Raw genomic sequence first — 57,671 nt, 5'->3', positions numbered from 1 at the left:
TGTAGGCCCCGAAGCCGAGGCGGCTCTTGAGTTCGGCGGTGGCGTCGGCCATGACCTGCGCGTCGAGGCCCGCGCCGGCCATGAGCGCGAACGTCTCTCCGTTCGCCTCCGCGAGGTCGATACTGGTCACCTTCCCTTCGACCGCGACCCGCACGCTGTCCTCCAGCGAGGTGGGGATGTCGAAGTTGAGGGCGAGCTGGTTGGCGGTGCCGAAGGGGACGATCGCCACGGGCACGGATGTTCCGGCGACGCCGCGCAGGGCCACGCTCACGGTGCCGTCGCCCCCGGCCGCGACGATGGCCCGGTATACGCGCTCCGCGGCCTGGCGGGCGACCTCCAGACCTTCCTCGGAATCCGCGGCCTCGATGATGTCGAAGGGGACGCCCCGCGCGGCGAACGCGCCCCCCAGCCGACGGCGCAACTTCTCGGGCTCCCCGGTGCCGCCCCCCGCGCCGGGGTTGAGGAGCACGAGGAATCGCTCCGAATCGGGATACAGGTGCGCGCCGGACATGTTACTGGGGATCCTCGTCGGGGTCCTCTTCGGAGTCGGAGCCCTCGCCGAACTCCCACTCGCGGAAGAGGAAGAGGCTGTAGGTGCGGTCGTTGGCGACGTTCGTGCCCACGCTGAGGCCGAACAGCCGCTCGTCGAACCGGCTCGCGGTGCCGGCTTCGACGGACCAGCCGGGGAGGAACGCCCACTCGAGGGCGGCCCTCGGAGGTCCGCCGCCCAGCGGCTGCCAGTAGGAGAGGAAGAGCGCGTTGTTCGCATACCACCCGACTTCCAGCGCCGTGCGCTCGAACAGGCTCCGGTTCGCCGCGCCGCCTCCGGCGCCGCGCCCGGCGGCGATCGACGTCAGGTTGAGGTACTCGATGCCGGTCCCGCCGAGCGCGGACGTGAGCCCGGAACTCAGCGGACCGAAGACGAGTTGCTGCCCGATCCTCTGGCCCAGCTGCGGGTCGGCGGAGCGGTAGCATGGCGTGCCGACGGCGAGCAGGCAGTACTGGTCGGTGTCGCTCATGGGCGGGTTGCTCGTTAGGAGGACCTGCGGCTCGATGGCGGTACCGGTGATCCGGGCCTCGACGAACACGGGGCCGTCGACGGTGCGGTCCCGGTATTCGGCGGTGATGTCGATGATCGGATTGAAGCCGTTGCCCCCTGCGAACTGCATGCTCCCCGCGGTGATCCGGAGGGGCCGGACATAGGGCGGCACCTGGTCGAAGAGGTACGTGCCCCGCGGCATCTCGGCGCTTCCGCTGATGTCGAGCACGTCGAAGCGGCGGTCCATGTGGACGGAAATCCCCTCCCCCGTGACCTCCGCATCGAGCCGCGCCGACCGCAGCGAGAGGCCGGAGCCGAGATCCACGTTCGCGTTGAGGACGATGTTGTCGAGGAACGGGTTCCGGAACTGCGCCAGCACGTCTTCCGCGGAGGCGCCGAGAAAGTCGAAGGCTTCCACGTCGCCGGGATTGAAGACCTCGAGTCCGCGAAGGAACTCGTCCTGCTCCAGGTATCCGTCGGAGAGGACGACGTCGCCGCTCACCCAGGGTCTCGCGTAGGCGCTGTCGAGCCGCGCCCGGCCGCTCACGGCGAACGCCATGTCGTTGCGCACGATGCCGTGGAACTCGTTCGCGTCGAAGTCCAGGGCGAAGACGGGGTTGGTGATCCGGGCGATGTCCACGGTGCCGCGCGTCCTCAGCGAACCGCCGAGGTCCGACCCCACGTAGGCCGAATCGACGAAGGCGAGCGAGGAGCCCCGGAAGGAGACGCGGGCGCCGGTATCGGTGAGCCAGACGCCGAGGTCGGGAACCCAGCCCCGCCCGTCCACGATGCGCAGGGCGCCATCGTAGCGGAGCGCGCCGGGGGCACCGCGAATCGAGAGGTCGGTCTCGGCGATGCCGGTCACCTCCTCGAAGGTCGGCAGCACGAGTTCGACGAGCGCCAGCGGGAGGCGGTCGCCGGTCAGGTCGAGGTCGAACGGATCGTCGAGGAGGCGGCGCTCCACCGGGAGGATCGCGAGGTCCGTCGCCACGGCGCCGCCGAGCCGTCCCAGGAGGGCGCCGCCGTCGACGAGGTCGATCTCCCCCGCGAGTTCGCGGGCGGCGTAGCCGACCCGCGCGCTCAGCGCGTCGTAGGCCTGGTGCTGGAGGGACGGATCGAGGACCTCGAATTCCGCCATCACGAGGGGTTCGGCCAGCGTGCCCGTCGCGCTTACCCGTCCTCCGAGCGTGCCTCCGAGGATCGGTTGCTCCGAGAGCAGGTAGCTGAACTGGTCCACGCGCACGCCGAAGATCTCCACGTCGAGCGATCCCTCGCCGGCGGCGGGGATGAGGCCGTCGGCTTCGAGCCGGCCGAGTTGACCGTTCAGATAGAGGCCTTCGACGAGCAACGCCGAGTCGGAGTAGACGAGCCGGGCGGGCGTCACGAGCGTGGACTCGAGTTTGCCGAGACGGAGGCGGAGGTCCGTCAGGCCCGCGCTCCAGACGTCGCCGCCGACCACGACGCCGCGACCCGAGACCTCGAGGCTGGAGTCGCGCTGCGCGTAGAATTCGGCGTCCAGCGCGTCGGCGCCGGGCTCGCCGGCGCCCGAGCGGGCCAGCAGCAGCGTGAGCGAATCCACGCGGCGTCCATCCAACTCGACGTTCGTCGCGGTGAACCGGGACCGCAGGTCGCCGATGCGCGGCGGGTCGAACAGTTCGACGCGGGCCGAGAAGTCTCCGGCTCGGTAGCTCCGGAAGCGCGCGTCCGAGCCCTCGATGCTGGCGTCGAGCGTGAAGTCTCCCCAGCGGCCCGTGGCGGTCCCCCGCGCCTCCAGCCGGCCGTCCAGCCCCTCCGTCGGCCGCCGCGTGCGCCGGCCGCGGCCCAGCAACTCCTCGACGCTCTCGAACAGCGCTTCGCCGGCCTCGGCCTCCGCGCCGCCCGGAATCTCATCCACGAACCAGCGGTCCCAGTCGGAGAGATCGGAGGCTTCGGCCTCGAAGGCGATCTGCCCGCTCCGGCCCTCCGCGAGCCCGAAGTCGCCCAGCACCGAGAGCGTACCGACGTCGGAGGCGAGGAACGCGCTGTCGATCGTCGCCACGCCGTCGGCCACGCGCAGCCGCACGCGGCTGTCGAAGATCTCGGCCTGGTCCACCCGCGAGGCGAGGACTTCGAGGTCGAACGCCGCCTCGAGCGTCGCGGGGTCGATTCCCTCTCCCTGCACGCGCCCCCGGACGGCGAGCCGCGACGCCGGAGCGCCCTCGACCCACTGGTCCAGCGAGAGGTCCGTGCCCTCGATCTCCGTGTCGTAGCGCAGTTCCTCGGAGGCGAGGTCGAAGTCTCCGTTCAGGACGAGCCGGCCGCGTTCCGATTCGAGTTCCGCCTCGAGGGCCAGCGCTTCGAGACTCCCGCGCGCCCGAATGGGACCGGTCACCGCGCCGGCCAGTTCGATTCCGGGGGCCCACGGGCGCAGCAGCGTGAGCGCCAGCGGGTTCGCGTCGATCGCCGCATCGACCTGCGACCGGGCGAGGTTCAGGAACCCGGAACCCGAGAAGCGCGAGCGATCGCCGGCCGGCGTCAGATGCTCGACGGCGCCCTCGAACGCGACGCCGCTGTCCTGCTCGCGGTCGAGGGTGAGCGAACCGAAGAAGCGCCCGTCGATCCCCAGGTCCATGTCGATGAGACGGGTCCAGCGGGACTCGAAGGCGTCGACGTCCACGCCGAGGCGGCGGAGGCTCAGGAACTCCTCGCCGATGCCGACGCCGCCGCGGGCCCGCAGGCTGGATGGCGGCGTGTCCGGATCGGGGTCGTGCAGGGTGAGATCGGCGACGACCGTCAGGTCATCGACATAGCCCGAGCCGCGCAGCGTGCCGCGGATCTCCCCCGGCAACGTCTCCGGGGCCGCGGGCAGGGTGTCGCGTCCGAGGAGGGGGCCCAGGTGCGCGAGATCGAAGGGGGCCAGGGTGACGCCGATGCGGCGGAACCTGGGACGCCGCTCGACGGTGAGGGCGAACCCTCCGGTCATGCGGGTGTCGCCCGTCCGGAAGTCTCCGTTCGTGACGTCCACGACCGTATTGCCGCCGCGGCCGCTGAGGCCGATGGACATGGGGCCGCCGCCGGTCTCGGGCAGGTCGATGGGCAGCCAGCGGAGGTCCCGGACGTCGAGCCGGTCGGCTTCGAGCGCGAACTCGAAGTCGACGCCGTTCGAAGCCATCCACCCTTCCCCGCGGATCGTCGACTGGTCCGTCTCGAATCTCTCGATGTCGATGAGGGCCGTGTCCCCGATCGTCAGGTGCATCCGCAGGCCCGAGAGTTCCAGCGGCTGGTTCACGGCGAGCAGCGTGGCGGTCGCCTCCTCGACTTCGATCATGAACGGAGCTTCGGGATCCGTCACCCGCGCGACCGGGAACCGGCCGCTGAGGTTCGTGATTTCGAACACGCGCTCGAATTCGCCGTCCGCGGTCTCCTGCAGGGCCCACGGCGACTCCCCCGCCCGCGCCTCGCGCAACGCCTCCGCCCTTGCGGTTCCGGTCATCGTCTCCGTCCACGGCGCACGGATCTCGATGCGGCCGGAGGCGACCGTCGCGTCATGCAGGAGGATGCCGAGCGCGGCGTTCGACGCTCCGGACACCTGCGGTCCCTGGAGGAGCGAGGCCGTTACGGACGGCGCCGGCGGCTCCGGCCGCGGGGGCGGTTCGAAGACGCGGTCGTAGTTCCAGCGGCCGTCCGGATACTGCCGGAGGCGGAGGTCCAGACCGCGCGCGTGGAGTCGGCCCACGTCGAGTCGCTGCCGCAGGAGGGCCACGGGGTCGTGTTCGATCGTGACGGTGTCGAGCGCCAGAAACAGTTCCCCGTCCGCGTCGACGATCTCGAAGCGGGAGACGGTGAGGTCGTTGAGGAGATTGCCGGAGATGGCGTGGCCGATGCGCACCTCCCCGTTCACGCTGCGCGCAATGGCGCTCTCGAGCAGCGACAGCGCGGCGTCCCGGCCCCCGGCGGTCTGCGTGACCACGATGAAGACCGCGATCACCAGCACGCTCGCGACGACGGCCACCGGCAGGGCGATCCGGCGCCGGCGCCGAGGCGGCGCGGACCCGTCCGACCCGGGCGCGCTCAGAACGCTTCTCCGATGGACACGTGGATCTGCACGCGGCGCCAGAGTTCGAGCAGGGGGTGCGGATCGTCGAACCGGAAGGGGTCGAACAACACGGGCTGCGGCATCTGGACCAAGGTTCCGTCCTCCATCGATACAATTGCCGGTAACTCGGTCGCGAATGTCGTATTGTACCCTATATCGAGCCGGATGGAACCGATCGGGCTCGCGTACCGGAGTCCCATGCCGGGCGTCCACTGGATCTCGCGAAGCTCCGTGATGCGCTGCGAGACGCTTCCCGCGTCCCCGAAGAAGACGAGACTCCAGCGCTCGCTGAGGTACCGGCGCAGCTCGAAACTCAGTTCCAGCTGGGCGTCGCCGCCGCGGGGCCGCTCGTCGAAGGCGCCGGGGTTCTGCGTCGCGAGCCGTTGCACGCACGCCTCGAAATCTCCCGCCGGGCAGTCCTCCACCTGATCGGCCACGAGCACGCGGGGGCCGAGGAGGTTCTGGCCGACGCCGCGGACGCTCTGCGAGCCGCCGACGAAGAAGCGTCGGGATGGATGGATGAGGCGGTCGGTGCGGGGGGCGCCGGGAGTGAAGATGCGGGTGCCCGGGAAGCGGACCGCCCCGGCGCGCGCGCGCGCGGCGAACACGAGACCGGGCTCGAGTTCCCGGAAGAGCGCGGCTTCCGCCACGATGCGCGCGTACCGGTAGTGCGATCCCGTCGTCTCGTGGGCGACCTCCCCCTCTGCCGTCAGGTAGTGGCCGCGGGTGGGGCGGAGCGCGTCGTCCGTCTCGTTGTAGAGCCAGGCGAGGGTGAGGGGCGCCAACCAGCGCGATCTCGTCACGGTGACGATGTCCTCGGGCTCGCAGAAACCGAAGTTGACGCAGAAGAAGATGTCCGCGGACTGCTCGCCGAAACCGGTGTAGCCCGGCGAGTACGAGAGGGTGGCGGAGGCCCTGCGCCCGAGTCGGCGCGTCAGGCCGATTTCGGCCCCGAAGCCCTCCTGGATGAAGACATCGGGAATCGTCTCCCGCTCGAGGAAGACCCGGGCGCTGAAGGTGTTCTCGGCCGAAAAGGCGACGGGGAGGAGCAGTTCCGCCTGGAGCAGGTAGTTCAGCGTCCGGAAGTCGGGGTCGGTGCCTACCTGGGAGCAGGGGAAGGACCCGTCCAGCTGGTCCGCGAAGATGTTCCCGAGCTGGCCGGTGATCTGCAGCCGCCGGGCCCCGCCGAAGAAGTTGCGGTGCGTCAACCGCGTCTCGGTCCGGAGACACTGGTCGGTACTCCATCCGACGCCGAGTCGGGCCGCCTGCGGCGAGGCCGGCGTGACCTGGACGACGAGATCCAGGGTCGAATCGGCGGTGGCGGCCTCGGGGCCGGACGATTCCCGGAGGATCGAGGCGAAGCGGACGGCCTCGAGGCCGAAGAGGTTCCGCTGCCCCTCCTGCTCGGCCTCCTGGTTGTAGTAGTCGCCCGCGCGCAGGGGGAGGAGGTCGCGGATCACGTCCTCGCCGATCGCCTCGCCGCCCTCGATCCGGATCTCTCCCAGGCGATAGCGGGCGCCGGGACGGACATCGAGCGCCACCTGCGCGGTCCCGTCCCGGCTGCGCTGGTAGTCTTCGAGCGCCATGGCGTAGACGTAGCCCTGCCGGCGCAGCGACCCTATGAGGCTGTCCACGCCGGCCTGGAGCCGGTTGCGATCGAAGGGGTCGCCGACGCCGATGTCGACGAGGGCCGAGGCCTCCTCCGCGCCGAGGGCCCCGGGCAGCCCCTCGATGGAGAACTCGTCGATGAGGGTCGCCGGACCTTCATCGATGACGAACGATACGCTGGCGTCGACGCCGTCAGTGCGAACGACGTGCTCGACCTCCGCCTCGAAGTGGCCGCGGAAGTTGTAGTACAGGCGGAGCCGGTCGGCGTCGACCCTGACGTCGAGCGTGTCGAGATAGGCCCGGCGGTGCGCGAACCCCCAGTTCGTCACCAGGCAGAAAGGCGACAGCAGGAGGCTCGTGCATTCGGTGCTGCGCGTGCGGATCACCGCGCGCAACTCACCGTCCGAGATCGTCTCGTTGCCGCGGAAGCGCAGGGACGTCACTTCGGCGCGGCGCGGTCCCGCCTCTCCGGCCGCCTGCCCGCTGAGTGGAGCCGGCCCAAGAGGCGAAGACGGCCCGGCGAACGAAGGCGGCCCGGCGAGGTTGACGGCCAGCGCCAGCCCGGCCAGAGCCGCGCGTTTCACACCGCCGCCTCTGCGGCCCTGCGGCGCAACCTGAGGGCGAGCGCGATGCCCCCCGCGACCAGCAGGACCGAGATCACCTGGGCGAGCGTGAAGCCTCCGAAGAAGCGGTCGTCCTTGGCGCGGAAGACCTCGATGATGAAGCGCTCGGCTCCGGCCATCGCGAGCCACAGGCCGAACAGCCACCCCTGGACGTGCGGGTGCCGCCGCAGCCGCCACAGGAGGAAGAAGATGATGAACGAGAGTCCCGTCTCGTAGAGCTGCGTGGGGTGGACGGAGAGGACCTCCGTGTCCGGGATCGCGGGGTCCACCTCCGCCCCGAAACCCCTCAGGTTGCCGGCGGTCGTGGGCGGAAGGCCGTTGGGGAAGGCGATGCCGACCCACGACTCTGTCGGGCCTCCGTAGTCGTCGCCGACGAGGAAACAGCCGATGCGGCCGATCCCGTAGGCGAGCGGGAGCGCGGGCGCGATCGCGTCCACCCCGAGCCCGGGGGTGACGGGACGCCGGTACAGCACCCACATGACCCCGATGAACCCGCCGATGAACCCGCCGTACCAGACGAGCCCGCTGCGCGAGAAGATCATCCCCAGCGGATCGAGCACCGTTCGGTCCCAGTAGAGGAGCACATAGTAGATCTTCGCGCCGACGATGCCGCCGATCAGCGCCGCCATGAGCATGTCCGCCGCGAGGTCGCGCCCGGCGCCGAGACGCGCCGTTTCCGCGCGCAGGACCAGGTACCCGCACAGAAAGGCGAGCGCCATCATGACGCCGAAGGTGGTGATCGTGAACTCGCCGAGAACCGGCAGCGTCAGTGTGAAGAGTTCGGGATACACGTCTCGCACGCTCCTCGTTGGCTGCTGTGCTGCTCGTTGGCGGTCCCGGCTTCAGCGCCGGCCGTTACACGAGACCGGGGAAGGCGAGCGCCGCTTCGGCGTTGAGCGACCACGGGCTGCGTTCCCCTCTCGCCAGGCGAAACCGCGCGGCCGCGGCGATCATCGCCGCGTTGTCCGTCGCGAGGCGGGGGGAAGGGGCGTACAACTCCCCGGACGAGCCCAGACGCTCGGCTAAACCTTCACGAAGACGGGAGTTCCGCGCCACTCCCCCACCCAGCACGACCCGCCGGCAGCCCGTCTGTTCCACCGCGCGTCGCGTCTTCTCGGCGAGAACGTCGACGACGGCCTCCTGAAAGTCCGCCGCGAGATCGTCGACGGCGCCGGCGAGGGCATCCTCCGCCTCCAGTTGTTCGGCGATCCGCGCCACGGCGGTCTTCAGGCCGGAAAAGGACATGTCGTAGTACGCGGGATCGCCGGGCCGGTCGCGCCGGCTCAGCATCGGGCGCGGGAGCGGGAAGCGTCCCGCCGCGCCCCCCGCCGCCGCGCTCCTCTCCGCCGCGCGCTGGATCTCGGGCCCGCCCGGATACGGCAACCCGAGCCGGCGCGCGACCTTGTCGAACGCTTCGCCCGCGGCGTCGTCCCGCGTCTGGCCCAGAAGGCGGTAGCGCCCCCACGCGCGCGCCTCGAGCAGGAGCGTGTGTCCGCCGGACACGAGGAGGCCGATGAAGGGCGGATGCGCGTCTTCGTGCTCGAGCGCGGTGCCGAACAGGTGTCCCTCCATGTGGTGGACGCCGAGGAGAGGAAGCCCGCGCGCGAAGGCATAGGCCTTGGCCCAGTTCACGCCGGCGAGCAGGGCGCCGACGAGCCCAGGGCCCGCCGTCACGCCGACCCCGGCAATGTCCGCGTGGTCGACCTCCGCCTCGCGCATGGCGTGCCGCACCATCACGTCGAGCGAGCGGATGTGCTCGCGGGCGGCGATCTCCGGCACGACGCCCCCGAACGCGGCGTGCGCGTCCTGCGAGGCGATCGCGAGACCCCGGATCCCGTTCTCATCCACGACGGCGGCCGAGGTCTCGTCGCACGAGGTCTCGATTCCGAGCACCGGCCCGTCCCGGAAGCCGGCGGCGGGCGCATCGGGGCGCGGGGCGGCGCCCGGCGCGGCCGGAATGCCTATCGGTCGGGCGGGTCGGAGGCGATGCCCGCGCTCACCCGCTCCGGAACGAGGTCGATCGTCACCGTGCCGGCCACGGCGTCGGGCAACTGGGCGCGCACGGGATAGGATCCCGTCGATTCGAAGGAAATGGGGATGTCGACCGTCACGCGCACGTCCGCCGGATCCAGTCCGTCCACGATGGCCGCGGGTCCGGTGACAGCCACCGTGACCGTGGGCGGATCCACCGCGGCCATGAGGGCGCGCGGGCCCGTGGTGACGACTTCGCTCGCGAACAGGCGGGTGCGGAGAGAGTCGACGTCGACGGTCGCGATCACGGTGGCGGGCTCGACCGAGAGTCCCGCGAGGTCCGGCGGCAGCGCGATCTCGAGTTGCTGGGTCACGCGCGTGGAGACGGCGCCGACCTGGAGCGTGGCCGTCGTCACCTCGGAGATCTGGTTGACGAAGGACGCGGGCCCCTGGAGCCATACGCTGTCGGGGGCGACCTGCATGCCGACGACGAGCACGCCCGCCGCCGCCCTCGCATCCGTTCGGCCGGAGACCGCGACCCGCTTCGTCACCCGCTCCTCGAGATACACGGTGACGGCTCCCGGAGAGACTCCCACGGGATCGAGTCCGAGTTCGCGGTCGTAGATGACCTCCGAGGTCGAGAGCGGAACCTGGACCACGGTGTCCTCGATCTGGTCGAGAACCTTCCGGATCACGGGTCTCTCGAAGCGGGCGGCGAACATCTGGTTCCGGCGGCCGCGGAACGTCGTCGTGATCTCGGCGGGCCGGACCTCGCGCAGACTCCACGCGGAATCGCTCACCTGGATCTCGAGCAGCGTCGACACCGGCTGCTCGGCGATTTCGGCCTCGGCCGATACGCTGAGCCAGAGCAGCACCGACAGCACGATCGCCGCGAGCTTGTAGGGCCAGTTCTTCGTGAACGCGCTCTTGAAGTCCATCTAGCCCTCCACCTGGCCCTCCCGATCGCCGGGGGTCGCGGGAACCGTGTCGCGGGCGGCGTCCCTCGTGAGATCCGCGGTGGCCGAGTCGGGCGGCGTCCCGGCCACGATCACGGAGACGAGCCCCTCCCCCCGCAGGGCGGAGCCGGGGGCCGGACTCTGAAAGATGACGCGGCCCTGCACCTCGGGAGCCTCGACCTGGTAGCGGACGGCGCCGAGCCGCAGATCGACCTCCTCGAGGAGCAGCTCGAGGTCGTCCACGTGGCGACCCTGGAGATCGGGAACGGAGACGATCGCCTTCCCCTGGCTGACGAAGAGGCGGACGCGGGCGGGGAGAGGAAGGCTCGTCCCCGCGGCGGGCTCGGTCCGGATCGCGCCGGCGACGGCGCTCTCGTCGGTCTCCTCGATATCGATTTCGAAGCCGAGACGGGTGAGGAGGGTCGCGGCCTCGCCGCCCGGAAGTCCGGCGAGATCGGGCACGCGGCGCGTTTCGATACCGGCGCTCGCCGTGAGCACGACCGTGTCGCCGGCGCGGGCGAGCTGGCCGGGGAGCGGCCGCTGGGCGACGACGGCGCCGGCGGGAATCTCGCCGTGGTGGAGCCGGCCCTGCTCGGCGGAGACGAGCCCCAGCGCGGAGAGGCGTTCCCCGGCCTCGGCCAGGGATACGCCCGTGAGGTCCGGGATCTCGGTGAAGTCCACGTCGGTCGGATCTTCCGCCGCCGGGAAGAGCCGGACCGCGGCGTACAGGTAGCCGGCGCCGAACAGGACGGCGAAGAGGAGGACCGCGCGCAGGAGTTTCACGGGACTCTCACGCGATCCGCCGCAGACGCGCGGCGTACGCGCCGTCCGTGCCGGTGAGCCACGGGCGCACGAAGAGATCGCCGCGCGGCGTCACGCAATCGCTGCGCGCGTCCGCGCCCGGCGGCTCGCGCCGGTAGTCGGGCCTGCGGTCCAGGAAGGCGTCCACCTGTTCTTCGTTCTCCTCGCGTTCGAGCGAACACGTGCTGTACACGAGCAGCCCGCCCGGCCTCACGGCCGCGGCGCACGCGTCCACGATCTCGCGCTGCAGCGCCACGAGGTCGTCGAGGCCCTGCTGTCCGAGCCGCCAGCGGGCGTCGGCCCGCCGCCGCAGCACTCCGGTGCCCGTGCAGGGCACGTCGGCCAGCACGGTCCCGGCATCGGCGACCGTAAGCCGCGGCGCGTCGGCGACCGCCGCGCTCACCGGCAGCCCGAGCGGGGGGGCGGGCGCGCGGAGGCGGGCCAGCCGCCGGCGCGAGATGTCGAGCGCCACGACCCGCACCCCGTACTCCGCGGCGAGCCCGAGGGTCTTCGTGCCCGGCGCCGCGCACACGTCGAGTACGGGCTCCGCGAGCCCGTCCCCTGCGTAATCTACCACGGCGGAGGCCGCAGGGTCCTGAATCACGGCCCGCAGGCCGGAGAGCGCCGTCTCCGGCAGTCCCCTCTCGAGCCGGAAGGAGCGCGGCCAACCGGGCACCGGCTCGAGTTCCACGCCGTCGGGCGGCGCCGGATCGTCCCCGGTCAGCATGCGTACGACGACGTCCGGCGGCCGGTTCTGCTGTTCAACGAGCCGCCGCACGTCCGCCAGCTCCCAGCGCGCGAGCCACCGCCGGACGAGCCACTCCGGGTGCGAACCCCACGAGCACAGGTGTCCCACCGGATCCACGTCCGGATCGGGAAACGGATCGTCGCCCGCAAGCGCGCCCGGACCGTCGCCGGCATCGGCCTCACGGCGCCTCGCGAGCGTCCGGAGGACGGCGTTCACGTACCCCGCGCGTCGGCGCCCCAGGGCGGAACGCGCCGCGCCGACGGTTTCGCCCACCGCCGCGTGGTCCGGCGTCCGCAGCTCCGTCAACTGGTACGCGCCGATGCGAAGCCAGTCGCGCACCGCCCGGTCCATGCGGGACGGCGGCCGGTCCGCGCAGACCCCGATCCAGGCATCGAGGCGGGCGCGCAGGCGGAGGCAGCCGAACGCGATGTCCAGCGCGAGTCCGCGGTCGGCCGGGTCCACGGCCGGAAGGATGCGGGATGCCGCGCGGTCCGAGAGCTTCCCGCGCCGCACCTCGCCCAGAATCCGGTGGGCCGCCGCGCGGGGGTTCAAGCCGGCGGCGGCACGCCCTCGAGCGGGCTCGATGGCACCGCCCATTCACGCCGCGGCATGCGGCCGGCGACGTAGGCGCGCCGGCCGGCTTCCACCGCCAGCCGCATGGCGCCGGCCATCTCCACCGGATCCTCCGCCTCCGCGATCGCCGTGTTCATGAGGATGCCGTCCACGCCCTGCTCCATGGTCGCGCAGGCGTCGGACGCCGTGCCCACGCCGGCGTCGACGATGACCGGCACGGACAGGCGGGACTTGATGATGCGGATGTTGAGCGGGTTGAGGAGCCCGAGGCCGCTCCCGATCGGCGAGGCGAGCGGCATCACGGCGGCAGCCCCGGCCTCCTCGAGCCGCAACGCCGTGATGAGATCGTCGTTCGTGTACGGGAGCACGACGAACCCCTCGGCGACGAGCACGCGCGTGGCCTCGATCAGCTCCTCCGTATGGGGGAGGAGCGTGTCGGAGTCACCGATGACTTCGAGCTTCACCCAGTCGCTCATGCCCGCCGCCCGCCCCAGCCGCGCCGCGCGGATCGCCTCCTCGGCGCTGTAGCAGGCGGCGGTGTTCGGCAGGAGGCTGAACTCGTCCGGGCTCAGCGTGCGGAGGATGTCGTCGCGGTCCGGGTTCTCGATGTCGACCCGGCGCACCGCGACCGTGACCATGTCGGCGCCGGAGGCCCGGATCGCTTCGAGCATGATCTCGGGACTCGGGTATTTCCCCGTTCCGACGATGAGCCGGGACGCGAACGTGCGGCCGGCGATTTCGAGGGGGGCCATCTCATCCGCCTCCCACAAAATGGACGAGTTCGACGCGGTCCCCCGCCTCCAGTCGCACGCTCTCGACCTCGGGCGGGCGGACGATCCGCCGGTTCAGTTCGACGACGAGCGTCCGTCCATCGAGTCCGAGATCCCGGAGCAACGCCGCGACGGACGTTCCCGCGGGAATGTCTCGCTCCCGTCCGTTCACCTGTATCTGCATGATCTCCATGAAGTCCGTATCCGGTTCGCGGTCCGTCCGGCGGGTCGTTCGCATCCGGTCAACGATCCCGCCGGTCCAGCCGGTCGAGTTGTCTGCGGAGGTCCCGCGCGGCTCGCGCCGGGTCGCGTGCGGACCACACGGCCCTCCCCACCACGATGCCGTGCGCCCCGGCCTCCGTCACCTCCTCGATCCGATCCGCGTCGACGCCGCCGATCGCGAGAATGGGAGGCGGACGCCGGGCGGACAGCCGATGAACGGCAAGCCGGTGGGCGGTCAGTCGGCGGCGGACCGCGGACACGGCGGCGGGACCGCTTCCCTCGACCCCCGGGTGCGAGGGCGTCGCGTAGATCGTGCCGAGCACGAGGTAGTCGGCGCCCTCCCGGGCGGCTCGCAACGCCCCCTCCGCATCGTGCACGGAGGCCCCGATCGCGAGCCTTCCCGCGCACGCCCGGACCACCCGGCGCGTCTCCTCCACTCCGAGCGCCGTGCGCCCAAGTTGTACGGCCCGCGCACCCGCCGCCAGCGCCACATCGGGCCGCCCGTTCACGACGAGCCAACTCCCGGCGCGGGACGCGATGGGGGCGAGCCGGGCCGCGACGCCGAACAGCCGCCGGGCGCCGATCCGGGCCCGCAGATGGATCGCGAGCGGGGCCGCGCCCTCCAGCACGCGCTCGACCGCGGTCAGCTCGCCCGGGCCGCGCGGGTCGCCCAGTTCCCGCTCCGAGACGAGGACGTGCAATCGCGGGATTCGTGACTCAGTCGAAGCGGACCTCCTTCGGATCCGGGAGGCCTCGCACCCACTCGGCCGCGCTCATGCGGCGGCGGCCGGCCGGTTTCACGGCGCCGACGGTGACCGTGCCCGATCCCGTCGCGACGCGCAGTCCCCGAACGGGATCCGCTCGCACGACCGTGCCGGGCGCCGTCCCCGAGCGGGTGCCTCCGGCGTCGGCGCCGTCCGGGCGGGGGCCGTCGACGCCCGGTTCGAAGCACTGCAGGGTTCTCCCGGCGAGCGCGGCGGGCGCGGCCAGCGACGTCCACGCGGCGGGCCAAGGGTCGCAGCCGCGGAGCCAGTTCGCGACTTCGGCCGCGGGGCGCGACCAGTCGATGCGCGCCGTCTCGCGGTCGAGCTTCGGCGCCCACGTCGCGCCCGCGTCGTCCTGGGCCCGCTCCACCGCCCGCCCGGACGCCAGGTCGTCGAGCACGGCGACGAGCCGTGCGCCCCCCGCCTTCGCGGCCTCCGCGTAGAGTTCCCCGGCCGTCATCGTCGCCGGGATGGGGATCCGCGTCTGTCCGAGCACGGGGCCGGCATCGAGTTCCGCGACCATGCGCTGGATGCTGACCCCGGACTCGCGGTGCCCCCGGATGATGGCCCAGTTGATGGGGGCCGCGCCGCGCAGCGCGGGCAGCAGCGACGCGTGCACGTTCAGCGATCCGAGCGGTGGCAGATCGAGCGCCACCGGCGGGAGGAGACGGCCGTACGCCGCGACGACGGAGATGTCGGGGCGCAGGCGGCGGGCGGCGGCGAGGAAGGCCTCCTCGCCGGGCCGTTCGGGCTGAAGCACCGGGAGCCCGGCCTCGATCGCCCACGCCTTCACCGGACTCGTCCGCGGACGCCTCCCGCGGCCGGCCGGCCGGTCCGGGTTCGTGACGACGCCCGCGATGTCGTGCCCCGCCCCCCGCATCGCTTCCAGCGAGGGGAGTCCGAACTCCGGCGTACCCCAGAACAGGACCCTCATGCCGCCCGCAGCCGCTTCAGTCCCGCTCCTGTTTCCGCCACTTCGCGAGCAGGATCTTGCGCTTGAGCGGACTCACGCGATCCAGGAAGAGAATCCCGTCCAGGTGGTCCCTCTCGTGCTGGATGCAGCGGCTCAGAATGCCGTCGGCGCGGATCTCCACCGGCTGTCCATCCAGGCCGAGGCCGCGGGCGACGATGGACTCGCTCCGTTCGACGGTCTCCGACAGCCCGGGGATGCTCAGACACCCCTCTTCCTCCTTGACCGCGCCCTTCTCCTCGACGATCTCGGGGTTCACGAGGACGCCGGGCGAGACCCCCTCTTCGCGGACGTCGTAGACGAAGAGACGGATCGGCACCCCCACCTGGGGCGCCGCGAGACCGATCCCGTCCGCGTCGTACATCGTCTCCTGCATATCCGCGGCGAGCCGGCGGACCTCATCGTCGATCTCCGTCACGGGGGCGCACTTCTCCCGCAGGACGGGGTCTCCGAAGATGCGGATGTCGAGGATCACGGCCGGACCACGCGTCGAACACGGAGGGTGGCTGCTACGGGTTGACTCTTCCGATCTTGGAGCGCTCGACCTCGATTCGGGTGTCGCCGCTCCTGATCGTGACGATGTCGTTCGTGAGGTGGACGATCTCGCCCACGATGCCGCCGATCGTCGAGACCTTGTCCCCCCGCTTCAGGTTCTTGACCAGTTCCGCGTGCTCCTTCTGCTGCTTTCGCTGCGGACGGAAGAAGATGAAGTAGAAGATGGCGATGAATCCGAACATCATCATCATGGTGGCGGCCGGATTCGCCGTCCCTCCCTCGGGGGCGCCCATGAGGTTCAGCATCAGCATCGTCCGTCCTCACCTTCCTGTTCGGTCGCGGGGCGCGGGGAGCCGCGCCGGTAGGTGGCGAGCCAGTCGTCGGCCCAGCGGTCGTATTCGCCCCGCAGGATCGCCGCGCGCGCACGGGAAGTCAATCGGATCAGGAAGCGCACGTTGTGCAGGGAGAGGAGCCGCAGGCCGAGCAGTTCGCCGCTCACGAAGAGGTGCCGCAGGTAGGCGCGGCTGTAGCCGGCGCAGCACGGGCAGTCGCACGTCTCGTCGAGCGGCGCGGGGTCGGATGCGAAGCGCGCGCCCTTGATGTTGAGGCGGCCCTCGGCCGTGAAGGCGGTGCCGTTGCGCCCGTTCCGGGTCGGCGCCACGCAGTCGAACATGTCCACGCCGCGCCGCACCGCCTCGATGACGTCGTCGGGATAGCCGACGCCCATCAGGTAGCGGGGCCGATCTTGGGGGAGGGCGGGTTCGATGCCGTCGAGCACGCGGTGCGTCACCTCCTTCTCCTCGCCCACGGAGAGTCCGCCGATCCCGACGCCCGGCCAGTCGCCCAGGGCGAGCGTGCGTTCGACGGATTCGAGGCGAAGGTCGTCGTAGGAGGCGCCCTGGACGATGGGAAAGAGAAGCCCGTCCCCTCCGGGGGGCGCATCCCGCTGCGCATCCCTCAGCGCCTCATGACTCGCCCGGCACCGGGCCAGCCAGGCGAGCGTGCGTTCGACCGCGGCCCGCGCGGCCTCGGGAGAGGACTCGCCCGGGGGACACTCGTCGAAGGCCATGCGGATGTCGGAGCCGATCGCGGCCTGGATCTCCATCGAGAGTTCCGGCGTCAGCCGGTGCTTACTCCCATCCAGGTGGCTGCGGAAGGTGACGCCGTCGTCGTCGATCCGGTTGATGCGGGCGAGCGAGAAGACCTGGAATCCGCCCGAATCGGTGAGGATGGGACCGTCCCATCCCATGAACCGGTGGAGTCCGCCGAGTTCCTCGATCACGCGCGTGCCCGGCCTCAGGTAGAGGTGATAGGCGTTCCCGAGCAGCACCTCCACCCCCGCGTCGCGGAGTTCTCCGGGGGTGAGCGACTTCACCGTCCCCAGCGTCCCGACCGGCATGAAGCAGGGGGTGTGGATCGTGCCGCGCGACAGGCGGAGCGTCGCGGCGCGCGCCCGCCCGCTCGTGCCCTCGACGTCGAAACGTCCGCCGTCCGCGGGTCCGGTCACGGGATCGTTCTCATGCGCTGAGTTTCATGTGATGAGCATCGCGTCGCCGTAGGAATAGAAGCGGTATCGCTCGCGGATCGCGTGCGCGTAGGCCTCGAGCGTGAGTTTCCGTCCCGCGAATGCCGCGACGAGCATGAGCAGGCTGGAGCGCGGCAGGTGGAAGTTCGTCACGAGAGCGTCCACGGCGCGAAAGGTGTACGGGGGACGGATGAAGAGGTTCGTCCATCCCCGCCCCGGCTGGAAGGGGCCGCCCGCGGCGACCGTCTCCAGCACGCGGCAGGAAGTCGTGCCGACGGCGAATACGCGCCCGCCCCCCGCCCGCGTCGCGTTCAGCGCGTCCGCCGCCGCGGGGGAGAAGCTGTACGCCTCGGGGGCGACCTCGTGCTCGTCGATCCGGTCCGCGGTCACGGGACGGAACGTGCCGAACCCGACGTGGAGCGTGAGGGACACGAGACGGACGCCGCGGGCCTCGATCGCGGCGAGCATCTGCCGGGTGAAGTGAAGTCCCGCCGTCGGGGCGGCGACGCTCCCGGACGGGGCCGCGTACACGGTCTGGTAGCGCTCCCGGTCTTCGGCATCGTCGTACGCGCGCCGCGCGCCGCCCGGTTCGTCGCGGACGATGTACGGGGGGAGGGGGACGCGGCCGTGGCGCTGGATCAGGCTCCACGGGTCGTCGTCGCCGGCCAGCCGCACGAGGCGGGTGCCGTCGGAGGCGGAGTCGAGGATTTCGACCGCGAACCCGTCCGCGACGTCCACGGTGCGGCCGGGCTTGAGCTTGCCGCCGGGGCGGACCATGGCGCGCCAGAGGCGGGTGTCGGTTTCGTCGAAGGGGGCAAACGGCTGGAGCGCGTCGGACTCCGGGCGGACGAGGAGGATCTCGGCGCGGGCGCCGGTCGGCTTGCGGCCCAGCAGCCGGGCCGGGAAGACGCGGCTGTCGTTGACGACGACGGCATCGCCGGCCGAAAGCCGCTCGAGCAGCGCGGGAAAGGCCGCGTCCGTGCAGCGGCCGCGCGCCCGGTCCAGCACGAGGAGGCGGCTCGCATCGCGCCGCGCGGCCGGCCGGGCCGCGATCAGCTCGGCCGGCAACTCGTAGTCGTACGCCTCCGTCCGGCCCGCCCGCTCATCCGCCATCGCCGAACAGCGCACCCTGTGCCCCGCCCTCCGGCCCTTCCCCGTCGCTCGGGAGGGCGTAACCGAAGCGCTCGTACGCTTTCCGGGTGGCCACGCGGCCGCGTGACGTGCGCTGCATGTACCCGTTCTGGATCAGGTACGGCTCGTACACCTCCTCGAGCGTCCCCGCGTCCTCGCCCACGGCGACCGCGAGCGAGGCAAGTCCCACCGGCCCCCCGTCGAAGGTTTCGATGATCGCCTTCAGCACGCGCGCGTCCATCTCGTCGAGGCCGTACTCGTCGACGTTGAGCAGCGTGAGGCCCTTCTCCGCCGTCTCGGAATCGATCGTGCCGTCGCTCCGCACCTGCGCGTAGTCGCGCACGCGGCGCAGGAGTCGGTTCGCGATGCGCGGCGTGCCGCGCGCGCGGCGGGCGATCTCCCCGGCCCCTCCGGGCGTGATCGGGATGTCGAGGAGGCTCGAGGAGCGGGTGACGATGCGCGCGAGTTCGTCCGCCGGGTAGTAGCCGAGCCGCTCGATGACGCCGAAGCGCGCGCGCATCGGGGCGGTCAGGAGCCCGAAACGGGTCGTCGCGCCCACGAGCGTGAAGCGCTCGAGCTTCATCGAGAACGTCTCCACGCGAGGTCCGTCGCCGAGTCGGATCTCGATGCGGTAGTCCTCCATCGCGGGATAGAGGAACTCCTCGATCACGGGCCGAAGGCGGTGGATCTCGTCGATGAACAGGATCCCGCGCGGCGGGAGGTTCGTGAGCAGGCCGGCGAGGTCGCCCGGCTTCTCGAGCACGGGACCGGAGGTGAGCTTGATCCCGACGCCGAGTTCCTCCGCGAGCAGGAGGGCGAGCGTCGTCTTCCCGAGGCCCGGAGGGCCGTAGAAAAGGGTGTGGTCGAGCGCTTCCTCGCGGCCGAGCGCCGCCTCCACGAAGACGGAGAGGCTCTCCTTGACCCGCGCCTGCCCGATGAACTCGTCGAGCCGCCGCGGGCGCAGCGAGGCGTCCGGACGCTCGTCGCCCTCGAGCACCTCGGGCGTCGTGATCTCCGTGCGCGGACGGGCCTCGTCTTCGGCGCCGGCGTCGCCCTGGTTCCGCGTGTCGCCGGATCGGCCCGGCGGTCCCGGCGCGGTCATACGTGCTGCAGCGCGCGGCGCACGAGTTCCTCGACGGCAACGTCGGGATCCCCGCCCGCCTGCGCGAGCCCCTGCAGGGCGCGGCTGACGGCGCTCTCGCTCTGGGAGCGCGGGTAGCCGAGGCCGCGCAGCGCCTGCACGGCCGCCGCGGCGACCCCGCCGCCCGCCACGGGGTCGTCGCCCATGTCGCCGAGGTCGTCGAGCTTGTCCGTGAGTTCGATCACGATGCGCTCGGCGGTCTTCTTGCCGACGCCGCTCACGGTCTGGAGCGTGCGGTGGTCCTTGGCCCGGATCGCCTGCACGACGCGCTCGGGCCGAAGCGCGCCCAGGATCGCGAGCGCGAGCCGGGGGCCCACGCCGCTCGGGACGCGGAGCCGCTGGAAGAGTTCGCGGTCGCCCGCGGTCTCGAACCCGAACAGCTCGAAGGCGTCGTCGCGCACGACGAGGACGGTGTGCAGTTCGACCTCGGAGCCCTCGGGCGGAAGGCGTCCGGCGAGCCCGAGCGGCACGCCGATCTCGTAGCCGACGCCGTCGCCCGTGAGGACCTCGACGACGCCCTCCTCGCGCCCGACGAGTTCGCCCCGGAGACGCCGGATCACCGGATCGGCCCGCCGAGGAGGTGGCAGAGCGCGACGGCGCAGCCGTCCGCCGCATCCGCCGGACGCGGCGGCTCGCCGAGCCGCAGATGGTGCTTGACCATGAAGCCGACCTGCTCCTTGCTCGCGGCGCCCGTCCCCACGACGCGCTTCTTGACTTCTCGCGGCGCGTACTCGTGCACCGGCAGGTCCCGCAGCCCGGCCGCGAGCATGAGGACGCCGCGCGCGTGACCGAGCACGAGCGCGGTGCGCGCGTTCCGTCCGTGAAAGGCGCTTTCGATCGCGACGCACGTCGGCTCGAGCCGGTCGATGAGTTCGAGCGCCGCGGTGTGGATGTCCACGAGGCGCCCGGCGAGATCCTCTCCGCGCGGCCGCACGACGCCGCACTCGATGAGGCGATACGCGGGCCCTCCCGGACGGCGCCCTTCGACGAAGCCGTATCCGGTCGCCCGCGTGCCCGGGTCGACGCCGAGCACCTTCAGGGGGCTTCCCAGTCCGCCCCCTCCGCCTCCTCCAGATCCACGTTCGTATTCACCTTCAGCACGTCGTCGTGCTCGTCGAGCGCGTGCAGGACGGCGAGCACCTTCTCCGCGTCGCGCCCCTCCAGTTTCACCGTGTTGCTGGGCACCATCGCGAGTTCCGCCTCCTCCACGGGAACACCGGCGTCGCGCAGCGCACCCAGCACGTCGTGGAAGTCCGGCGCCGTCGTCGTCACGACGTACATCCCGTCCTCGGACTCGAAGTTCTCCGCCCCCGCCTCGAGCGCCGCGTCGAGCGCCGCGTCCTCGCCCCACTCGTCGGCCGGCACGAGGATCTGGCCCTTGCGCTCGAACATCCACGCGACGGAGCCGCTCTGGCCCAGGTTGCCGCCCCGCTTGTCGAGCAGATGCCGGAGTTCGGCCAGCGTGCGCCGGGGGTTGTCCGTCAGGCACTCGAGGTAGAGCGCCGCGCCGCCCGGCGCGTAGCCCTCGTGCGTGACCTCTTCGAAGCTCGCGCCCGGCAGGTCGCCGGTCCCGCGCCGCACCGCGCGATCGATGTTGTCGGCGGGCATCCGCTGGCTCTTGGCGTTGTCGATCGCGGTCCGGAGGCGCGGATTGAAGTCCGGATCTCCGCCGCCCTCCCGCGCCGCCACGGCGATTTCGCGACCGAGCTTGGAGAAGAGCTTCCCCTTCGCCTTGTCGGTTACCGCCTTCTGGCGCTTGATCTTCGACCACTTCGAATGGCCCGCCACCGGCTACCGCCCGCTCGTGTCCTGGTCCTCGTCTTCTAGTCGTCGTCGCGCTGCGACTCGGCGATCACCTTCTCCTGAACATGCGGAGGAACCTGCTCGTACGCAGCCAGGCTGCGCGTGTGCGTCGCCTTTCCGTGCGTCAGGGAGCGCAGCGCGGCGGAGTACTTGTAGAGTTCGGCCTGGGGGACGTGGGCCTTCACGACCTGCCGCCGCCCCTTGGAGTCCATGCCCAGCACGCGGCCGCGCCGCTGGTTGAGATCTCCCATCACCTCGCCCATGTACTCCTCGGGCGTCTCGACCTCGACCTCCATGATCGGCTCGAGGATCACGGGGTTCGCGTCCCGCGCAACCTTCTGGAACGCGATGGATCCCGCGATCTGGAAGGCGATGTCCGAGCTGTCCACGGAGTGATGCGAACCGTCGTAGCACTCGGCCTGGAAGTCGACGAGCGGGTAGCCGGCGAGGACCCCCCGGTTCGAGGCCTCCCCGATCCCCTTCCCCACGGCCGGGACGAACTTGGTCGGGATCACGCCGCCCTTGATCGAGTCGACGAACTTGTACCCTTCCCCGCGCGGCAGCGGGCTGAGCCGGATGTGGCAGTCGCCGAACTGGCCGCGCCCGCCCGACTGCTTCTTGTGGCGCCCCTGCCCCTCCGCGGTCTTCGTGATCGTCTCGCGGTAGGCGATGTTCGGCTGGTGCGTGTCCACGTTGACCCCGTACTTCCGGGTCATCTTCTCCAGCGAGATGTTGAGGTGGATCTCCCCCAGTCCCCGGATGATCGTCTGTCCCCGCTCGGGATCGTAGCCGGAGGAGAAGGTCGGATCTTCCTCGTGCAGCTTCGCGAGGCCGCTGCCGATCTTGTCCTCGTCGGCCCGCGTGCGGGCGGTGACGGCGAGGGAAAGATCGGGTTGGGGCCACTCGATCCCGCCGAACGAGAGCCGGCTCCCGCTGTCGCAGAGCGTGTCCCCGGTGTGCGTGTCCTTGAGTTTCGTCACGACCCCGATGTCGCCGGGGTTCAGCGCGTCGACGTCGATGCGGCGCGCCCCGTGCGGAATCGCGAGGTGCGCGATGCGCTCGCTCGCGGAACGGTCGGGGTTCGCGAGCGTGACGCCGTTCGTGATCCGGCCGGAGAAGACCCGGAAATAGCTCAGGTCGCCGACGTGGGGTTCCGACGTCGTCTTGAACACGAGCGCCGCGGTCGGCGCCCCGGCTCCCGGCTCCAGCGACACTTCGCCGTTCCCGTCATGCGCGGTCTGGGACGCGGCGCGGTCGGGCGAGGGGAACAGCTCCACGATGCGGTCCATGAGGGCCGGCACTCCCGCGCTCGTCTGGCATGAACCGCAGAACACGGGGACGATGTCGCCGGAACGGATCGCCTCCGCGAACACTTCGCCGAGCCGGCCGGGATCGAGGTCCTCTCCCTCGAAATAGGCTTCGAGCAGGTCGTCATCCCCCGACACGATCGCCTCGATGAGTTCCTCCCTGAGGTCCTCCACCTCCGAGGCGACGTCCTCGGGCGCGTCGGACACCCCGGCCGCCCCCTTGTCCCCTCCCTTGAAGGTGTGGGCCTTCATCGTGAGGAGGTCGACGAAGCCGCTGAAGTCGGGACCCGCCCCGATGGGGACGTGGACCGGCATCGCGGCGGACGTGAGTTCGTCCCGGATCTGACCGAGCGTGTTGCGGAAGTCCGCGTTGTCCCGGTCCATCATCGAGACGAAGACGGCGCGCGGCAGGCTCGCGGCCTCCGCGGCGGCCCAGGTCTTTTCGGTCCCCACTTCGACGCCGGAGATCGCATCGACGACGCAGATGCCCGCGTCCGCCACGCGGATCCCCGCCATGACTTCGCCCAGGAAATCCAGGTAACCGGGAGTGTCGATGAGGTTGATCCGCACGCCGTTCCGGACGGCGTGGGCGACGGAGAGGTTGATCGAGATCTTGTGGCCGGTCTCTTCCGGCGTGAAGTCGGTGAGCGCGTTTCCCTTCTGGACATCGCCCTTCCGCGTGGCTCCGCCGGCGATGTAGCACATGGAGTCCACGAGCGTCGTCTTCCCCGCCCCGCCGTGCCCGAAGAAGACGACGTTGCGAAGGTTCGGCGTTTGATATTCCGAGGCGGCAGGCGCCATGTACTCCTCCTGGGATGCAACCGGGGCCGGCGACCCGCGACAGGCGCTTGCTCCGGCCACGGGCCGTTCCGTGCGCGACGCTCCCGGCCGGGGGCTCGCGCGGGGCGGACATTGTAGAAACCGGCGGCGAAAAACTCCAGCCGCCGGGCCCGGCCGCCGGACCCGGCCGCCGAACGCCTAGTGGGTGCGGGTCTTCTTCTCCGTCTCCTGTGTCTGCTTGTACTGCCGACTCACCTCGTCGAGGAAGGCGCGCTCGCGCGCCGAGAGGGAGTCCATGCCGTCCGCGCGGATCTTGTCGAGGATCCGGTCCACTTCATCGAGGGAGTCCCCGTCCACCCGGCGTCGCCGGCGGGGCGAGGGCGGGGGCGGCGCGGGACGCTTCGTCCTCCGCGGCCTGGGCGCCGGCCGCTCCTTGTAGAGCATCCGGTTGGCGAGGCGACCGATGCGTTCTCCGTATCGGAGATAGACGAACCCGGTCACGAGTCCGCCGAGGTGCGCCCAGTGCGCCACGCCGTCCGCCGACCCCTGTACGGTCGAGAGGAGGGTGAAGGCGCCGAGCGCGGCCACGAACCATTTCGCGGGCACGGGGAAGACGAAGTAGAGGAAGATCTTCGCGTCCGGCCAGTTGAGGGCGAAGGCCACGAGGAGGCCGAAGATCGCCCCGGAGGCGCCCACCATGATCGTCGGCCCGGTGAGCGAGTAGAGGAGCACGGAGAACGCGGCCCCGCCGAGCCCGGTCGCGAGGTAGAAGCGGAGGAAGAAGCGGCTGCCCCACTTCTGCTCGAGCGGCGGGCCGAAGAAGAAGAGGGCGAGCATGTTCATGAACAGGTGCATGAAGCCGCCGTGCACGAACATGTAGGTGACGAGGGTCCACGGGCGCGTAAGGAAGCCGGGCACGGCGAAACCGAGCCAGTCGATCGCCCCCGCGGGCAGGAGCCGCGTCGCCATCAGGAGGAAGACCGCGAAGTTTGCGATCATGAGCCGCAGGACCCAGCGACTCATCGGGAAGCCGTGGCCGAAGCGGACCCCGCCGGTCTGGTACGCCGGCCGTCTCATCATCCGTCCCCCTGGAGGTCGATCGCCGAGGCGAGCCGCTCGTCGCGCTCCGCGCGCTCGATCGCGAGCCCGATGAGGCGGTTGATGAGTTCCGGGTAGGACACGCCGGTCGCATCCCAGAGCTTGGGGTACATGCTGATCCGCGTGAAGCCCGGGAGAGTGTTGATCTCGTTCACCACCAGCGAACCCGCCGGCAACGCGCCGCAGGCTCTCGTCGCAAGGAAGAGGTCGACTCGCGCCATCCCCTCGCAGCATAGCGTGCGGAAGGCGCGGACCGCGATATCCCGGGCCCGCGCGGTGGTCTCGGCATCGAGGTCCGCGGGAATGAGCAGGTCCGCGCCGTCGTGATCCAGGTACTTGGCCTCGTAGGAGTAGAAGGCGTGCGTAGGGGCGATCTCCCCGGGAATCGAGGCTTCGGGGGTCTCGTTCCCGAGCACGGAGATCTCGATCTCACGGCCCAGGATCGTCCGCTCGAGGAGCACCTTGGTGTCGAAGGAGAAGGCCTCGTCGAGCGCCCGCCGGTAGTCGGCGTCCGTCTCGACCTTCGACACGCCGACGGAAGAGCCCATGTTCGCCGGCTTGACGAAGATGGGGGCGTCGAGGGCGGCCACCGCCTCGTCCCAGGCGGGGGCTTCGGCCCGGGAAAGGACCGTGATGAAGGGCGCGACGGGGATGCCCGCGTCGCGCAGCAGCCGCTTGGCCACGTCCTTGTCCATGCATACGGCCGAGCCGAGGATCCCGGGCCCGACGAACGGCAGGTGCGCGAGCCGCAGGAGCCCCTGGACGGTGCCGTCCTCGCCGAAGGGGCCGTGCAGGACGGGAAAGACCACGTCCAGTGCCGGAAGCTCGGCCGGCTCCGGGCGCCCCTCGCCGGGATCTTCCGAGCCGGTCGGGGCGACGGGTACGATCCGGGGGCGGCGGCCGGGGGTCAGGGCGAGCCTGACCGGGGCATCGGGGAGACGGATGCGCCGCGGATCCGAGGCGTGCCGCAGGAAGCGGGATTCGTCGGCGAGATGCCAGCGGCCGCGGCGGTCGATGCCGATGAGCACGATGTCGTAGCGCTCGCGGTCGATCGCCTCGATGACGTTCTTCGCCGAGCGGAGCGACACCTCGTGCTCCGGGGACTCGCCGCCGAAGAGCACGCCGACGCGCGGGCGGGGGTCAGCCACCGGACGCCGGAACGGGATAGCGGACGGGGAGCTGCGCCCAGATGGCGGTGGGGGCGCCGCGGTGCCGCGCCGGCCGGTAGCGGAGGAGGCGGGCGCCTTCCACCGCGGCCGAATCGAGGACGGCATGTCCGGACGACGTCATCACGGCGACGGAGTCGACGCGTCCGGCGTCGGAGATCCGAATGCGGAGGAGGGTCTCGCCGCCCGCGCCCTCTTCCAGGGCCTCGGCCGGGTAGGGGAACGCGGAAGAGGACCGGGACTCGAGGACGGGCATCACGAGGCCCCCCTCGCGGAGCTGGTCGACGCGCAGCGCGCCGACCTCGGGGCCCGCTTCGTCCGCGCACCCGGTGGAGGCGGCGCCGGCGAGGACGGCGAGAACCGCAAGGACGCCGGATCCGGCAGCCCGTGACGAAAGCGCGCTATGCATCGCCGAACGCCTTCCATTCGGCGAGCGTGTTCAGCGCTTCGAGCGGCGTCATCCCGTCGAGTTCGAGCCCGGCCAGCTTCTCGAGCACCTCCCGCGCGGCCGCGATGTCCGCGCCTTCGGCGTCCCCCGGCGCGCCGGACGGCGCCGGGCCGCCCTCCGGGCCGGGAGCGGCGGCCTCGAAGAGGGAGAGTTGCCCCATCCCCGCTTCGGCGAGCGCGGCTCCGCGGCCGCCCGCGCCCCACGGGCCGCTCTCGAGCACGTGCAGGATGCGGGCGGCGCGCCCCACGACGTCGGGGGGCAGCCCGGCGAGCCGGGCGACGTGCACGCCGTAGGAACGGTCCGAGCCCCCCGGCTGCAGCCGGTAGAGGAAGACGATGTCCTCACCCGTCTCCCGCACGGCGACGTTGAAGGCGGCCGCGCGCGGCAGTGATTCCGCGAGGCCGACGAGTTCGTGGTAGTGCGTGGCGAACACCGTGCGCGCGCCGAATTCGTGCAGCCGCTCCGTCACCGCCCACGCGATCGAGAGACCGTCGTACGTCGACGTGCCCCGCCCGATCTCGTCGAGGAGGACGAGCGAGCGCTCCGTGGCGCTGTGCAGGATGGTCGCGGTTTCCGTCATCTCCACCATGAAGGTGCTCTGCCCCGCCGCGAGGTTGTCGCTGGCGCCCACCCGCGTGAACACGCGGTCGCACACCCCGATGTGGGCGCGCCGAGCCGGGACGAAGGAACCGATGTGCGCCATGAGTGCGATGAGCCCCGCCTGGCGCAGCACCGTGGACTTCCCCGCCATGTTCGGGCCGGTGACGATCAGGGTGCGGCGTTCGTCGTCCAGCCGCATGTCGTTCGGGATGAACGTGTCCCTCGCGACCGCGGTCTCGACGACGGGGTGCCGGCCCTCCTCGATGTCGAAGACGATGTCGTCGCTGAGCCGCGGGCGCACGTAGTCCTCGGCGGCGGCGACCTCGGCGAGGCAGGCGAGGAAGTCGATCTCGGCGACGTGGGCGGCGGTCGCCTGGATCCGCCCGACCTCGGCGGCGACGGCATCGCGCACCGAGTGGAAGAGCCGCGCCTCGAGCGTCGCGATCTGGTCGTCCGCCCCGAGCACCTTCGCTTCCCACTCCTTGAGTTCCGGCGTGAGATAGCGCTCGGCGTTGGTGAGCGTCTGCCTGCGGGTCCACTCCTCCGGAACGCGGTCGAGCTTGGAGCGCGTGACCTCGAGGTAGTACCCGAACACCTTGTTGTACCCGATCTTCAGCGTGTCGATGCCGGTGCGCTCGCGCTCCCTCACCTGCATGCCGGCGATGAACTCGACGGCGCTGCCGCGCATGCCGCGCAGCTCGTCGAGGTCGGCGGAGAAGCCCTTTCGAATCACGCCTCCGTCCTTCAGGGCGTGGGGGGACTCGGGGTCGATGGCTTCCTCGATGCGGGCCGCGACGTCGGGGAGCGCGTCGAAGCCGGAACGAAGCTCGGCGAGCCGGCCGGCCTCCAGCCGCTCGAGGGCGGCCGCCAACCCCGGCAGCGCGTCGAGCGAGAGGCCGAGGCCGAGGAGTTCCCGGGGCGCCGCCCGGCCGGTGGAGACGCGGGCGGCGAGCCGCTCCAGGTCGCGGATCGGGCGGAGCGCGCTTCGGATGCGCTCGCGTGCCTCCGCCCGCTCGACAAGTTCCTGCACGGCGTCGAGGCGCGCCGCGATCTCGCCGGGGACGACGAGCGGGCGCAGCAGGCGCCGGCGCAGCAGACGCGCCCCCATCGGCGTCCGCGTGCGGTCGAGGAGGGAGAGAAGCGACACCCCCTCGCCGGGCCGCAGGGGTTCCACGAGTTCGAGGTTCCGCCGGGTCATCTCGTCGAGGTACATGACGCGTCCCGCCCGATCCACGCGCGGCGGCCGCAGGTGGTCGAGGCCGGCCGGCCGCACCTCCGCCAGGTAGCCGAGGAGGGCGCCGCTCGCCGCGAGCAGCAGTGGGTCGCGCGCGGCGTCGAGGCCGAAGCCGGTGGAGGAGGCGACCCCGAACCACTCCCGGAGCCGCTCGTCCCCGAGCGAAGCGTCGAAGCGCCAGGCGGGCCGCGCGGTCACGTGCCAGGGTCCGGCCGGCGCCTCCGTCTCCTCGGGGATCACGATCTCGGCGGGCTCGAGGCGCCCGAGTTCGTCGCCGAGATCCGCGGCGGCCACCTCGCGAAGCTCGAACTCGCCGGTCGAGAGGTCGACGGCGGCGAGCCCGAACGGGGCGTCCCCGGCGATCGCGATGACGTAGTTGTTGCGGCGCGCCGCGAGGAGCCTGTCCTCGAGGACGGTGCCGGGAGTGATGATCTCGACGACGTCCCGCTGCACGATCCCCCGGGCCTCGGCCGGGTCCTCGAGCTGCTCGCAGATCGCCACGCGGCGGCCCATCTCGAGCAGGCGCGAGACGTACTCGTCCACGGCCTTTACGGGGACGCCCGCGAGAGGAACGTCCCGCTTTCCGCCGTTGTTCCGCGCGGTGAGCGTGAGTCCGAGCAGGCCGCTCCCCTCCTCCGCGTCCTCGAAGAACATCTCGTAGAAGTCGCCGACCCGGAAGAAGAGGAGCGAATCGGGGTGGCGCGACTTGATGTCGAGGTACTGCCGGATGAGCGGCGAGTACGCCTCGGAGCCCGTCGTGGCCGCGGCCATCAGCGTCTCACGAGACGATGGGGATGACGGCCGGCTCGAAGCCCGCGTCCCGGAGTCGGCGCGCGAGGCTCTCCGCCGCTTCCCGACGGGCGAAGCGGCCCAGCCGAACGCGGTGAAGGCCGTCGTACTCGACGACGCGGGAGAAGAAGCCGGCGGTTTCCAACTGTCCGCGCATCTCCTCCGCCGGACCCCGGCGCGAGAACGCCCCGACCTGTATCGCGAAGCGCGGGGCGCCCGGCGCGCAGCCGAGCGATGCGACCTCCGCGAGACGCTCGGTCTCCGTGGCGCCGACGCGCCGGCCCTCCGCGGCGGCCCGCTGCCACGCCTCGCACGCCCGATCGATCAGGCCCCGGGCCTCGAACGTCCGCGCCGTCCAATACCAGGACTCGACGGTCTCGGCGCTCCGGGGATGGTCCGACCGCAGGCGTTCGAGATCGGCCGCCGCGCGGGAGGGTTCGTCGAGCGCCAGATCCAGTTGCGCGAGCCGCAGCCATGCTCGGGATCCATGGCGCGAGCTACCGTCCATGGCGACGGAGAGGAGTTCCGCGCGCGCGGAGTCGGGGTCGGCGAGGAGGCGCGCCCGGAGGTACCGCGCACGCAGCACGTCGCCGCGAGCCGCGTTCCGCGCTTCCGCGGCGAACCAGCTCTCGATCGCCTCCGCGGCGCCCTCGAACCTCCCGGCCTCGATCCGCGCCTCGAGAAGGTCGAGATCCACGGGAACACCGGCTTGCGCGGCTTGCGCGGCGGCGGGAACGGAAAGTCCCCAGCACGGCGCGCCGGCGAGAAGCGCCAGCGCCCACGCGCGGCAGCTTCCACGGCCCGGGAGGCGCCTCCCGCGGCTCCGGCGGCTCGCGGTCATCTCCCGGCGTGCTTCGCCTGCCCCAGTTCCAGGAGCATCCCGGCGAGAGCCGCCTGGTCTCCGCGCCCCGATTTGAGGTGCCGGTCGGCGCGGTGGAGCACCCGCAGCGCATGATCGAGTTCGTGTACGGTCCATCCCCTCGCCTGCTTCGCGTAGGCGTTCGCCTTCCAGGAGAGATAGCCGCGCCCGGTTTCCGACAGAGCGGCGCGCAAGCCGGCGGGTCCCGCTTCGAGGGCCAGACCAAGCAGAAGGTGCTGTTCCACAAGTCCGGCGACCAGCCCAACCCCCCGTTCCGAAGTGAGCACGTTTTCCAACTCGCGCAAGGCGCGCGCGTAGTCGCGCGAGGCCACGAGATCGAGCCAGCTCCAGCGATCGATCCGATGCGTCCGGGGAACGATGTCGCGGATGTCCGCGTCGGTCCGGCGGTCGGCGGGAAGCGAGGCGAGCTTCTCGAGCTCGGCGTCCAGCGTCGAGAGGTCCGACCCGACGGCCCCCGCGATCCACTGGGCCGCCGCCGTCGACAGGTCGAGCTTCCAGCGGTTCCGCGCCCGGTCGTGGATCCATCCGGGGATCTCCGCCGCCCGCGGCGTATTCCACTCCAGCGTGCGGCAGACCTTCCTGAGGTCGCGGTAGAAGGCCGCGCGCGACCCCTTGGGGATGCGCGCCGTGACGATGAGGGCGAGGTCGGGGGGGGCCGCCGCCGCGGCCTTCTGCAGGACCGCGCGGGCCTTCGTCCCCAGCCGCTCCACATCGCGCACGAAGACGACGCGGCGTTCCGCCATCATCGGGGGCATGGCCAGGGTGGCGGCGAGCTGCTCGTCCGTCACGTCCTCGGCGTGGAACTGGTCGTAATTGAAGTCGCGCGTGGCCGGGTCGACGGCGGCCTCGACGAGTTGGTGCGCGGCTTCGTCCCGCAGGCGGATCGCGTCTCCGTGCAGGAACCACGCGCCGGTGGGGGGACCTTGGCCCAGGGCTCGCGAGAGCCGCGGGTCGAGGGGCGCGCTCACGGCCCCGGGAGAGACCCGTGCCGCGGGCCGCGGCGGTGGGTCAGCGAGACTCGTCGAGTTGGCCGGTGCGTCGCTCGACCGGCAGGGGAATGGAGTCCCTCGTCGCGATCGGGACCGCGTACGTCTGACCGAACAGCCCGCCGCCGTCATCGAGCGCGGGAGCGAACGGGACGAGGAACCAGTCGGGCACATACGGGTCGTCGGCGAACCGGCTCCCCTGGCTCTCGGCCACGGCTTCCGCGGGCAAGTCCGCCATTACCGGCGGAAGCTGCACTTCGACGAGCAGGGGCTGGCTTCCGTTCGACACGCCGAGCGTGAAGAGCCCCGCCGATGCCACGGCGATGGCCGCGGCTCGGCCCAACTGGCCGCGCCAGGACCGCCTCGGAGACTCGTCGACGTGGTAGAGGCGATGCTGCAGGCGGGGAAGGAAATCCGGAGAGGTGGTGACGCCGGGGAGAGCCCGCCATGCGGCGAGCCCGCGAGTCAGGACCCGCTGATAACGCCGACACGACCGGCAATCCTTCAGATGCGCGTCGAAACGACGGCGCTCGCCCGCGGCAAGCGCACCGTCATGGTATTCGGTGTGTCGCTCGATAAACTCTTTGCAAACCATCATTGCACCATCACGAAAAACGTCCATTCGGGCTCATCTACTCTGAATCGCGTGCCAGGGTTCCTTCCAGCGGGCGCCGGGGTTCAATCGAGCATCGGGGCGATGATGCAGGCGAACCGGTTCCGCGCCCGATTCAGGCGCGACTTGACGGTGCCCAGCGTCACTCCCGTGATCTCCGAAATCTCCTCGTAGCTCTTCCCTTCCAATTCGCGCAGCACGAATACCACACGGTGATGCTCGGGAAGTTCCGCGACCGCGGCCTCGACCTGTTCGCGCACGCGCCGCTTGCGGAACAGATCGTCGGGCCGGTAGGCCGTGTCCTCGAATTCAAGCGGCCGGTGGTCGGCTTCCCAACTCTTCCGGAGCGAATGGAAGAGCACGAGCGGGTTGCGCGCCCGGTTCCGCAGTTCGTTCTTCGCCAGGTTGCTGGCGATCGTATAGATCCAGGTCGAGAACTTCCGCGACGGATCGAACCGATGGAGGTGCCGGTAGACGCGCACGAAGGTCTCCTGCACGAGATCCTCGGCGCGGTCCCGGTCTCCGATGGTCCGGTAGATGAAATTCAGCAGGCGGTCCTGATAGCGGTCGGCGATCTCGTTGAACGCGAAGCGCTGTCCGCCCAGGTAGTGAGTGACGAGTTCCGCATCCTCGAGACGCTTCAACTCCCCGCGCCCGAGCTTTTCCATCTCACCGGGCGTCGCGTATTGACTCGTCACTTCGAGGTTCGGCTTCGTGTCCATGCCGCTCCCTTTTGCCGCTTCCATTGCAGGCGATTCGACGCGTTAAACCCCGGTGCCGCCGATTCGATCCATCCGGCGGGCCACCCAGCGCGCCGCGAGGGTCAGCGCGCAGATCGTCTTGCCGTCGCTGATCTCTCCCGCATCGATCATCTCGATGGTACGGCGCAGAGGCAGCCGATGCACATCCATGAACTCGCTCGCCTCGTGACGCGTCTCGCGCGCCTCGAGGTCCCACGCCGCGAAGAGGTGGATGACCTCGTCCGTGAAACCCGGCGTCGTGCGCACGGAGGCCAGCCGCTCCAGGCGTCCGGCACGCAGGCCCGCCTCCTCTTCCAGTTCGCGGAGAGCGCACGCTTCGGGAGGCTCGCCGGGCTCCAGGTTCCCGGCCGGCACCTCCCAGATGAATCCGCCGGCGGCGTACCTGTATTGACGCACCAGCGTGACGACGGGGTCGCGCGAGGGCGCCCCGGCGGCTTCGCCGGGAGGGTCGGGCAGGTCCAGCGCGACGACCGCGGCGGCGCCGGGATGGCGGATGAGTTCGAGCCGCCCGAGGGACCCGTCCGGGAACCGCACGCGGTCCACTTCGACATGGATCCTGCGGCCCGAGTAGACGCGCTTTCCGTCCACGCGGCCCGTCGAGCCGCCGCGCCCGTCGTCCTCGCGCGCGCCGTCGGTCACGGCGTCGTCACGCGACCGGCCGGACGTCCACGGGCCCGAGGCCGTCCAGCGTGGGCGCGGCCGTCGCCGCGTCGCCCACGGCGAGGAGCGTGAGGCGGTCGGGGTCGAGGTACGTGCGGCAGACCTCCCGCACCTCGTCCGGCGTCACGGCCTCGATGCGGGAGCGATACGTCTCCCAGTAGTCGTCGGCGAGGCCGAATACGCGCTGACGGCTCACCTTTCCGCAGATCTGCGCCGCGGTCTCGAACTGGAGCGGGAGCGAGAGCGTGAGGGCGTTGCGGGCCAGTTTCATTTCATCGTCGGTGACGGGCGTCGCGCGCATGGTCTCGATCTCGCGCAGGATCTCCTCGAACGCGGGGCCGGTCCGGCCGGTCTCGACGGCCGTGCGCGCGACGAAGGGTCCCGCGCCCCGGCGGAACCGGAAACTCGATCTCGCCCCGTAGGTCCACCCTTTCTCCTCGCGCAGATTGAGGTTGATCCGGGAGTTGAAGAGACCGCCGAGGATCGCGTTGGCCACGATGATCGCGTGATGGTCCTCGGTGTTGTAGGGCACGCCCACCGTCGCGACGCGGATCTCGCTCTGGGCGCTGCCGGGACGGTCGATGAGGATGACATCGCCCCCCCGCGGCTCCGGCGTTTCCGGGGGCGGGACCGGGGCGGCCTCGCCGCTCCAGGCGCCGAAACGCGCCTCCGCGGCGGACATGAGACGCTCGCGGTCGAGGTCGCCGCACGCGATGAGGAGTGCGCCGCCGGGCCGATGGCGCGCGTCGTGGAACTCCCGCACCGCTTCGGGGCCGATCTCCGACACGGTGGCAGCAGTGCCGGCGACCGGCCGGCCGTACAGGCGGTCGCCGTAGAGTTCGGCGATGGTGGCGAGACCCGCGACGGTCGCCGGATCGTCCGCCTGGCGTTCGATTTCGTCGATGCGCTCGCCGCGGATGCGTTCGACTTCGTGCTCGGGGAACTCGGAATCGAGGATGGTCGCGGCGAGGAAGTCGAGCGCCTCCTCGAACACCTCCGACAGGAAGTGCATGGAGACGGCCCCGACGGCGTAGCCCACCGTTGCGCGGTAACCGACGCCGAGGCGGTCGATCCAGCGCGCCATCTCGATCGCGTCCCGCCCCGGGGTGCCGGCGGTGAGCAGCCGGGCCGTCAGCTCGCCGAGACCACCGAGATGCGGCGGTTCGGCGCCCGCGCCGCATTCGAGGACGAGGTGGAGCGACACCTCGGGCAGACCGCGCCGTTCGGCGTACTCGACCCGGAGGCCGTTGTCGAACGTGTGCCGCTCGAAGCGCGGGAGCGCCAGCGTGCGCGGGGCCGCCGGCGCCGGGCGCACCGCGCGGTCGGGGGTCGCGGTTCGGGGCTTCGTCACGGCGTCCCCTCCGTCGCGTCCGTTGCGTCCGTCTCCTCTTCGGGAACGACGTGGAGGACCGTGAGCCCGCCCGGGTCGAGCACGGCGCGGGCCACGCGCTCCACGTCCCGGCGCTCGACGGCTCCGTAGCGCGTGAAGGCGTCGTTCACGTAGCCGGCGTCGCCCCGCAACACGGCGGCGTGCGCGATCGCGTCCGCGCGGTCGCCGAAGCCGGCGCGCCCGTTCAGGAGCCCCCGCCGGGCCCGGTTGCGCGCCCCCTCCAGCTCTTCCTCCTCGACGCCGCCGCGAAGCACGTCGTCGAGAACGTCCCTCACCTCGGTCTCGAGGTCGTCGGCGGCGACGCCGGGGCGGGCGGTCGCGACGACGAAGCACATCCCGGCGCTCTCGGTCGGCCAGGTGAAGGAGGTCACGTCCGCCGCCATCCGCTTTTCGTACACGAGCGTCTTCTCGAAGCGGGAACTGTTCCCGTCGGCGAGCAGGTAGTTGAGGATGACGACGGCCTCGAAATCGGGGTCCGCGTAGCGCGGCGAATGATACATGAGGTACACGCGGGGCATCTGGACGCGGTCACGAAGGAGCGTGCGCCGCTCGCCGCCGCGCGCCGGGAGGGGTACGTCCGGGCGTGGCGCCACGGGTCGCGGAGGAATCTCCCCGAACCAGGCATCGACGCGCGCCAGCGCCGCAGCCGGGTCGAAATCGCCGACCAGGACGAGGGTCGCGTTGTTGGGTCCGTAGTGGAGGTCGAAGAACTCGTGCACGTCCTCGAGCCGGGCCGCGTCGATGTCGGGCATGTAGCCGATGGTCGGATGACGGTAGGGGTGTCCCTCGTCATAGGCGCGCTCGAGCAGGGCCTCGAACGCGAGGCCGTAGGGGCGGTTCTCGTACGACTGCCGCCGCTCGTTCTTCACGACCTCGCGCTGGTTGTCGAGCTTCTCCTGCGTGATCCCCGGCTTGAAGAACCCCATGCGGTCGGACTCCAGCCACAGGCCGAGATCCAGTTCGTTCGCGGGCAGCGTCTCGAAGTAGTTCGTGCGGTCGAACCACGTCGTCCCGTTGAGCGTACCGCCGGCATCCTGGACGAGCTTGAAGTGGTGCTCGCGCGGTACGTGCTCGGAGCCCTGGAAGAGGAGATGCTCGAAGAGGTGCGCGAAGCCGGTGCGGCCGGCGCGCTCGTTCTTCGATCCCACATGGTACATGACGTGAACGGCGACGAGGGGAGCCGACGCATCGGGCTGCAGGACGACTCTCAACCCGTTGTCGAGCACGTGCTCGCGAATGTCGAACCTCATCGCGGCGGAGGACGTTGAAGCCAAGGACCCTTCCCTTTCATTGAAGTGAGGCGGAGGGAGATAAGCCGGGTTCTGTCACCGGCGGGCCAGGCCCGCGGCGAGGTCATCTATCTGGGACCTCGGTTGCCCGAGGCCTCGTGCGGCCTACCCGGAACTCGAACGCGACGGGCCGCCGCTCGTTCCTGCTTGGCCTTGCTCCCGGCGGGGTTTGCCGTGCCGTCTCCTGTTACCAGGAAACGCGGTGGGCCCTTACCCCACCCTTTCACCCTTGCCTGTGCGGCCGAAGCCGCCATCGGCGGTCTGCTCTCTGTGGCACTTTCCGTCGCCTTGCGACGCCCGGGCGTTACCCGGCGCCGTGCCCTGCGGAGCCCGGACTTTCCTCGAACGGCGTGCGGAGCACCCGTCCGCGACCTCTTCTCCCTCCGCCGCCGACAACCTAACCGATTGGCAACCCCTTGAGGAATTGTCTACTCTAAGGGTAGGAGGGGAAGTGTCCGGCGGAAGTGGTTTCCGGGCCCGGAGGCTTCAAGGAGAAGGAGTCGCGAACGCGCGTAAATCGTATGCTACCTGAGTCTGCCATACCCCGCATGGCAATGGCCTTGTGGGCGCTGGGAACGACGGCCGCGGCGGCTACGCCCGCGGTCTCCCAGGAAATCAGCCCCGACGGCCCGTCGTCGTATTACGTCTACGTGGCGGCCGAATCGGAAGATCGCGTCGATCTCGTCCGGTTCGATGGCACCGGTGCGTCGGTGCTGGATTCCGTCTTCGTGGGCCGCTTCCCGACGGAAATCGACGGGCCGCACGGCCTGGCGGTCGATCCCAGCGGGGAACGGTGGTACGTGACGCTCGCGCACGGGAATCCCTTCGGCACGGTCGTCGCCTATTCCACGGAGACGAACCGTCCGCTGGGGAGCGCCGAACTGGGGCTCTTCCCCGCCACCATGCAGGTGACGCCGGCGGGACTGCTCTTCGCGGCGAACTTCAACCTGCACGGCGACCACGAGCCGAGTTCCGTGTCCGTCGTCGACGTCGGCGCGATGATCGAAGTCGCGCAGATCCCGACCTGCACGATGCCGCACGGCTCGCGGCTCACGGCGGACGGGGCGCTGCACTACTCCGTGTGCATGATGGATGAGATGCTCGTGGAGGTCGACGCGCACCGGCTCGAGGTCACGCAGCGCTTTCTCCTCTCCCCGGGCTCGGAGCAGGCCTGGCCGTACGACTGGCTCCCGACACAGCCCGTGGGAGCGGCCGCGTGCAGCCCGACGTGGGCGCACCCGGCCGTGGACGGACGCCATGTGTACGTCGCGTGCAACCGGAACGCGGAGGTGCTGGAGATCGATGTGCAGTCGTGGCGGGTGACGCGGCGGTTCGAGACGGGCGAAGGTCCGTACAATCTCGATGTGTCTCCGGACGGCGCCTACCTCGTCGTGACGTACAAGGGCGGGCAGGCGACCGGCGTCTGGGATCTGGCCGGCGGCACGGAGGTGGCCCGGGTTCCGAACACGCGGACGCTGCCGCACGGGATCGCGATCTCTCCGGACTCGCGGTACGCCTTCGTGAGCGTGGAGGGCGTGGGCGGCGAGCCCGGAACGGTGGACGTGATCGACCTCCGGGACGGGGTCCGGGCGGCGAGCGTGGACGTGGGCAAGCAGGCGGGCGGCATCGCCTTCTGGAAGGTGGAGCCGCGGTGAGGCGCGGCGCGCTGGCCATGCTCGCGGGCGTGCTCGCGATCGGGTGCGGGGATGGGGGAAGCACGGAGGTCGGCTCTCCGCCGACGACGCTGGTCCCCGTCTCCGCCGCCGTCGACACGATCGTGACGGGTGAGGCCACGGACCCCCCGATCGCGGTCCGCGTCGAGGATGCGCTCGGGAACGCGGTCGAAGGGGCCCCGGTCCGCTTCGTCATCGTGCGGGGCGAAGGGGAGCTGTCGCCGGGAGTCGCCGTCGCGGGGCAGGACGGCGTCGCGGAATCGGTCTACCGCGCGGGGCCCACGCCGGGCGAGGCGGAGATCCAGGCGGACATCCCGAGCGCCGCGAACGTCCCGCCGCTCCGCTTCCTCGTCCTCGCCGAGGCCGCGGACACGGTCCTTCTCAGCATCGTGGAGGGAGACGGCCAGCGGGCGGAGGCGGGAAGCCAGCTGCCGCTCCCGTTCTCCATCCGGGCGGAGACGACGAGCGGCGCTCCGGCCGGCGGCGTCCGCCTCGCCTTCGAATGGACCGTGCCGGAGGAGACCCCGGACGGCGCGGAAGCGGAGGACACGCCGGAACTGCTGGAGGCGGCAGATACGATGGCCGTGGCGGAGCCGGCGGAACCGCCGGCGCCGGAGGAGACGCCGGAAAGCGCAGGCGCCCTCACGCACGACATCGTGATGACGGACGCGGACGGACGGGGCGGCGCCGTCTTCACGCTGGGCTCGCGGCCTGGCGACTACCGGATCCGCGTCTTCGCCTCGGGCGGCGTGTACTCGGACACGCTCTCCTTCTCGGCCACGGCGCTCGCATCGCCGGGCGGGGCCGTACAACTCGACTCGATCGGGAACGGAAGACTCGCCGCGGGCACGCGGGCGCTCCTCTACGGCAGCGGCTTCCGCTCGGTTCCGGCCGACAACGAGGTCTGGATCGAAGGCACGGCGGCGACGGTCGTGAGCGCCACGGAGACGGAGCTCACGGTGGACGTGCCGGCCTTCGCCCGCACATGCCTGCCCGAGCGCGAGGTCGGCGTCCGGGTACTCGTGGGTTCCGACGCCAGCAACGGTCTTCTGCTGCCGATCGAACCGGCCAACCTGCGCGTGGGACTCGACGTCGGCGAATCGATCACGCTGCGCGGACCCGTCGAGGTCGAATGCGTCCAGTTCCGCCCCGGAGCGCCCGTGGCTGCGGGTGAGACGGGAGAACCGGGGGCGCCGGAGGACATCGAGCCCGAGACGCGGGAGTATCGAATCGTCATCGGCAACACCGGGCGGACCGCCTCGAGCGAACTCCCGCTCCGGCTCACGATGCGGACGCCTGCCGACATGTCGGGCGATGGTCCGGCGACCGCGGTGGGCCGCGGGACGATCGACCCTCAGGTTGCGGCGGCCGCGCTCTCCGGCACGCGCAGGGATATCGGGATTCGCGCACGCACGCTTGCCCGGCTTGTTCAGGCCCGGGTCTCGCCCCTTCGGTCCGACGGATCGACGGCGGTTTCCGCGCCGGTCCCGGGAGACACGCTCGAGTACTTCTTCTCCGTCGGCCCGGAGCTGGCGGCCACCTGCGTCGACCCGCTGAGCACGGTACGGGGAACGGTGCGAGCCGTGGGCGACGGCGTGGTCCTGGTGGAGGATCTCACCGCACCCGCCGGAGGCCCGACGGAGGAAGAGTGGCTCGGGCTCGCGCAGGAACTGGACGGGACGGTGCTTCCGGCCGTGACCTCCTATTTCGGTCCCCCGGAAGACATCGACCGGAACGGCCGCGTCGTCATCCTGTTTACGCCCGCCGTGAACCGGCTCGGCGACGGCGAGGCGGGCGTCGGCGGGTTCTCCCTCCCCCAGGATCTTGCCGCGTCGGGACGGGGCGACGGCGAGTTGTCGGACCCGGACGGCGGGATCTGCCCGGCGAGCAACGAGGCGGAGATCGTCTACAGCGTGAGCGCGGACCCCGATGCGACGCTCGGCCGCGCCATCTCGACGGAGGATCTGCTGCGGGAGACGCCCGCCCTCGTGGCGCACGAAATCCAGCATATCGTCAGCGCCGGGCGCCGGGTGCCGGTTTCTTCGGCGGGTTTCGGGGCGGCGGAGGAAGTCTGGCTGGATGAGGCGCTTTCGAGTCTGGCCGAGGAAGTGGCGGGGCTCGCGGAGCTGAGGCTCCCGGTGGGCGACCGCCTCACCTTCGACCGCGTATCCGCGACGCCCGACGCGCTCGACACCTTCAATGCCTACATGTTGACCAACTTCCGCAACCTCGGCCTGTACATGCTCGGACTCCCCGGAGCTCCCACCGTCTCGACGGACGACCCGGACGGCGTCGGAGGGTTGCAGATGCGGGGCTTCGGCTGGTTCCTCCTGCGACGGCTCGCGGACCAGGCGGGGGGGGATGAACGGGCCTTCTTCCGATCCGTCGTCGGGGGCGGACAGAACTACGGACGCGGGATCGCGAACCTGGAGCGGGTCACGGGGAGGGAGTGGGCGAACATTCTCGCGGACGTGTCGGTCTCGCTGGCGCTCGGCGCGGGGACGCTGGAGGAGGGGACGGAGGATCCCGCGGAGGAGGACCTCGACGCGGCGGAGGCGGGGCCGGAGGAGGCGCCGCCGCTCGCCGCGGCAACGTGGGACGCCACGGACGTGTTCCGATCGTTGAATCAGGATGCGGACACCCGGTCGGGTCTTCCGACCGCGATCGCGCTACGCGCCGAGCCGCTGGGGTTTGAAACCCGGGTGCTGAGCCTCGACGTAGGGCCGTCGAGCGTACAGTACTTCTCACTCGCCTCGGCTCCCGGCGCGCCGGGCCTGTCGCTGTCGCTGGAAACGGCGGGAGGAACCCCGGCGGGTGAGACCGCGGAACCGCTAATCACGATCGTGAGGACCAAATGAGACGCCCGTCCGGCGTTCTTCTCTTTTTCTTTTTCCTTCTGTGGGGGCTCGCTCCCGGAGCGTCGGACCTGACGGCCCAGATGGCTCCCGCGGCCCCGCTCGGCGATGATACCGGTCCGGAGTTGTTCGGACTCGCCGGCGTCATCCAGCCCCTCAACAACCTCACGGACAACACGGGCGCGTACGGCACCGTGATGCCGCCGGACGTAATGATGGGGGGCGAGGTGACCTACTGGGCTTCGCGCGCGGTCGGGATCGGCGTCATGGGTCTCTATTCCCCGGCGACGCTCGAAGGCGTCGCCGGCGGACCCGGACGGGGTCCCGGAACGCTCGGCGAAATGGAGTACCTGGCGGGCACGGTGAACCTGACGTTCCGGCTTCGGTCGTCGGGCTCGGCGGGCGCGCTCGAACCCTACTTCACGATGGGCGGAGGGCTCCGGCAGTTGAAGTTCTACGGCGCCGAAGTGCCGAAACTCAGCGCGACGGATCCGATGGCGACGGCCGCGATCGGGGTCCGGGTGCAGTTGATGTCAGCGCTCTGGTTCCGGGGCGAACTCCGGGACATGGCGTCCTACTACATCTCCGCCGCGACGGACGCGTCGAAGCTGCAGAACGACATCGGCGTCACGATCGGCTTCGGCTACCGCTTCCGTTAGTTCCGCGGGTCAGAGGCCGGACGAGCCTCCCGCCCCGGCGGGCGGGACGCGCACTTCCCGAGTCCCGGGCGCGATCGAAACGGACGTCTCCTCGCCAGCCGGCCACACGACATGCAGCGTCGCGGGCGCGACGTCGGGCGCGGGCGCCGTGCCGGCCGCACCCGCCATGCCGAGCGTCTGCGTCGATTCGTGGCGGGCCAGGTAGCCCTCCCCCGACCGGACCTCCCGCACCGGACCGAACGTGCCGTCCGCGTATTCGAGCCGGAGGCGGGCGCCGATGGCCCGCGGGTTCGCGGGTGGGCCTTCCAGCGTGACCCTCAGACCGGGCGTCGCACCGACGTTGCGGTAGAGCCGGGTCTCGCCGCCGTTGACGCCGAAGGCCACATCCACCCGCCCGTCGCGGTCGTGGTCCGCGAGCGAGACGGCCCGCGCGTCCCCGTAGACCGCGATCCCGGACCGCGAGCCTCGAACGGGCTCGAAGCCCCCCTCGCCATTCCCTCTCAGCCAGAGCCCGCGCCCCCCGGCGGGGCGGGGCGCCCCCGGCCGGCCGGCGTAGAAGTTCTGCGCGAGGACGAGATCTTCGTGACCGTCCCCGTCGAGGTCGGCGCCGGCCACGCCGAACGCGGGCGCGCGCTGGGCCGCCGCGGGCAGCGGGGCGCTCTCGAAGCCGGAGGGGCGATTGAGCCACACCGTGTGGCGCAGTTCGTTGACGTCCAGCCGGCGCTCGGGGTCCAGGCCGCCGATGACGTCGGTCAGGGGCGTGCTCGCGAATCGCTCGTACGTCACGCGGAGGAGCGCCGAGAGTCCGCCGGGGACGGCGAGCGCATCTCTTCCCCGTAGAGGACGCCACGTGCCGGATTCCATCCGGGCCTCGACGAGATCGACGATGCCGTCGCGATTCATGTCGCCGTAGATGAGCGAGTAGGCGGGCGGGACGTCGAGATTCGCGCCCCAGCCGGTGGCGACGAGGTCCGGCCGGCCGTCCTCATCGAAGTCGGCGGCGGCGAGGCCGTTCCAGCGCCCCCTGAGACGCGAGAGCCCCAGCGCGTCGCTCATGTCGGTGAAACGGCCCTCGTCGTTGCGGAAGAGGCGGACGCTGCCCCAATCCAGGGCGAGCGCGAGGTCGGGGTCGCCATCGAGGTCGTAGTCCGTGAACAGCGCGGCGGAGACGAGCCCGAGACGCGCGAAGGGGAGAGAGCGCTCCGCATCGACGCGCAGGGCGTCGCCATCGTGGATCAGCAGGCGGGAGTCGACCGCAATGGGGTAGGCGCCGGGGGCGACGCGTCCGCCCACGAAGAGGTCGAGATCGCCGTCGCCGTCGATGTCGGCCTGGGCGAGGGGACCGGTCGCGGCGGGGAGCTGCCCGGGCGGGGTGCCGGGGGCTTCGATGAGCGGGGGCGCCGGCGCCGAGGCGCCGAGCGGCGCCGCGATGACCGCGGGAACGGCCGCGGCCTCCGCGGGCGTGTCCGCCTCGTACGCGCTCGTGCCGATGAGCAGCGCGACGCCACCGTCGGCCGCGCGATGCGGCAGCACGGCGGTCGCATCCCACGCCAGCGCGGGCACGAGGGCGCGCGGGGCGGCGAACCCGTCGCCCTCGTTCCGAATCACGACCGGGCTGCCCCCCCGGCCGCTCCCGACCACGAGATCCGCGTCGCCATCGTCCTCCACGTCGATCCACGATACGCCCGGGCCGAGGCGATCGAGCGAGTGGGGCAGGAGCGGCTGCCGGAGCCGGTCGTCGAAGGGCGATTCGACGTGCCGGTGCCCGAGCCGATCCGAAATATCGACGAAGTGGGTGCCGGCCTCGGGCGCCGCCGCCGGGTCGGGAGGCGCCGGCTCCGCGGTCGCGGCGTCGATCACGTATTCGCGGTTCGCGACGACGCCTTCCAGCCGCGTGCGCCGGCCATCCGGCCAGTCGACCGTGATGATCATCTCCCCTTCCGCCGCCGCGGCGAAGCTGGCGACGGGCTCGGAGGAGGAGAGGTAGGCGCCTCCCGCGATGATCTCGCGCATCTGGGCGGGGCCGCCGGCACCCTCGAGGCGGATCCGCGCCCCGATTCCGCGCGTGTTCGGGCCCGCCGCCCGCAGACGCACGAGGATGCGGGGCGCCGCGGTTTCGTTCCGGTACAGGACGGGAGGCGCCCCGAGCCGCGTCACGACGACGTCGAGGTCTCCGTCGCGGTCGAGGTCGCCCGCCGCGAGACCGTGCGAGATGTCCGCGTCGACCCCCCAGCGCCAGCGTTCGCTCACATCGCTGAAGCCGTCCGCCCCTCCGCGGTAGGCGACGTTCGGCTGCGGGAGCGACGGGAACATGCGCAGGGCCTGATCCGCCGGCAGCCCGGGGATCGCCGCCACGCGGGCGTTCGCATCGCCGTCCAACTGGTCCCACGCGTGTCCCGTCGTCACGAGGATGTCGTTCCAGCCGTCCAGGTCCGCGTCCATGATGAGCGCGCCCCACGTCCAGTCGGAGGCGGCGAGCCCGAGTTCCCACGCCGCCTCGGCGAACGTCCCGTCCCCCCGGTTGAGCTGCACCGCGTTCCGGTTCACCTGGACTCTCGTGTCCGTGACGCCGGGCCGCTCGGGGACGGCCTCGTAGCTCGGAGTCTGGACGAGGCGCTCCGCCGCGTCCCGGGCGAGCATGTCGGTGGTGAGGAGATCGAGGTCTCCGTCGCGATCGAGATCTCCGACATCGACGGCCATCGAGGAGAGGCTCGTCGTGCGGACGGCGGCCGCCGGAGCCGGCGCGAACGTCCCGTCGCCGCGGTTGATCCAGATTCCGTCATCGCTGTTGAAGTCGTTCGCCACGTAGAGATCCGGGTCGCCGTCCTCGTCCCAGTCGCTGAACCTGGCCGCGAGTCCCCAGTCGCGAGCCGGCGTCGAGACGTTCCCGCGGGAACGCGAGAGCGGCGCTCCGGGGGCTGCGGGCACGAAGCGTCCGTCCCCGAGTCCGGTGTAATACTCGTCCGGCTCTCCAAGCTCGAAGCGGCGCACGAAGCGGCCATCGAACTCCACGCGGTAGTGCTCGTCGTAGATTTCCCGCAGTTCCGGGGGGATGACGAGATTTCCGTCGTCGCCGCGCTGCAGGTGGTTGATGTCGAGAACGTCCGGCGGATAGAGGTCGTCCACCTGCCGCGTCTTGTAGTTGGCGATGTAGAGGTCCAGATCGCCGTCGCCATCGGCGTCGGCCAGCGTGGAGGTCGTGCTCCCCCACGCCCCGGCGAGACCCGCGTCCTCGAGTTCCGCGAAGCCGCCCGCGCCGTCGCCCAGGAAGATCCGGTTCCGGCCCCCGTGGACGGCGATCACGAGATCGAGGTCATCATCTCCATCGACGTCGACGAGCGCGGCGCCTCTCGCGAGTACGTCCTCGAGCGCGAGGGCGGGCGGCGTGATCTCCTCGAAGCGCCAGCCGCCGAGGTTGCGGTAGAGCGCGCTCGCGCGCCCGAAGCCGGCGAGGAAGAGGTCAGCCAGGCCGTCGCCGTCGACGTCCCCGATCGCGACGCCCTGCCCTTCCGCGAGCACCCGGTTGCGAAGGCGCGCTTCCTCGTCGACGTCGTACAGGAAGGACACGCCGCGGTCGGAACCGTCGAGCGGCCGGAAGCCGTCCGAGCCCCGCGGCCGCAGCTCCCGCCAGCGGTATCCGTCGGCCTCGACCCAGGGTCCCGGCTCCGGCGCCCCGCAGGCCGAGACGAGGAGGGCCAGCGCCAGAACCCGCCGCGCGCGGGCCGGCCGCGTCATCGGTCGGCGGAGGGTGTGTTCAGCCACCCTCCCCGTTCGCCGACGCCCCGCGACCGCCGCCGATCACGCGCTCGAACAACTCGTAGATGCGCCGGTACTCATCGGTCCACGACGAGGGCTCCGCGAAACCGTGGTTCTCCACCGGGTACACTGCCATCTCCCAGTTCTCCTTCCCCAGTTCTATGAGACGCTGCGCGAGGCGCACGACATCGGAGAAATGCACGTTTGTGTCGTACATCCCGTGCGCGATGAGGAGGTGTCCCTCGAACCCCTCGGCGAAGTAGATGGGGGAGGACTGGCGGTACGCCTCCTCGTCCTCGTGCGGGAGGTTGAGGATGCGGCTCGTGTACCAGTGGTTGTAGTGCGCCCAGTCGGTCACGGCGCGGAGCGCGCCGCCCGCCGCGAAGGACTCGGGCGCCGTGAAGAGCGCCATCAGCGTGATGAAGCCGCCGTAGGATCCGCCGTAGATCCCCATGCGGTCGGCGTCGACGCCCTCCTCGCGGACGAGGTACGCGGCGCCGTCCACCTGGTCGGAGAGGTCCCAGCCGCCCATGTGACGGTAGATCGCCGTGCGCCAGTCGCGCCCGTAGCCGGCGGAGCCGCGGTAGTCGATGTCGAGCACTGTGTAGCCCTGGGCCGCCAGGAAGTGGTGGAACATGTATTCGCGGTAGTAGTTCGACCACCAGTTGTGGACGTTGTGCAGGTATCCCGCCCCGTGGACGAAGATGACGCCGGCCCCGTTGGGTTCGACGCCGAAGTCGGCGGGCCGGTAGATGCGGGCGGGCACCGGCGTCCCGTCGCGGGCCTCGAAGTGCACGATCTCGGACCGGAGCCAGGGGAAGCCGAGCCACGTCTCGGTGGGGGAGGTCGTGACCCGGGTCAGCGCGGCGCCCGGCGCGGCGTCGGCGACGTGGAGTTCGGGCGGCCGGTTCGCGCGCGAATGGAGGACGGCGAAGCGGCGCCCGTCGGGTGACGGCGTGACGGTGAACGAGCCCTCTCCTTCGAGGAGCTGGACTCGGTCCGAGCCGTCGAAATCCATGCGCCAGGGGTGCTGGTCGAAGGGGGAGAGTTCGCTCGTCTGGAGGAGGAACGTGTCCCACCCATCCGGGATCGTCGCGCCGAGAACTTCCCAATCGCCGGCTGTGAGCGCCTCCCGGTTCCCGCCATCGGCGTCGATCGCGTACAGGTGGGAGTAGCCCGTCTCCTCGCTCACGTACCAGGCGCGCGGCATCCCGCCCGCCGCCTCCGCCGGGAGCCAGCCGATGCAGCCCGCACCCTGGAAGCCGAAGCAGGGGCCGCCGACCCACGCCTCGTCGTGATGCGTGTCGAGCAGCGTCAGCGAGCCGGAAGCCGCTTCGTAGGCATAGAGCCGCCACGTCTTGTAGTCGAAATCCACGGCGAACACGAGCCCGTGCGAGCCCGCGTCGTTCCAGCCCGCGAAGCTCGCGACGGCGAGCCGGTCGTCGGATGCCGCCTCGTCCGACCCGGCTTCGTCGGCGGCGGCTTCCGCGTCTTCCGGTTCCGTCTCCTCCGGGTCCGCATCCGAGCCGTCCCCGGTGAGATCGAGCCACGCCGCCTCGCCCGAATCCGTGTTCACGACGGCGAGCCGGGAGACGCCTTGCTCGTCGCCGACCTTGGGGCGCATCTCGGTGTTCTCGGTATAGCCGGACTGCGTGATCCAGAGGGGAATATCCGTACGTCGGCCGCCCTGGTTGAAATCGCCGCGAGTGACAGTGACCGCGACGTGGCTTCCCGTGGGGTCGGCGACGAAGAACTGCGCGCGCTCGCCCTGCGCGAGGTGGAGGGTTTCGCGTTGCCCGGCCTCCCGGAGTTCGCGCCGCTCGTCGGCCCGCTCGTCCCGAATGTCCTGGACGCGGACGTGCTCGAACAGCTCCCGCTGCTGCTCTTCGAGGAAGGCCTTGTGCCCCTCGGCCTCCGGGTCCTCGGGCTGTTCCGGGCCGCCGATCGATGTGAGTTGCCGGATCTCGCCGTCGTCGATGTCGAAGGCGAAGAGGTTGTTCCCGCGGCGGAAGAAGATCGAGGCGCCGTCGCCTGAGAAGACGGGTCCCGTCTCGAAGTCCTGCGTGTGGGTCAGCCGGCGCGTCGCGGCGCCGTCGCGCTCGATGAGATAGAGATCTCCATCGGAGGACGTCACGCGCCAGCGGCCGTCGGGAGAGACGTCTCCGGACGCCAGGATGGGACCGAGGCGAAGCTCTTCCTCGTCATCGACGCGTTCGGGCGTGCCGCCGGTCGAACGGACGCGGTAGAGGGCGCGCGGCTCGTGCCACTCGGCGCCGCCGGGCAGCCAGCGGAAGTAGATCCACTCGCCGTCGTCGGACCAGCTGACGCCGACGGGCGCCTGCCCGACGTGCTCGGAGCCACGCATGATGGACTCGAGCGTGAGCGCGAAGGCGTTGTCACGCGCGGGGGCGGGCTCGAAGCTGGCGAGGTTCTGCGCCTGGAGCGGCGGTGCGGCCGCCAGCGCGACGGCGGCCGTGGCGGTCCACGCGGCGACGCGCCACGAGACGGCGGGCCGCCCGGCGGGGGGGCGGAGCTTCGGGGAGAACTTCACGGGGTACCTCCTCCGTTTCCGGACGGCAGATACGGTCCCGGGATCGGCAGATCCGGCCGTTCCGCGGCCCAGTAGATCGTGACGACGTACCAGCGGCCGCCGTCGTGCATGAGCTGGATCGAGTTGATGCCGCGCGCGAACGGCTCGGGGTCGTCCGCCGTGCGCTTCGAGTCGTAGGTCGAGAACGCGTGCACCACGGGGCCGAAGCGCTCCTCGGTGCGGGCGATCTCCCGCTCGAAGAATCCGTTCTGTTCGAGGAAGCCGCCCGCCTGTTCCGCGTATTCGCCCGGGCTCCACACCTGGTAGCCGTGTTCGCCCTCCGGGGACCGGCCCGTGGGAATGAGGCGGGCCTCGGGGATGAACAGGGAGCGGAAGCGGTCCCAGTCGCGCGCCTGCCCGGCCGGGCCCGAGATCACGTCGTAGAGGGCGGTCAGGATGCTGTCGACGGACTCCACGTCGTCGGGATCGGCCTCCGGCCAGCTCTCCGCCATGGCCACGTTCGCGCGGCTCTGGGCGAGGGAGGGGGCGGGCGTCGCAAGCGCCAGTGGGCCGGCGGCCAGCGCGCCGAGGAGGAAGAGTGTACGCAGTCGTCGCATCGGTCAGCTCCGGGTGAGGTGGTCGGCGTCCACGAATCTAGTGTGGTATCTCGGAAACCCGCGAGCGGTCCCGGTTGCATCGGACGCGGGCCGGTTCTACCGTTTTTCGCTCGCGCCACCCGCGCCCGTAGCTCAATTGGACAGAGCGTCTGACTTCGGATCAGAAGGCTGGGGGTTCGAGTCCTCCCGGGCGCATGATCCCTCGGTCGATGCCGTCAGCGACTATTCGATTCCGGTGACTCCGCAGACATGAAACCGAGTCCAGACACGCGACACAGCCGGCCCGCGATCCCTTCGCCGGCCGCCCAGTGTCCCATCGATCACGCGGCGGCGGAGCGCGCCGCGCGCTCACTGCCCGGCCCCGTGCGACGGGCCGTCTTCCTGGGCGTGGGGAGCCTCAGCGTGAGCGCCGGCATCATCGGCATCGTGGTGCCGCTCTGGCCCACAACCTGTTTCCTCCTGCTCGCCGCGTGGTGCTTCGCGCGCAGCTCCCCCCGCGCCGAGCGCTGGCTGTACGAGAACCGCATCTTCGGCCGCTACCTCGCCGCCTACCGGGAGCGCGGCGTGATTTCCACCCGCGTACGGCGCGGCGCGACGATCTTCCTGTGGAGCGCGATCCTCGTCTCCGCCGTGCTCGCCGCCGGACAACTCTGGATCGTCGCCCTCCTCCTGCTCGTCGCCGCCCTCGTCACCGCCCACCTCTACTCCCTCCCCGGCGAAGGCTAGCCGAGGGCGCTACTCCGCGGGGGGCGTGACGGCCCGCTCGTGGACGACTTGCGAGCCGGGCGGAGTGATGATTCGGCAGGCGGGCCCGGGGGCCCGCGCAAGCCGGCGATCGAGCGTCAGCAGGGGGCAGGAAAGCGCTTCGGCGAGCGCCACGTACCAGCCATCGTAAATGCTGACGTTGTGGCGCAGTTCCCAGACGCGATCGGCTAGAGGTTCGAACGGGAACGGCTCGATACCGAGCGTCAGCAGGTCGCGACGGGCGAGATTGGCCTCGGAGGTCTCCAGCCGCTCGGCAAGCTCCAGCCGGCGAAGAACGTTGCTCGCTTCCGCGAGGGCGATCTGTGGGCCCGCCAAGGCACGGCCTTCGCGAGTTGCCTCCGCTATGGCAGCTTCCGACCAGGCGCCGTCCGTCCCGAGGTCGGCTACCGCCGCCGCGAGGACCGAGGCATCAACGACGACCGTCACTTCCGGTCGGCGTCTCGCGCCTGCAGGATGCTCTCGGTGGTCACCCGATTGGTCGACAGCCGCTTGCGGGCGCGAACGCTCTCGACCCACTCCTCAACGGTCGGCTTCGCTACCAACCGCGTGAGTTCGCCGCGCAGATACCGCTGCATCGACTGGCCGCGAGAAGCCGCGCGCACCTTCAGCCGGTCACGCACTTCCTCGGGGACGTCTCGAATCGTGATTTGAACGCTCATGACATCATTTTGACATCAACAGCAGCGTTTCGCAAGCAAACACGTTCCCGCGGGAACGTCTCCCCGGGCGCGTCCGTCGCTCTATGCGCCGAGGGCGGAGATCAGGTCGGAGCGGGTGAGGATGGCGAGCGTGGCGTCTTCCTGCCGCACGAGCACGGCGGGCTGGTCTCCGCTGAGCGCGTTCGCGAAGGCGTGCACGGGGCTCGAGGCGTCGACGACCGGGAAGGGCGGGCCCATGAGGTCGCGCACGAGGCGTCCCCGCGCGTCGGGGTCTCCCATGAGGAAGCGCAGGATGTTCTGCTCGACGAGGCTCCCGACGACTTCTCCTCCCTCCATCACCGGCAGCTGCGAAATCGCATGCTCCCGCATCGACGCGATCGCATCCTCCAGCGACATGTCGACCGGGGCCGACACCAGCGGCCTCTCGGTCGAACGGCGCGCGACGAGCGCTCCCGCGGTGAGGGTCTCGCCCTCCTCGAGGAAGCCGTGCTCCTGCATCCAGACGTCGTTGTAGACCTTGCCGAGCGCGCGATAGCCGCCGTCGGGCATGATCACGACGAGCACCGCGTCGTCGTCGATCGCCTCGCGGTTCGCCTCCATCCACTGGAGCGCGCCCGCCATCGCCATGCCGCACGAGCCGCCGAGGAACATCCCTTCCTCGCGCGCGAGCCGCCGCGTCATGAGCATCGACTCCCTGTCCGTGACGCGCACGTAGTCGTCCACGATGTCGAAGTTCATGTTGCCCGCGAGGATGTCCTCTCCCACCCCTTCGGTGACGTACGGATAGATCTCGTCCTCGTCGAACTCGCCGGTGTGGAAGTACTTCCAGTAGACGGAGCCGTACGGGTCCACGCCGATGATCCGCACGTCGGGGTTCCGTTCCTTGAGGTACGCGGCCGAACCGGAGATCGTGCCGCCGGTGCCGGAGCCGACGAAGAGGTGCGTGATCCTCCCCTCGGTCCCCTCCCACAGTTCCGGACCGGTCGTCCGCAGGTGGGCGAGCGTGTTGGCGGGGTTGTCGTACTGGTTCATGTAGAAGGAATTGGGGGTTTCCTCGGCGAGCCGGCGCGAAACCTGGTAGTAGGAGCGCGGATCCTCGGGGTCCACCGCGGTGGGGCAGACGATGACCTCCGCCCCTAGCGCCCGCAGGATGGCGATCTTCTCGGGGCTCTGCTTGTCCGTCGTCGCGAAGATGCACGTGTAGCCGCGCGCGATGGCGGCGAGTGCGAGGCCGACGCCGGTGTTGCCGCTCGTGCCCTCGACGATCGTGCCGCCGGGCTCGATCTCGCCCCGCGCCTCGGCGTCGTCGAGCATCGAAATCCCGATCCGGTCCTTGACGGAGCCGCCGGGGTTGAAGTACTCGAGCTTCGCGAGGACGGTGCCGGGCAGGTGCGCGGCGAGGCGGTTTACGCGCACCAGCGGCGTGCCGCCGATCGTGCCCAGGATGTCCTCGTGCCACATGAAGATTCGCCTCTCTTGCGCCGGGGCGCGTTCGCCGGGCTACCCGGTCAGGTTGAGGAGCCGGCTGTACTTGACCACGAGCTGGCGCTGCTTCGGCCCCGCCATGATGCCCGTGCGCTCGAGCGAGCCGGTGTGATTGGTGTCGTTCCACACGATATACAGCCCGGTGCCGGCCGTATCGAGCCACGCGAACCGAACGTTGGTCCCGACGTCCTTCGTGTCGTCGTTGTACTGGACGTTCGCCTGCAGGTAAACGCGCGGCGTGAACGAATATGACGCGTTGAACCGCACGACGGCCGTCTGGAAGCTGCCCTCGTCGAGTCGGACGTCGAAGTAGTTCGTGATGAGGTTCGCGCTGAGCTTGTCCCCGTAGCGGTACGCGAGCGTCGCGTTCGGGCCGAAGCGGGTCCCGCTGTAGAACCCGCCGAGGTCCCAGCCGACGGACAGCGACAGCGGGGCGCCCCGATTCGTGTTCGCCCTGAACTCCCAGTCGACGTTGTGGTACGTGCCGGCCGGGATGACGATGTCCTCCCGGATCGCGAACGGCTGCTCGAGGCCCTCGCCGGTGAAGTTGAAGCCGGGGAGCTGGAAGAAAGCGCCGTTCTCGAACTGGAAGTGGTTGTCGAAGTGCAGCAGATACGACTCGTTGAAGCCGCCCAGCGTCCACCAGCTGTTCCCGGAGATGTGGGGCCGGAACTCCCGGAACCAGGACACGCCTTCCGTGCGCATGTGACGGAGGAAGCGCCAGTTGAGCTGACGGTAGCCGCGCCGGTTGACGAAGCCGACTTCCGGGTTGAAGGCGTCGCCGATCTGCCGGAACCCGGTCGTGACCTGCCAGTCGCGCGTTACGTACCGCATGCCGCCGGCGAAGCCGTACTCGCCGTCGTTGAACCCGGATCCCGCGGCTTCCTCCCCGCCGGGGACCGGCGTGGCGGTGAGGCTCGCCCAGCCGTCGAAGGTCAGCGCCTCCCCGATGCCGAGCCGGCCGTCGATGCCCCAGGTGAGATTGTGGTCCTCCGCATCGCCGGTATTGAGGCGCGACACGAAGATGGCGCCGAGCTGCGAGCGGTTGCCGAACTCCCGGTACGCCCGCAGCACGCCGAAGTTGTTCGCGGGCGCGATCCGCTCGCTGCGGCCGGTGTCGTCGTCGAAATCGAAGGCCTCGTCGGTCTGGATGTTGAGCATGCCGACCTGGAAGGCGCCGACCTTGCCCGTCAGACGAGCGCCCGCCGTGATCGGCACCTCGCGTCCCCCCTGGAGCCCGATGCGGCGGCTGAAGAAGAGTTCGGCCGAACGGTTCGCGCCGACGGCGAAGGTGCCGGCGTTCTCGAGAAAGAAGGCGCGCTTCTCGGGGAAGAAGAGGCTGAAGCGCGTGAGGTTCACCTGCTGGTCGTCCACCTCGGCCTGCGCGAAGTCGGTGTTCACGGTGAGATCGAGCGTGAGGCTCTGATTGAGGCCGATCTTGGCGTCGCCCCCGATCTGCTGGCCGAACGTTGTCTCCGGCGACGGTACGCCGTAGTCCCTGAAGCCGTCCATGAGCGCGTACGGACTGATCGAGACCGTCCGCCGAGTGGGGGCCTCCAGCGCGAGGGTGCCGGCGAGCGAGACCCGGTATACGCCGAACTGCCTGGGCAGGGGCGCCCACATCGACTGCTCGCTGTTGCGCCGGATCTTTCGCTCGAAGTTCAGGCCCCAGTCCTGCGCTCCCCCGGCGCCGTAGCGGAGCGTCGAGAAGGGGATCCGCATCTCGGCGTACCAACCGCGTTCGTCCCGGCTCGTGGCGACCTCCCACGAGGCGTCCCAGTTGAGGTTGAAGCCGCCGGCCGAGCCGCGCTGCTGGCGGCCGCCGCCCCGACCTCCGCCCACCCCCTCGCCGGTGACTTGCCCGTCGTATTCGATGCCCGCCGGCGTGGTGCCGAAGACGAGGGCGTTCTGCCGGTCCAGGTAGGTGTCGAGCACGACGACGAAGGCATCGGAGTCGTCGAGCGAGGCGTCGCGCAGCGTCTGGCCCGTGACGATGCCCGCCGGGTCGTCGTCGAAGAGCCAGGCGCCGATGTACAGCGCCGCGCCGTCATAGCCGACCCGAACCTCCGTGGACTGCGACACCGGCTGGCCTTCGGTGGGCTCGCGCTGGGTGAAGCCTTCGAGCGGCTCGAGGCCCGACCAGGCGTCGTCGTCGAGCCGGCCGTCGATGACGGGCGCCGCCGCGATCTCCGACGCCCGCGCCCGGGGCGCCTGCTGGCCGCTCAGCAGGCCAGGAACGGCAAGTATGGAGATGGCGACGAGCAGGCCACATACCGTGCGCACGCGGGTCCTTTCCCTCTCAAGTGACGGTCGTTCGGGAAGATATGGCGCCGCCGCGGATGGCGGTGATCTCCGCGGGGCCCACGCGGCAGCAGCCGCCTGCGCCATCGGCTCCTGCTCGCCGCCACTCGGTGGCGCTCCGGGCCCAGTCCATCGCGGTCGCCGGTCCGGTCCAGCGCTTCGTCCCGGCGTCCCAGACCTCCCCCGAGTTGGGGTAGACGAGGATCGGTTTCCCGGTCGCGCGGCGCGCCTCCCCGATGAGAGACACGGTGAGACCCGGATCCGTGCAATTCACGCCCACCGCGACGACGTGGGGTTCGGCCTCGCACAGGGCGGCGGCGGCCTCGAGGGGCGTGCCGTCCGCGAGGTGGGCGCCGTCGCGACACTGGAAGCTGATCCACGTCGGGCGGTGGGACACGGCGGCGAGCCGGCAGTAGGCGCGCGTCTCCTCCGCGGAGGGGGTCGTCTCGCACGCGAGGACATCGGCCTCGGTCTCGGCGAGGACCTCCCAGCGCCGGGCGTGGAAGTCGTACAGTTCGGCCGCGGAGAGTCCGTAGTCGCCCGTGTACTCCGACCCATCGGCCAGGTAGGCCCCGTGCGGCCCGACGCTCGCGGCCACAAGAGGTCGCGGGCGGCCGACCGGCTTGATGGCGCGGTCGGCCACGAACCCGTCGCGCGCGGAGACGGCGAGCCGGACGGCCTGTTCGAGGAGACGAGCCGTGTCGGCTGCGTCCAGACCCCGGGCTCGGAAGCCCTCGAAGGTCGCCTGGTAGGTCGCGGTGGCGATGCAGTCGGCGCCCGCCTCGAGGAAGCGGCGGTGCGCGGTGCGGATCGCCTCGGGGTCGTCGATGAGGGCGCGGGCGGACCACAGAGGATCGTCGAGATCGCAGCCGAGCGTCTCGAGTTCCGTCGCCAGCCCCCCATCGAGGACGAGAAAGCCCCCCCGCTCGATGAAGTCGCGGATCGGGTCGGTCAAAGCTGGTCCGGGCGGAGTATGATCGAGAACGCCTCGAACACGAACTCGACCCCGCCGTCCTGGAGCCGGTTGCCGACGGCGATGCCCTCGAACATGGTTTCCACGGCATCGTGCAGCTCGAGCAGCCGCGAGGGCTGCGCGACCGGCGTGTTGTGGGCCGTGAACAGGGTCGTCAGCCCGGGTGCCAGCTCGGCGAGCCGGGCCATCGAGGCCCGGTACGCCTCCAGGTCCGTCTCGGGCGCGAACAGCCAGATCGGGCCCTCGTAGAATGAATCCCCGGTCCAGAGGAAGCCGGCCTCGCGGTCGAGGAGCGCGATCGCGTCGGGCGTGTGGCCCGGGACGGCGACGACTTCGAGCGTGCGTCCCCCCAGGTCGATCCCGTGTCCGTCGTCGACGAAGGCGTCGATCTCGAAGGCGGGCGTGTGGTAGTTGTCCGCCGTGATCCCCGCGGGCAGGGCCCGGCAGAGCGCGCTCGCGTCCACCTCTCCCCGCACTTCGGCGTTCGTGCGGCCGCGGGCCCGCGTGCGGGTGAACTCCGTGTCCATGGCAAGCACGCGCTCGAACTCTGCGTTGCCCCCGACGTGGTCCATGTGCGTGTGCGAGTTGAGGACGGTCACGGGCAGCGCCGTGAGCTCGTCCACCACGGCGCGGATGCGGCCGATCCCCATCCCCGTGTCGAACAGGAGGGCGCCCTCCTCGCCCAGGATCAGGTAGGAGATGACCTCCTGGAACTGTAACGGTTCGTAGATCGCATACACGCCGGGGGCGACGCGATAGACCTCGAACCAGTCATCCCTGACCTCGACGCGCTCGAGGTCGGCGTACTGCGAGCGGGGCACGTTCGAGCAGAACCCCGCCGTCGCGGCGCGCGATTCCGGGGCCGAGTCGCCTCCGGGCGCGCAGGCGAGCGTGCCCCCGGCCAGCGCGACCGCGGCCGCCAGCCGGAGGATCGCTCCGCGCACTGCGCTAGTCCTGCTCCGTGGTGATGACGCGGCCCACCCTCGCCTGGAGCATCCGGTTGAACTCCGCGAGTTCGTCGGCCAGCACCGCCTGCAGCCGCACGATCACTTCATCGATCTGGTCGCTGAGGAGTTGCGCGACCTCGGCGTGCTGATCGGTGGGCGGGAAGTCGGCCGTGCCGACCGCTCCCTGAAGATAGGACAGCCGGCCGCTGATCATCGAGGCCCAGCGCACCCCATCCGGCCCCGTGTTCTTGAGCTGCACGAGTTCGCCCTCCACCTCGATGAGCGACTCGTCGAGCGCCTCTCCCGCCTCGAGCACGTCCTCCGCGTCCCCCGCCTCCTCGAGCACCGGTCGCAGGTCGTAGATCTGCCGCCGCAGAAGTTCGATCTGGTTGACGGCATCGGCGAGCCGGTTCCGATCCTCCACGATGTCGTCGAGCAGCGCCTTCTGCGCGAGGATGTCCGCCATCGAGCCCTCGGAGCTGGGATCGCGGAGGACCGTCAGCTCCTCGGACCCCACGTCCTCGCCGTCCACCACCAGCGTCACCGTGTACGTGCCCGGGGGCTCGCGCGGCCCGCCGCCGAAGCCGAAGAAGCCGCCCCCGGCCGTGCGGGAGACCTCCGGCATCGGCATCCAGTCCGCGAACTGCGGCTTCGTGCGGTACTCGATCGGCTTCGCGTCGGGTCCGCGGAAGTTCCACCACACCCGGTTGAAGCCGTCGTGGCTGGAGCCGTCGAGCGTGGCCAGCGTGTCGCCCTCGGCGTTCTCCACGCGGACCCGCACCTCGCGGCCCTCCCCGTCGCCGAGCCAGTAGTTGATCGACGCCCCGTTGGGCGGGTTCTGACCCACGGACCAGTCCTCGTACATGATCTGGGGCTCGGAGATGTCGTTGAAGCGGTACGCGTCGCGCGGCGCGAACAGGTGCGCGTCGGAGGCCGCGATCTCGGGCGTGAGCTGCTGCACCGCGCTCAGGTCGTCGAGGATCCAGTAGCCGCGGCCGTACGTCCCGGCCACGAAGTCGTTGAAGTGCTCCTGGATGATGAGCCCGTAGTACGGCGACGGCGGGAGGTTCGGCATGAAGAGCTGCCAGCTCTCCCCGTCGTCGTAGCTGATGTAGACGTTCGTCTCGGTGCCGAGGTAGAGGAGGCCCGGCCGCACCGGGTCCTCGAGCAGGTAGCGCGTGTAGTCGACCGGATAGTTATCGACCCCGTCGGTGATCTGCGTCCAGGTCTCGCCGAAATCGTCCGTCTTGTAGGCGCGCGCGTCGAAGTCGCCCACCTGGTGGTGCTCGATCGTGATGTAGGCCTTGGCGACGTCGAAGCGGGAGGCGTCGATGCTCCGCACGATGCCGTCGGGAGGCAGGTTCGGGATGTTCTCCGTGACGTTCGTCCACGTTGCGCCGTCGTCGCGGCTCACCTGCACGAGCCCGTCGTTCGTGCCGGCCCAGAACACGCCCTGTTCGATGGGCGACTCGTCGAAGGCGTAGATCACGCAGCAGAACTCCACGCCGATGTTGTCCGGCGTGAGCCCGCCGGAGATCGTCATCCGCTCCCGGTTGTTCGTGGAGAGGTCGGGGCTGACGACCTCCCAGCTCTGGCCCCGGTTTCGCGTGCGGTGCACGTGCTGGCTCGTGACGTAGATCGTCTCGTTGTCGTGCGGGGAGATGAGGAGGGGGAAGGTCCACTGGAAGCGGTAGCGGATCTCCTCCGCCGGATATCCCATCGTGGACTCGGGCCACACCTCGACGTCGCGGAACTGGCCGCGCTCCCGGTCGTGCCGCACGACGATGCCGCCGACCGCGCCGGCGCCGGAGGCGCTCGACCACACGATGTTCGGGTCGGTGGGGTCCGGCGTCGCGAAGCCGCTCTCGCCGCCGCCCACGGTCGTCCAGTCGCCGCGCGGGATGAGTCCGCGCGCCCAGAAGCCGCTGTAGCGCGTGTTCGACGGCCCGTGGTAGGAGGGCCCGTCCTGCCGGTTCCCCATCACGTTGTAGGGGATCTCGTTGTCCACCGTGACGTGGTACATCTGCGCGATCGGCAGCTGCATGCGCGACCACGACTTCATCCGGTTCTCCGTGATCGCGACGCCGCTGTCGCCGCCGATGAAGACGCGGTCCGAGTTCTCCGGATCGACCCAGATGTCGTGCAGGTCCCACCCCGGGGCCTGCGGGTCTCCGCCCAGGGGACCGCCGCCGAGGAAGTTGAACATCTCGTACGTCGCGCCCCCGTCCCGGCTCACGCTGAAGCTAGACGAGAGGAAGTAGAGTTCGTCGCGGTCGTCGGAGGCGACGCCGCAGCGGGTGTAGTAGGCCTGCCGGGTCGCGAGGTTGTGGCTGTAGTTCACGAGGCGCCACGTGCGGCCGCCGTCATCGCTGCTCCACAGCTCGCCCGTGTCGGTCTCGTACCCCTCCATCGGCACGCCGTCGCTCGTCTCGATGAGGGCATACACCCGGTCCGAATCCGAGTGGGACATGCAGACGGCGATCTTGCCGAGCGTGCCCGTCGGAAGCCCGTTCCCTTCGAGTTCGGTCCACGTGTCGCCGCCGTCCATCGTCAGGTGGAGACCGCTCCCCGGCCCGCCGCTGTCGCGCTTCCACGTCTTGAGATCGATGTCCCACATCGTGGCGAAGATCTTCCGTGGGTTCGCCGGATCCATGACCATGTCGTAGGCGCCCGTCCCGCGGTCCACGAAGAGGACCTTCTCCCACGAGGCGCCACCATCGGAGGTGCGGTACACGCCCCGCTCGTCGGATTCCGCGTAGGCGTGGCCGAGCGCCGCCACGTACACGACGTCCGCGTCGGTCGGGTGGATCAGGATGCGGCCGACGCGGCCGGTCCCCTCCAATCCCATGTGGGTCCAGCTCTCGCCGCCGTCCGTCGACTTCCAGACGCCGTTCCCGATCGAGACGTTCGAGCGGATCGAGGTTTCGCCGGTCCCCGCCCATACGACCGCGTGGTCGCTCGGGGCGACGGCGAGGGCGCCGATGGAGTGCACGGGCTGGTCGTCGAACACGGGCCGCCAGTGCAGCCCGGCGTCGTCCGTCTTCCAGATGCCGCCGGTCGCGGCGCCGGCGAAGTACGTGTCGCGGTCGCCGGGGACGCCCGCGACCGAGGAGACGCGGTTGCCGACGGGTCCGATGTGGCGCGCCCGCAGCCCCTCGTACTGCTCCGGCGTGAGTTGCTGCGCGCCCAGCGGCACGGCGGCGGCGAGGGCGAGGGCGAGACTGATGGAGAAGCG

At 70.8% G+C, this 57,671-nt stretch carries 46 protein-coding genes, 1 tRNA gene and 1 other RNA gene (2 of these 48 cut by a window edge); 5 read left to right on the top strand and 43 right to left on the bottom strand.

Annotated elements, in window-relative coordinates; translation table 11 throughout:
* From RN901_RS11395 to rnpB, 33 genes are all read right to left on the bottom strand, one after another.
* A protein-coding gene (locus RN901_RS11395; protein ID WP_310758408.1) for a diacylglycerol kinase family lipid kinase crosses the window boundary here: on the bottom strand, positions 1 to 511 show its 5' portion. 416 nt of this gene lie to the left of the window's left edge; 511 of the gene's 927 nt are visible here — the first part of the coding sequence; the start codon lies at positions 509 to 511; its stop codon lies off the left edge, out of view.
* A gap of 1 nt (position 512) precedes the next feature.
* Positions 513 to 5,030 carry a translocation/assembly module TamB domain-containing protein gene (locus tag RN901_RS11390; protein WP_310758407.1) on the bottom strand — a complete coding sequence of 1,506 codons (4,518 nt, stop codon included), beginning with the start codon at positions 5,028 to 5,030 and terminating at the stop codon, positions 513 to 515.
* Between the two features lie 59 nt (positions 5,031 to 5,089).
* Positions 5,090 to 7,306, bottom strand: a complete 2,217-nt coding sequence (locus RN901_RS11385; RefSeq protein ID WP_310758406.1) for a BamA/TamA family outer membrane protein — start codon at positions 7,304 to 7,306, stop codon at positions 5,090 to 5,092.
* Complete coding sequence (locus RN901_RS11380; RefSeq protein ID WP_310758405.1) at positions 7,303 to 8,136, bottom strand: prolipoprotein diacylglyceryl transferase family protein; 834 nt, start codon at positions 8,134 to 8,136, stop codon at positions 7,303 to 7,305. The genes RN901_RS11385 and RN901_RS11380 overlap by 4 nt, the downstream gene beginning before the upstream one ends.
* A 64-nt stretch (positions 8,137 to 8,200) precedes the next feature.
* On the bottom strand, positions 8,201 to 9,238 hold the full coding sequence (tsaD, locus tag RN901_RS11375) for a tRNA (adenosine(37)-N6)-threonylcarbamoyltransferase complex transferase subunit TsaD (RefSeq protein ID WP_310758404.1): 1,038 nt from the start codon (positions 9,236 to 9,238) through the stop codon (positions 8,201 to 8,203).
* 68 nt (positions 9,239 to 9,306) lie between these two features.
* Entirely contained in the window at positions 9,307 to 10,254 is a 948-nt protein-coding gene (locus RN901_RS11370; RefSeq protein ID WP_310758403.1) for a CdaR family protein, read from the bottom strand.
* A complete protein-coding gene (locus RN901_RS11365) occupies positions 10,255 to 11,055 on the bottom strand; it encodes a PASTA domain-containing protein (RefSeq protein ID WP_310758402.1) in 801 nt (266 codons plus the stop codon).
* 7 nt (positions 11,056 to 11,062) lie between these two features.
* Positions 11,063 to 12,373, bottom strand: coding sequence for a transcription antitermination factor NusB (locus tag RN901_RS11360; protein WP_310758401.1), 1,311 nt, complete (start codon positions 12,371 to 12,373; stop codon positions 11,063 to 11,065).
* Positions 12,370 to 13,146: a thiazole synthase gene (locus RN901_RS11355; protein ID WP_310758400.1), complete on the bottom strand. Its 777-nt coding sequence runs from the start codon at positions 13,144 to 13,146 to the stop codon at positions 12,370 to 12,372. The genes RN901_RS11360 and RN901_RS11355 overlap by 4 nt, the downstream gene beginning before the upstream one ends.
* 1 nt (position 13,147) lies before the next feature.
* Complete coding sequence (gene thiS / locus RN901_RS11350) at positions 13,148 to 13,348, bottom strand: sulfur carrier protein ThiS (RefSeq protein ID WP_345782386.1); 201 nt, start codon at positions 13,346 to 13,348, stop codon at positions 13,148 to 13,150.
* 58 nt (positions 13,349 to 13,406) lie between these two features.
* Complete coding sequence (locus RN901_RS11345) at positions 13,407 to 14,087, bottom strand: thiamine phosphate synthase (protein WP_310758398.1); 681 nt, start codon at positions 14,085 to 14,087, stop codon at positions 13,407 to 13,409.
* A 16-nt stretch (positions 14,088 to 14,103) separates the two neighbouring features.
* Positions 14,104 to 15,084 (bottom strand): methionyl-tRNA formyltransferase, encoded by a 981-nt coding sequence (fmt, locus tag RN901_RS11340; RefSeq protein ID WP_310758397.1) that lies wholly within the window; start codon positions 15,082 to 15,084, stop codon positions 14,104 to 14,106.
* A 16-nt stretch (positions 15,085 to 15,100) separates the two neighbouring features.
* Positions 15,101 to 15,595: a peptide deformylase gene (gene def / locus RN901_RS11335; RefSeq protein WP_310758396.1), complete on the bottom strand. Its 495-nt coding sequence runs from the start codon at positions 15,593 to 15,595 to the stop codon at positions 15,101 to 15,103.
* Between the two features lie 34 nt (positions 15,596 to 15,629).
* Positions 15,630 to 15,926, bottom strand: coding sequence for a preprotein translocase subunit YajC (yajC, locus tag RN901_RS11330; RefSeq protein WP_310758395.1), 297 nt, complete (start codon positions 15,924 to 15,926; stop codon positions 15,630 to 15,632).
* Complete coding sequence (gene tgt, locus RN901_RS11325; protein ID WP_310758394.1) at positions 15,920 to 17,122, bottom strand: tRNA guanosine(34) transglycosylase Tgt; 1,203 nt, start codon at positions 17,120 to 17,122, stop codon at positions 15,920 to 15,922. Before tgt ends, yajC begins: the two co-directional genes overlap by 7 nt.
* Positions 17,123 to 17,146: 24 nt before the next feature.
* The gene (gene queA, locus RN901_RS11320) at positions 17,147 to 18,253 is read right to left on the bottom strand and encodes a tRNA preQ1(34) S-adenosylmethionine ribosyltransferase-isomerase QueA (protein ID WP_310758393.1); all 1,107 of its coding nucleotides are present in this window, start codon (positions 18,251 to 18,253) and stop codon (positions 17,147 to 17,149) included.
* Positions 18,243 to 19,373, bottom strand: coding sequence for a Holliday junction branch migration DNA helicase RuvB (gene ruvB, locus RN901_RS11315; RefSeq protein ID WP_310758392.1), 1,131 nt, complete (start codon positions 19,371 to 19,373; stop codon positions 18,243 to 18,245). Before ruvB ends, queA begins: the two co-directional genes overlap by 11 nt.
* Positions 19,370 to 19,972, bottom strand: coding sequence for a Holliday junction branch migration protein RuvA (ruvA, locus tag RN901_RS11310; protein WP_310758391.1), 603 nt, complete (start codon positions 19,970 to 19,972; stop codon positions 19,370 to 19,372). The genes ruvB and ruvA overlap by 4 nt, the downstream gene beginning before the upstream one ends.
* Positions 19,969 to 20,445, bottom strand: a complete 477-nt coding sequence (gene ruvC / locus RN901_RS11305; protein ID WP_310758390.1) for a crossover junction endodeoxyribonuclease RuvC — start codon at positions 20,443 to 20,445, stop codon at positions 19,969 to 19,971. Before ruvC ends, ruvA begins: the two co-directional genes overlap by 4 nt.
* 2 nt (positions 20,446 to 20,447) lie before the next feature.
* Positions 20,448 to 21,200 carry a YebC/PmpR family DNA-binding transcriptional regulator gene (locus tag RN901_RS11300; RefSeq protein ID WP_310758389.1) on the bottom strand — a complete coding sequence of 251 codons (753 nt, stop codon included), beginning with the start codon at positions 21,198 to 21,200 and terminating at the stop codon, positions 20,448 to 20,450.
* A gap of 35 nt (positions 21,201 to 21,235) precedes the next feature.
* Positions 21,236 to 23,323 carry an elongation factor G gene (fusA, locus tag RN901_RS11295; protein ID WP_310758388.1) on the bottom strand — a complete coding sequence of 696 codons (2,088 nt, stop codon included), beginning with the start codon at positions 23,321 to 23,323 and terminating at the stop codon, positions 21,236 to 21,238.
* A gap of 177 nt (positions 23,324 to 23,500) precedes the next feature.
* Complete coding sequence (locus RN901_RS11290; RefSeq protein ID WP_310758387.1) at positions 23,501 to 24,382, bottom strand: rhomboid family intramembrane serine protease; 882 nt, start codon at positions 24,380 to 24,382, stop codon at positions 23,501 to 23,503.
* Positions 24,379 to 25,548, bottom strand: coding sequence for a D-alanine--D-alanine ligase (gene ddlA, locus RN901_RS11285; protein WP_310758386.1), 1,170 nt, complete (start codon positions 25,546 to 25,548; stop codon positions 24,379 to 24,381). Before ddlA ends, RN901_RS11290 begins: the two co-directional genes overlap by 4 nt.
* Positions 25,541 to 25,975 (bottom strand): energy transducer TonB, encoded by a 435-nt coding sequence (locus tag RN901_RS11280; protein WP_310758385.1) that lies wholly within the window; start codon positions 25,973 to 25,975, stop codon positions 25,541 to 25,543. The genes ddlA and RN901_RS11280 overlap by 8 nt, the downstream gene beginning before the upstream one ends.
* Complete coding sequence (gene mutS, locus RN901_RS11275) at positions 25,968 to 28,619, bottom strand: DNA mismatch repair protein MutS (RefSeq protein WP_310758384.1); 2,652 nt, start codon at positions 28,617 to 28,619, stop codon at positions 25,968 to 25,970. Before mutS ends, RN901_RS11280 begins: the two co-directional genes overlap by 8 nt.
* A gap of 7 nt (positions 28,620 to 28,626) precedes the next feature.
* Positions 28,627 to 29,334, bottom strand: coding sequence for an SPOR domain-containing protein (locus tag RN901_RS11270; protein ID WP_310758383.1), 708 nt, complete (start codon positions 29,332 to 29,334; stop codon positions 28,627 to 28,629).
* A 140-nt stretch (positions 29,335 to 29,474) separates the two neighbouring features.
* Positions 29,475 to 30,485 (bottom strand): DNA polymerase III subunit delta, encoded by a 1,011-nt coding sequence (gene holA, locus RN901_RS11265; protein ID WP_310758382.1) that lies wholly within the window; start codon positions 30,483 to 30,485, stop codon positions 29,475 to 29,477.
* Positions 30,486 to 30,525: 40 nt separating this feature from the next.
* The gene (locus tag RN901_RS11260; protein ID WP_310758381.1) at positions 30,526 to 31,101 is read right to left on the bottom strand and encodes a zf-HC2 domain-containing protein; all 576 of its coding nucleotides are present in this window, start codon (positions 31,099 to 31,101) and stop codon (positions 30,526 to 30,528) included.
* An 80-nt stretch (positions 31,102 to 31,181) separates the two neighbouring features.
* Entirely contained in the window at positions 31,182 to 31,838 is a 657-nt protein-coding gene (locus RN901_RS11255) for a sigma-70 family RNA polymerase sigma factor (protein WP_310758380.1), read from the bottom strand.
* A gap of 42 nt (positions 31,839 to 31,880) precedes the next feature.
* Positions 31,881 to 32,516 carry an NUDIX hydrolase gene (locus RN901_RS11250; protein ID WP_310758379.1) on the bottom strand — a complete coding sequence of 212 codons (636 nt, stop codon included), beginning with the start codon at positions 32,514 to 32,516 and terminating at the stop codon, positions 31,881 to 31,883.
* 7 nt (positions 32,517 to 32,523) lie between these two features.
* Positions 32,524 to 33,888, bottom strand: coding sequence for a pitrilysin family protein (locus RN901_RS11245; protein WP_310758378.1), 1,365 nt, complete (start codon positions 33,886 to 33,888; stop codon positions 32,524 to 32,526).
* Positions 33,885 to 35,201, bottom strand: a complete 1,317-nt coding sequence (locus RN901_RS11240; protein WP_310758377.1) for a pitrilysin family protein — start codon at positions 35,199 to 35,201, stop codon at positions 33,885 to 33,887. The genes RN901_RS11245 and RN901_RS11240 overlap by 4 nt, the downstream gene beginning before the upstream one ends.
* 22 nt (positions 35,202 to 35,223) lie before the next feature.
* Positions 35,224 to 35,603, bottom strand: an RNA gene (gene rnpB, locus RN901_RS11235) — RNase P RNA component class A.
* 161 nt (positions 35,604 to 35,764) lie between these two features.
* Between rnpB and RN901_RS11230 the strand changes: the two genes are divergently transcribed.
* Genes RN901_RS11230 through RN901_RS11220 form a run of 3 tightly spaced genes read left to right on the top strand, consistent with a single transcriptional unit; the run spans position 35,765 to position 40,403 of the window.
* Positions 35,765 to 36,871 (top strand): YncE family protein, encoded by a 1,107-nt coding sequence (locus RN901_RS11230; RefSeq protein ID WP_310758376.1) that lies wholly within the window; start codon positions 35,765 to 35,767, stop codon positions 36,869 to 36,871.
* The gene (locus RN901_RS11225) at positions 36,868 to 39,747 is read left to right on the top strand and encodes an IPT/TIG domain-containing protein (RefSeq protein ID WP_310758375.1); all 2,880 of its coding nucleotides are present in this window, start codon (positions 36,868 to 36,870) and stop codon (positions 39,745 to 39,747) included. The genes RN901_RS11230 and RN901_RS11225 overlap by 4 nt, the downstream gene beginning before the upstream one ends.
* On the top strand, positions 39,744 to 40,403 hold the full coding sequence (locus RN901_RS11220) for a hypothetical protein (protein WP_310758374.1): 660 nt from the start codon (positions 39,744 to 39,746) through the stop codon (positions 40,401 to 40,403). The genes RN901_RS11225 and RN901_RS11220 overlap by 4 nt, the downstream gene beginning before the upstream one ends.
* Positions 40,404 to 40,412: 9 nt before the next feature.
* Here RN901_RS11220 and RN901_RS11215 read toward each other — a convergent pair whose 3' ends face one another.
* The 3 genes from RN901_RS11215 to RN901_RS11205 are packed head-to-tail and all read right to left on the bottom strand — an operon-like array spanning position 40,413 to position 47,306.
* On the bottom strand, positions 40,413 to 44,165 hold the full coding sequence (locus tag RN901_RS11215; protein WP_310758373.1) for an FG-GAP-like repeat-containing protein: 3,753 nt from the start codon (positions 44,163 to 44,165) through the stop codon (positions 40,413 to 40,415).
* Positions 44,158 to 46,710 (bottom strand): prolyl oligopeptidase family serine peptidase, encoded by a 2,553-nt coding sequence (locus RN901_RS11210; protein WP_310758372.1) that lies wholly within the window; start codon positions 46,708 to 46,710, stop codon positions 44,158 to 44,160. Before RN901_RS11210 ends, RN901_RS11215 begins: the two co-directional genes overlap by 8 nt.
* The gene (locus tag RN901_RS11205) at positions 46,707 to 47,306 is read right to left on the bottom strand and encodes a hypothetical protein (RefSeq protein ID WP_310758371.1); all 600 of its coding nucleotides are present in this window, start codon (positions 47,304 to 47,306) and stop codon (positions 46,707 to 46,709) included. The genes RN901_RS11210 and RN901_RS11205 overlap by 4 nt, the downstream gene beginning before the upstream one ends.
* A gap of 121 nt (positions 47,307 to 47,427) precedes the next feature.
* Between RN901_RS11205 and RN901_RS11200 the strand changes: the two genes are divergently transcribed.
* A tRNA-Arg gene (locus tag RN901_RS11200) sits at positions 47,428 to 47,501 on the top strand.
* 54 nt (positions 47,502 to 47,555) lie between these two features.
* Positions 47,556 to 48,032, top strand: a complete 477-nt coding sequence (locus tag RN901_RS11195; RefSeq protein ID WP_310758370.1) for a YbaN family protein — start codon at positions 47,556 to 47,558, stop codon at positions 48,030 to 48,032.
* 9 nt (positions 48,033 to 48,041) lie between these two features.
* Here the strand turns inward: RN901_RS11195 and RN901_RS11190 are convergent, their stop codons facing one another.
* From RN901_RS11190 to RN901_RS11160, 7 genes are all read right to left on the bottom strand, one after another.
* Complete coding sequence (locus RN901_RS11190; RefSeq protein WP_310758369.1) at positions 48,042 to 48,497, bottom strand: type II toxin-antitoxin system VapC family toxin; 456 nt, start codon at positions 48,495 to 48,497, stop codon at positions 48,042 to 48,044.
* Positions 48,494 to 48,730, bottom strand: coding sequence for a hypothetical protein (locus RN901_RS11185; protein ID WP_310758368.1), 237 nt, complete (start codon positions 48,728 to 48,730; stop codon positions 48,494 to 48,496). The genes RN901_RS11190 and RN901_RS11185 overlap by 4 nt, the downstream gene beginning before the upstream one ends.
* A gap of 81 nt (positions 48,731 to 48,811) precedes the next feature.
* A complete protein-coding gene (locus RN901_RS11180; protein ID WP_310758367.1) occupies positions 48,812 to 50,191 on the bottom strand; it encodes a pyridoxal-phosphate dependent enzyme in 1,380 nt (459 codons plus the stop codon).
* Positions 50,192 to 50,230: 39 nt separating this feature from the next.
* The gene (locus RN901_RS11175) at positions 50,231 to 52,498 is read right to left on the bottom strand and encodes a DUF5916 domain-containing protein (RefSeq protein ID WP_310758366.1); all 2,268 of its coding nucleotides are present in this window, start codon (positions 52,496 to 52,498) and stop codon (positions 50,231 to 50,233) included.
* Positions 52,499 to 52,514: 16 nt separating this feature from the next.
* Positions 52,515 to 53,471 (bottom strand): homocysteine S-methyltransferase, encoded by a 957-nt coding sequence (mmuM, locus tag RN901_RS11170; RefSeq protein ID WP_310758365.1) that lies wholly within the window; start codon positions 53,469 to 53,471, stop codon positions 52,515 to 52,517.
* The gene (locus RN901_RS11165; protein ID WP_310758364.1) at positions 53,468 to 54,433 is read right to left on the bottom strand and encodes an MBL fold metallo-hydrolase; all 966 of its coding nucleotides are present in this window, start codon (positions 54,431 to 54,433) and stop codon (positions 53,468 to 53,470) included. The genes mmuM and RN901_RS11165 overlap by 4 nt, the downstream gene beginning before the upstream one ends.
* 4 nt (positions 54,434 to 54,437) lie before the next feature.
* Positions 54,438 to 57,671, bottom strand: partial view of a hypothetical protein gene (locus RN901_RS11160; protein WP_310758363.1) — the 3' portion only. Its footprint extends 15 nt past the window's final position; the window shows 3,234 of its 3,249 coding nt (coding positions 16-3,249); the start codon falls outside the window, past its right edge; its stop codon occupies positions 54,438 to 54,440.

It is taken from the genome of Candidatus Palauibacter soopunensis, assembly GCF_947581735.1.
In the GTDB taxonomy this organism is placed as follows: domain Bacteria; phylum Gemmatimonadota; class Gemmatimonadetes; order Palauibacterales; family Palauibacteraceae; genus Palauibacter; species Palauibacter soopunensis.
This window is presented reverse-complemented; position numbering and strand designations above follow the sequence as displayed.

What these genes read in the sequence shown, in the direction of transcription:
- RN901_RS11370 (WP_310758403.1), bottom strand. Translation starts at nt 10,254, where the DNA reads ATGGACTTCAAGAGCGCGTTCACGAAGAACTGGCCCTACAAGCTCGCG.
- RN901_RS11355 (WP_310758400.1), bottom strand. Translation starts at nt 13,146, where the DNA reads ATGGCCCCCCTCGAAATCGCCGGCCGCACGTTCGCGTCCCGGCTCATC.
- thiS (WP_345782386.1), bottom strand. Translation starts at nt 13,348, where the DNA reads ATGCAGATACAGGTGAACGGACGGGAGCGAGACATTCCCGCGGGAACG.
- fmt (WP_310758397.1), bottom strand. Translation starts at nt 15,084, where the DNA reads ATGAGGGTCCTGTTCTGGGGTACGCCGGAGTTCGGACTCCCCTCGCTG.
- yajC (WP_310758395.1), bottom strand. Translation starts at nt 15,926, where the DNA reads ATGCTGATGCTGAACCTCATGGGCGCCCCCGAGGGAGGGACGGCGAAT.
- queA (WP_310758393.1), bottom strand. Translation starts at nt 18,253, where the DNA reads ATGGCGGATGAGCGGGCGGGCCGGACGGAGGCGTACGACTACGAGTTG.
- ruvB (WP_310758392.1), bottom strand. Translation starts at nt 19,373, where the DNA reads ATGACCGCGCCGGGACCGCCGGGCCGATCCGGCGACACGCGGAACCAG.
- fusA (WP_310758388.1), bottom strand. Translation starts at nt 23,323, where the DNA reads ATGGCGCCTGCCGCCTCGGAATATCAAACGCCGAACCTTCGCAACGTC.
- RN901_RS11290 (WP_310758387.1), bottom strand. Translation starts at nt 24,382, where the DNA reads ATGATGAGACGGCCGGCGTACCAGACCGGCGGGGTCCGCTTCGGCCAC.
- RN901_RS11280 (WP_310758385.1), bottom strand. Translation starts at nt 25,975, where the DNA reads ATGCATAGCGCGCTTTCGTCACGGGCTGCCGGATCCGGCGTCCTTGCG.
- mutS (WP_310758384.1), bottom strand. Translation starts at nt 28,619, where the DNA reads ATGGCCGCGGCCACGACGGGCTCCGAGGCGTACTCGCCGCTCATCCGG.
- RN901_RS11260 (WP_310758381.1), bottom strand. Translation starts at nt 31,101, where the DNA reads ATGATGGTTTGCAAAGAGTTTATCGAGCGACACACCGAATACCATGAC.
- RN901_RS11255 (WP_310758380.1), bottom strand. Translation starts at nt 31,838, where the DNA reads ATGGACACGAAGCCGAACCTCGAAGTGACGAGTCAATACGCGACGCCC.
- RN901_RS11230 (WP_310758376.1), top strand. Translation starts at nt 35,765, where the DNA reads ATGGCAATGGCCTTGTGGGCGCTGGGAACGACGGCCGCGGCGGCTACG.
- RN901_RS11220 (WP_310758374.1), top strand. Translation starts at nt 39,744, where the DNA reads ATGAGACGCCCGTCCGGCGTTCTTCTCTTTTTCTTTTTCCTTCTGTGG.
- RN901_RS11205 (WP_310758371.1), bottom strand. Translation starts at nt 47,306, where the DNA reads ATGCGACGACTGCGTACACTCTTCCTCCTCGGCGCGCTGGCCGCCGGC.
- RN901_RS11195 (WP_310758370.1), top strand. Translation starts at nt 47,556, where the DNA reads ATGAAACCGAGTCCAGACACGCGACACAGCCGGCCCGCGATCCCTTCG.
- RN901_RS11185 (WP_310758368.1), bottom strand. Translation starts at nt 48,730, where the DNA reads ATGAGCGTTCAAATCACGATTCGAGACGTCCCCGAGGAAGTGCGTGAC.
- RN901_RS11180 (WP_310758367.1), bottom strand. Translation starts at nt 50,191, where the DNA reads ATGTGGCACGAGGACATCCTGGGCACGATCGGCGGCACGCCGCTGGTG.